54 protein-coding genes are annotated in these 52267 nt (G+C 69.2%); 27 read left to right on the forward strand and 27 right to left on the reverse strand.

All coding sequences use genetic code 11. The features are described 5' to 3' along the window. From PMI14_RS31635 to PMI14_RS31680, 10 genes are all read left to right on the forward strand, one after another. On the forward strand, positions 1–1642 hold a 1642-nt coding region (locus PMI14_RS31635; RefSeq protein ID WP_007861554.1), incomplete at its 5' end, for a xanthine dehydrogenase family protein molybdopterin-binding subunit. A 23-nt stretch (positions 1643–1665) separates the two neighbouring features. Then, entirely contained in the window at positions 1666–2010 is a 345-nt protein-coding gene (locus PMI14_RS31640; RefSeq protein WP_007861555.1) for a c-type cytochrome, read from the forward strand. Between the two features lie 92 nt (positions 2011–2102). Further along, entirely contained in the window at positions 2103–2999 is an 897-nt protein-coding gene (locus PMI14_RS31645; protein ID WP_108016520.1) for a LysR substrate-binding domain-containing protein, read from the forward strand. Positions 3000–3292: 293 nt separating this feature from the next. Next, positions 3293–3637: a DUF2946 family protein gene (locus PMI14_RS31650; RefSeq protein ID WP_007861557.1), complete on the forward strand. Its 345-nt coding sequence runs from the start codon at positions 3293–3295 to the stop codon at positions 3635–3637. Between the two features lie 126 nt (positions 3638–3763). Further along, positions 3764–5932 (forward strand): TonB-dependent siderophore receptor, encoded by a 2169-nt coding sequence (locus tag PMI14_RS31655; RefSeq protein ID WP_007861558.1) that lies wholly within the window; start codon positions 3764–3766, stop codon positions 5930–5932. An 11-nt stretch (positions 5933–5943) separates the two neighbouring features. Then, positions 5944–6723, forward strand: a complete 780-nt coding sequence (locus tag PMI14_RS31660) for an ABC transporter ATP-binding protein (protein ID WP_007861559.1) — start codon at positions 5944–5946, stop codon at positions 6721–6723. Further along, positions 6720–8147, forward strand: a complete 1428-nt coding sequence (locus PMI14_RS31665; RefSeq protein WP_007861560.1) for a DUF3526 domain-containing protein — start codon at positions 6720–6722, stop codon at positions 8145–8147. Before PMI14_RS31660 ends, PMI14_RS31665 begins: the two co-directional genes overlap by 4 nt. Next, positions 8144–9508, forward strand: a complete 1365-nt coding sequence (locus PMI14_RS31670) for a DUF3526 domain-containing protein (RefSeq protein WP_238541941.1) — start codon at positions 8144–8146, stop codon at positions 9506–9508. The genes PMI14_RS31665 and PMI14_RS31670 overlap by 4 nt, the downstream gene beginning before the upstream one ends. Positions 9509–9667: 159 nt before the next feature. Beyond that, on the forward strand, positions 9668–10444 hold the full coding sequence (gene ytfE, locus PMI14_RS31675) for an iron-sulfur cluster repair protein YtfE (protein ID WP_007861562.1): 777 nt from the start codon (positions 9668–9670) through the stop codon (positions 10442–10444). A 17-nt stretch (positions 10445–10461) separates the two neighbouring features. Next, complete coding sequence (locus PMI14_RS31680; protein ID WP_007861563.1) at positions 10462–10884, forward strand: group III truncated hemoglobin; 423 nt, start codon at positions 10462–10464, stop codon at positions 10882–10884. Positions 10885–10915: 31 nt separating this feature from the next. Here the strand turns inward: PMI14_RS31680 and PMI14_RS31685 are convergent, their stop codons facing one another. The 3 genes from PMI14_RS31685 to PMI14_RS31695 all read right to left on the reverse strand — a co-directional run bounded on the left by PMI14_RS31685 (position 10916) and on the right by PMI14_RS31695 (position 12299). Next, positions 10916–11554, reverse strand: a complete 639-nt coding sequence (locus PMI14_RS31685; RefSeq protein ID WP_007861564.1) for a hypothetical protein — start codon at positions 11552–11554, stop codon at positions 10916–10918. Positions 11555–11636: 82 nt separating this feature from the next. Beyond that, complete coding sequence (locus PMI14_RS35390; protein WP_007861565.1) at positions 11637–11804, reverse strand: LiaI-LiaF-like domain-containing protein; 168 nt, start codon at positions 11802–11804, stop codon at positions 11637–11639. 66 nt (positions 11805–11870) lie between these two features. Beyond that, the gene (locus PMI14_RS31695) at positions 11871–12299 is read right to left on the reverse strand and encodes a hypothetical protein (protein ID WP_007861566.1); all 429 of its coding nucleotides are present in this window, start codon (positions 12297–12299) and stop codon (positions 11871–11873) included. A gap of 193 nt (positions 12300–12492) precedes the next feature. On the opposite strand from PMI14_RS31695, the gene PMI14_RS31700 reads away from it, so the two are divergent. Genes PMI14_RS31700 through PMI14_RS31710 form a run of 3 tightly spaced genes read left to right on the forward strand, consistent with a single transcriptional unit; the run spans position 12493 to position 17738 of the window. Continuing rightward, on the forward strand, positions 12493–13560 hold the full coding sequence (locus PMI14_RS31700; protein ID WP_238541942.1) for a serine hydrolase: 1068 nt from the start codon (positions 12493–12495) through the stop codon (positions 13558–13560). A 17-nt stretch (positions 13561–13577) separates the two neighbouring features. Then, positions 13578–14939 (forward strand): SWIM zinc finger family protein, encoded by a 1362-nt coding sequence (locus PMI14_RS31705; RefSeq protein WP_007861568.1) that lies wholly within the window; start codon positions 13578–13580, stop codon positions 14937–14939. A gap of 9 nt (positions 14940–14948) precedes the next feature. Beyond that, positions 14949–17738, forward strand: coding sequence for a DUF6493 family protein (locus PMI14_RS31710; RefSeq protein ID WP_007861569.1), 2790 nt, complete (start codon positions 14949–14951; stop codon positions 17736–17738). Here PMI14_RS31710 and PMI14_RS31715 read toward each other — a convergent pair. From PMI14_RS31715 to PMI14_RS31740, 6 genes are all read right to left on the reverse strand, one after another. Next, positions 17719–18189, reverse strand: coding sequence for a hypothetical protein (locus tag PMI14_RS31715; protein ID WP_007861570.1), 471 nt, complete (start codon positions 18187–18189; stop codon positions 17719–17721). The genes PMI14_RS31710 and PMI14_RS31715 overlap by 20 nt on opposite strands. A 4-nt stretch (positions 18190–18193) precedes the next feature. Continuing rightward, the gene (locus PMI14_RS31720) at positions 18194–18613 is read right to left on the reverse strand and encodes a hypothetical protein (protein ID WP_007861571.1); all 420 of its coding nucleotides are present in this window, start codon (positions 18611–18613) and stop codon (positions 18194–18196) included. Between the two features lie 90 nt (positions 18614–18703). Next, positions 18704–19918 carry a GAF domain-containing sensor histidine kinase gene (locus PMI14_RS31725; protein WP_007861572.1) on the reverse strand — a complete coding sequence of 405 codons (1215 nt, stop codon included), beginning with the start codon at positions 19916–19918 and terminating at the stop codon, positions 18704–18706. A gap of 116 nt (positions 19919–20034) precedes the next feature. Beyond that, on the reverse strand, positions 20035–20220 hold the full coding sequence (locus tag PMI14_RS31730; RefSeq protein WP_007861573.1) for a hypothetical protein: 186 nt from the start codon (positions 20218–20220) through the stop codon (positions 20035–20037). A 96-nt stretch (positions 20221–20316) separates the two neighbouring features. Further along, the gene (locus tag PMI14_RS31735; RefSeq protein WP_035206403.1) at positions 20317–20637 is read right to left on the reverse strand and encodes a hypothetical protein; all 321 of its coding nucleotides are present in this window, start codon (positions 20635–20637) and stop codon (positions 20317–20319) included. A 104-nt stretch (positions 20638–20741) separates the two neighbouring features. Beyond that, the gene (locus PMI14_RS31740) at positions 20742–22007 is read right to left on the reverse strand and encodes an alpha-hydroxy acid oxidase (RefSeq protein ID WP_007861575.1); all 1266 of its coding nucleotides are present in this window, start codon (positions 22005–22007) and stop codon (positions 20742–20744) included. Between the two features lie 111 nt (positions 22008–22118). Here PMI14_RS31740 and PMI14_RS31745 point away from each other — a divergent pair, with 111 nt between their 5' ends. The 3 genes from PMI14_RS31745 to PMI14_RS31755 all read left to right on the forward strand — a co-directional run bounded on the left by PMI14_RS31745 (position 22119) and on the right by PMI14_RS31755 (position 25398). Continuing rightward, the gene (locus PMI14_RS31745; protein ID WP_007861576.1) at positions 22119–23018 is read left to right on the forward strand and encodes a LysR family transcriptional regulator; all 900 of its coding nucleotides are present in this window, start codon (positions 22119–22121) and stop codon (positions 23016–23018) included. 63 nt (positions 23019–23081) lie between these two features. Continuing rightward, positions 23082–24098, forward strand: coding sequence for a phosphotransferase enzyme family protein (locus tag PMI14_RS31750; protein ID WP_007861578.1), 1017 nt, complete (start codon positions 23082–23084; stop codon positions 24096–24098). A gap of 334 nt (positions 24099–24432) precedes the next feature. Then, the gene (locus PMI14_RS31755; RefSeq protein ID WP_007861580.1) at positions 24433–25398 is read left to right on the forward strand and encodes a DMT family transporter; all 966 of its coding nucleotides are present in this window, start codon (positions 24433–24435) and stop codon (positions 25396–25398) included. Between the two features lie 10 nt (positions 25399–25408). Here PMI14_RS31755 and PMI14_RS31760 read toward each other — a convergent pair whose 3' ends face one another. Beyond that, the gene (locus PMI14_RS31760) at positions 25409–26215 is read right to left on the reverse strand and encodes a helix-turn-helix domain-containing protein (protein WP_007861588.1); all 807 of its coding nucleotides are present in this window, start codon (positions 26213–26215) and stop codon (positions 25409–25411) included. Between the two features lie 83 nt (positions 26216–26298). Between PMI14_RS31760 and PMI14_RS31765 the strand changes: the two genes are divergently transcribed. After that, the gene (locus PMI14_RS31765; protein ID WP_007861590.1) at positions 26299–27141 is read left to right on the forward strand and encodes a phytanoyl-CoA dioxygenase family protein; all 843 of its coding nucleotides are present in this window, start codon (positions 26299–26301) and stop codon (positions 27139–27141) included. Between the two features lie 4 nt (positions 27142–27145). On the opposite strand, the gene PMI14_RS35445 is transcribed toward PMI14_RS31765, so the two are convergent. The 4 genes from PMI14_RS35445 to PMI14_RS31785 form a co-directional block, all read right to left on the reverse strand. Beyond that, the gene (locus tag PMI14_RS35445) at positions 27146–27847 is read right to left on the reverse strand and encodes an SHOCT domain-containing protein (protein ID WP_007861592.1); all 702 of its coding nucleotides are present in this window, start codon (positions 27845–27847) and stop codon (positions 27146–27148) included. A gap of 65 nt (positions 27848–27912) precedes the next feature. Next, positions 27913–28125, reverse strand: coding sequence for a DUF3820 family protein (locus tag PMI14_RS31775; RefSeq protein WP_007861594.1), 213 nt, complete (start codon positions 28123–28125; stop codon positions 27913–27915). A 10-nt stretch (positions 28126–28135) separates the two neighbouring features. Further along, positions 28136–28528: a translation initiation factor Sui1 gene (locus PMI14_RS31780; RefSeq protein WP_007861599.1), complete on the reverse strand. Its 393-nt coding sequence runs from the start codon at positions 28526–28528 to the stop codon at positions 28136–28138. Between the two features lie 15 nt (positions 28529–28543). Next, positions 28544–29035 carry a DUF2721 domain-containing protein gene (locus PMI14_RS31785; protein ID WP_007861600.1) on the reverse strand — a complete coding sequence of 164 codons (492 nt, stop codon included), beginning with the start codon at positions 29033–29035 and terminating at the stop codon, positions 28544–28546. Between the two features lie 189 nt (positions 29036–29224). On the opposite strand from PMI14_RS31785, the gene PMI14_RS31790 reads away from it, so the two are divergent. Then, a complete protein-coding gene (locus tag PMI14_RS31790) occupies positions 29225–30538 on the forward strand; it encodes a DEAD/DEAH box helicase (protein WP_007861601.1) in 1314 nt (437 codons plus the stop codon). Between the two features lie 97 nt (positions 30539–30635). On the opposite strand, the gene PMI14_RS31795 is transcribed toward PMI14_RS31790, so the two are convergent. Continuing rightward, positions 30636–30983 carry a DUF6172 family protein gene (locus tag PMI14_RS31795; RefSeq protein ID WP_007861602.1) on the reverse strand — a complete coding sequence of 116 codons (348 nt, stop codon included), beginning with the start codon at positions 30981–30983 and terminating at the stop codon, positions 30636–30638. 189 nt (positions 30984–31172) lie between these two features. On the opposite strand from PMI14_RS31795, the gene PMI14_RS31800 reads away from it, so the two are divergent. From PMI14_RS31800 to PMI14_RS31810, 3 genes are all read left to right on the forward strand, one after another. Next, positions 31173–31766 (forward strand): LemA family protein, encoded by a 594-nt coding sequence (locus PMI14_RS31800; protein ID WP_007861603.1) that lies wholly within the window; start codon positions 31173–31175, stop codon positions 31764–31766. Positions 31767–31795: 29 nt separating this feature from the next. Next, complete coding sequence (locus PMI14_RS31805) at positions 31796–32896, forward strand: M48 family metalloprotease (protein WP_007861604.1); 1101 nt, start codon at positions 31796–31798, stop codon at positions 32894–32896. Between the two features lie 212 nt (positions 32897–33108). Continuing rightward, on the forward strand, positions 33109–34395 hold the full coding sequence (locus PMI14_RS31810) for a sensor domain-containing diguanylate cyclase (protein ID WP_007861606.1): 1287 nt from the start codon (positions 33109–33111) through the stop codon (positions 34393–34395). 21 nt (positions 34396–34416) lie between these two features. Here the strand turns inward: PMI14_RS31810 and PMI14_RS31815 are convergent, their stop codons facing one another. Continuing rightward, positions 34417–35748, reverse strand: coding sequence for a DUF2142 domain-containing protein (locus PMI14_RS31815; protein ID WP_157405922.1), 1332 nt, complete (start codon positions 35746–35748; stop codon positions 34417–34419). A gap of 379 nt (positions 35749–36127) precedes the next feature. Here PMI14_RS31815 and PMI14_RS31820 point away from each other — a divergent pair, with 379 nt between their 5' ends. Both PMI14_RS31820 and PMI14_RS31825 read left to right on the forward strand, forming a co-directional pair. Further along, on the forward strand, positions 36128–36742 hold the full coding sequence (locus PMI14_RS31820) for a 3'-5' exonuclease (protein WP_007861610.1): 615 nt from the start codon (positions 36128–36130) through the stop codon (positions 36740–36742). Between the two features lie 56 nt (positions 36743–36798). Further along, positions 36799–37977, forward strand: coding sequence for a hypothetical protein (locus PMI14_RS31825; protein WP_007861612.1), 1179 nt, complete (start codon positions 36799–36801; stop codon positions 37975–37977). A gap of 4 nt (positions 37978–37981) precedes the next feature. Here PMI14_RS31825 and PMI14_RS31830 read toward each other — a convergent pair whose 3' ends face one another. Beyond that, positions 37982–40069, reverse strand: a complete 2088-nt coding sequence (locus tag PMI14_RS31830; RefSeq protein WP_007861614.1) for an NADPH-dependent 2,4-dienoyl-CoA reductase — start codon at positions 40067–40069, stop codon at positions 37982–37984. Positions 40070–40176: 107 nt separating this feature from the next. On the opposite strand from PMI14_RS31830, the gene PMI14_RS31835 reads away from it, so the two are divergent. Continuing rightward, on the forward strand, positions 40177–40812 hold the full coding sequence (locus PMI14_RS31835; protein WP_007861616.1) for a TetR/AcrR family transcriptional regulator: 636 nt from the start codon (positions 40177–40179) through the stop codon (positions 40810–40812). A gap of 7 nt (positions 40813–40819) precedes the next feature. Here the strand turns inward: PMI14_RS31835 and PMI14_RS31840 are convergent, their stop codons facing one another. From PMI14_RS31840 to PMI14_RS31855, 4 genes are all read right to left on the reverse strand, one after another. Then, a complete protein-coding gene (locus PMI14_RS31840) occupies positions 40820–41215 on the reverse strand; it encodes a hypothetical protein (RefSeq protein WP_007861619.1) in 396 nt (131 codons plus the stop codon). 68 nt (positions 41216–41283) lie between these two features. After that, entirely contained in the window at positions 41284–41982 is a 699-nt protein-coding gene (locus tag PMI14_RS31845; RefSeq protein WP_157405923.1) for a hypothetical protein, read from the reverse strand. Between the two features lie 90 nt (positions 41983–42072). Further along, a complete protein-coding gene (locus PMI14_RS31850; RefSeq protein ID WP_007861623.1) occupies positions 42073–42315 on the reverse strand; it encodes a SlyX family protein in 243 nt (80 codons plus the stop codon). Beyond that, positions 42315–43505 (reverse strand): PLP-dependent aminotransferase family protein, encoded by a 1191-nt coding sequence (locus PMI14_RS31855; protein ID WP_007861625.1) that lies wholly within the window; start codon positions 43503–43505, stop codon positions 42315–42317. Before PMI14_RS31855 ends, PMI14_RS31850 begins: the two co-directional genes overlap by 1 nt. Positions 43506–43624: 119 nt before the next feature. On the opposite strand from PMI14_RS31855, the gene PMI14_RS31860 reads away from it, so the two are divergent. Continuing rightward, the gene (locus PMI14_RS31860; protein WP_007861627.1) at positions 43625–44101 is read left to right on the forward strand and encodes a GyrI-like domain-containing protein; all 477 of its coding nucleotides are present in this window, start codon (positions 43625–43627) and stop codon (positions 44099–44101) included. A 15-nt stretch (positions 44102–44116) separates the two neighbouring features. On the opposite strand, the gene PMI14_RS31865 is transcribed toward PMI14_RS31860, so the two are convergent. From PMI14_RS31865 to PMI14_RS31885, 5 genes are all read right to left on the reverse strand, one after another. Continuing rightward, positions 44117–44995: an NAD(P)H-binding protein gene (locus tag PMI14_RS31865; protein ID WP_007861628.1), complete on the reverse strand. Its 879-nt coding sequence runs from the start codon at positions 44993–44995 to the stop codon at positions 44117–44119. 75 nt (positions 44996–45070) lie between these two features. After that, the gene (locus tag PMI14_RS31870) at positions 45071–45964 is read right to left on the reverse strand and encodes an AraC family transcriptional regulator (RefSeq protein ID WP_007861629.1); all 894 of its coding nucleotides are present in this window, start codon (positions 45962–45964) and stop codon (positions 45071–45073) included. Positions 45965–46030: 66 nt separating this feature from the next. After that, a complete protein-coding gene (locus PMI14_RS31875; protein WP_007861631.1) occupies positions 46031–47056 on the reverse strand; it encodes a hypothetical protein in 1026 nt (341 codons plus the stop codon). Positions 47057–47211: 155 nt separating this feature from the next. Continuing rightward, the gene (locus tag PMI14_RS31880; protein WP_007861633.1) at positions 47212–48204 is read right to left on the reverse strand and encodes a tripartite tricarboxylate transporter substrate binding protein; all 993 of its coding nucleotides are present in this window, start codon (positions 48202–48204) and stop codon (positions 47212–47214) included. A 71-nt stretch (positions 48205–48275) separates the two neighbouring features. After that, positions 48276–49724, reverse strand: coding sequence for an amidase (locus PMI14_RS31885; protein ID WP_035206407.1), 1449 nt, complete (start codon positions 49722–49724; stop codon positions 48276–48278). 148 nt (positions 49725–49872) lie between these two features. Between PMI14_RS31885 and PMI14_RS31890 the strand changes: the two genes are divergently transcribed. After that, complete coding sequence (locus PMI14_RS31890; RefSeq protein ID WP_007861636.1) at positions 49873–50790, forward strand: LysR family transcriptional regulator; 918 nt, start codon at positions 49873–49875, stop codon at positions 50788–50790. A gap of 4 nt (positions 50791–50794) precedes the next feature. Here PMI14_RS31890 and PMI14_RS31895 read toward each other — a convergent pair whose 3' ends face one another. Next, positions 50795–51211: a GNAT family N-acetyltransferase gene (locus PMI14_RS31895; RefSeq protein ID WP_007861638.1), complete on the reverse strand. Its 417-nt coding sequence runs from the start codon at positions 51209–51211 to the stop codon at positions 50795–50797. A gap of 260 nt (positions 51212–51471) precedes the next feature. Here PMI14_RS31895 and nth point away from each other — a divergent pair, with 260 nt between their 5' ends. Next, complete coding sequence (gene nth / locus PMI14_RS31900; RefSeq protein ID WP_007861640.1) at positions 51472–52110, forward strand: endonuclease III; 639 nt, start codon at positions 51472–51474, stop codon at positions 52108–52110. The last annotated feature ends 157 nt before the right edge of the window (positions 52111–52267 follow it).

Raw genomic sequence — 52267 nt, forward strand, 5'->3', positions numbered from 1 at the left:
GGCGGGCCTGCCGCTGCCGCAGCAGGTGGTGCTCAAGCCGCCAGCGTCCTTCCGGCTCATCGGCCAACCGGTACCGCGGCTGGACGTGGCCGGCAAGGTCAACGGCTCGGTGGTGTACGGCATCGACGTGCGCCTGCCAGGCATGCGCTTTGCGGCGGTGGCGGCATGCCCGGTGTTCGGGGGCACGCTGGCAAGGGTGGACGAGCAGCCCGCGCTGGCCCTGCCCGGTGTGCGCCAGGTGGTGAGCATCGGCAACGCCGTGGCGGTGGTGGCCGACCACTCGTGGGCCGCCAAACAGGGGCTTGCAGCCCTGAAGATCGAATGGAACGAGGCGGGCGGGGCCGCGGTAACGACCGCGCAACTCCAGAAGGACCTGGAGCGGGGCTTCAGCCGGCAGGACGCCGCGGTGGCGCGCTCAGACGGCGACATCGCGGCGGCCATCCAAAACGCCGTGGCGCAGCATGAGGCGGTCTACCATTCGCCCTTCCTGGCGCACGCGGCCATGGAGCCCGTCAACTGCACGGTGCACCTGAAGGCCGACGGCTGCGACGTGTGGGTGGGCACGCAGGCCCCAACGCGGGCCCGGGATGCCGCAGCGCGCGGGTCGGGCCTGCCGCCAGAAAAGATCCGCATCCACAACCACCTGATCGGCGGTGGCTTTGGCCGCCGGCTCGAGGCCGACTACGTGGAGCAGTCCGTCGCCCTGGCCCGCAGCGTCAAAGGACCCGTGCAGTTCATCTGGTCGCGGGAGGAAGACATCCAGCACGACATCCTGCGCCCCATGTATGCCGACCGGTTCAGCGCGTCGCTGGACGCCCAAGGCCACCCCACGTCCATCACGCACCGGGTGGTCGGCTCGTCCATCCTGGCCCGCGTGGCACCGGGCGCTGTCCGCAACGGTCTGGACAGCGATGCCGTGGAGGCGGGCCTGGGCCCGTACGCCTGGCCTGCCGCACGGCTCGACTACGTGCGCCACGAGCCGATGCCCGGCCTGACCACCGGCTGGTGGCGCGGCGTGGGCCCGACGCACAACTGTTTCGTCGTGGAGAGCTTCGTCGATGAGCTGGCGGCCCTGGCGAAACAGGACCCTGTGCAATACCGGCTCGCCCTGCTGCCCCAGGGCTCGCGTGCGCGGGCCGTGCTGGAACTGGCAGCACAAAAGGCCGGCTGGACATCGCCGATCAAGCCGGCCGCCACCGATGGTTCCCGCAGGGGCCGCGGCGTCGCCGCGCTGTCTGCGTTCGGCAGCCACCTGGCCCAGGTGGCAGAGGTGACGGTGAACGCCGCCGGCGAGGTCCGCGTGGACCGGGTGGTGTGCGCCGTGGACTGCGGCATGGTTGTCAACCCGGACACGGTGCAGGCGCAGGTGGACGGCGGCATCCAGTTCGGCGTCACCGCTGCGTTGTGGGGCGAGATCACCATCGAGGCGGGCCGGGTTGCGCAGAGCAATTTCCACGACTACCGGTTGCTGCGACTGTCCGAGGCCCCGAAGGTCGAAGTGCACATCCTGCCGAGCCGGGAAGCGCCCGGCGGTATCGGTGAACCCGGCACCTCCGTGGTGATGGCCGCCGTGGCCAACGCCGTCTTTGCGGCGACGGGGCAGCGGGCACGCAGCCTGCCTGTGCGTGTCAGCCCCGCTTGAAACCCAACAGAACCCGGAAATCCATGTCCGCACCCTACTCCGGCACCGGCCGGCGCGCCATTACCCGACTTCTCGCCACAGCAGGTCTCGCACTACTGGTCGCGCACGGCCCCGCGCTTGCCAACCAGGCGCTGGCCAACAGCAAGAACTGCATGGTCTGCCACAGCGTCGACAGGAAACTCGTCGGCCCGTCGTTTCGCGAGATAGCAGGCCGCCACCAGGGCCAGCCCGGTGCCGCAGAGCTCCTGGCCATCAGGATCACCCAGGGCAGCAGCGGAGCCTGGGGCCCTGTGCCCATGCCGTCGCAGCCCCTGGTCCAGGCCCAGGAGGCCAAGGCGCTTGCGCAATGGATTCTGGAACAGCGCTGAGGATTCGCCCGTACAGGCACACCACGGAGCCCCGTTGGGCTAGCATGGGGCGCCTCCACAGCGTCCACCGTCCATCGCATGCGGCCATGTCCATGAGTGATATTTCCATCGCCGCCTTGCAGGCTTTTCGCGCAGTTGCGCGCTGCGGCAGTTTCACCGCTGCCGCCGATGACCTGGGGTGCGCCCAGTCGGCCGTCAGCCGGCATATCGCCTCACTCGAGAAGCACCTGCGGCAGACCCTGGTGCTGCGGGGCCACCGCCACATCCAGCTGACGGCGGCGGGAGAACTCTATCTGGAAACCGTGACCCGTGCGCTCGACGAGCTCGAGCAGGGGGCAATGCGGGTGGCCAGGGCATCCGGTGCGCCGCCCACGGTGAAGATACTGGCCATGCCCTCCTTTGCGGCGCGCTGGCTGGTGCCCCGATTGACACGGCTGCACCTGGCCCGCATCGACGTCGAGATCGAGCTGGCCACATCCATCTGGGACGCCGACTTCCGCAAGGAACGCTTTGACCTCGGAATCCACTACGGAGATGGCGCCTGGCCCGGCGCACGGCTGCTGATGCACGACAGTCTGGTTCCCGTGGCATCGCCCAGCCTTCTGGGTGGTACCCCGCTGCGGCAGATCTCGGACCTGGAGCGCTTTGCGTGGCTGCACGACTCCCTGCGCAGCAGCAAATGGCCCCAGTGGCTGGCCGCCTGCCATGGGGAGGGCCTGGCCAGCGCCCGCCACATGAAACTGCAGGACACCGAGACCACCTTGACGGCCGCGCAGGCCGGCCTGGGCATTGCGATCGGCCATGCCTGCCTGATCGAGCACGACCTGCGTGAAGGGCGCCTGGTGGAGGCCTGGCCCCGGCACGCGCCGCTGGCTGCTGGCTACCACCTGATCCAGACCCAGCGCAGCGCCCGCAACCCGGCGGCCCGTGCACTGGCCGAATGGCTGATGGATCAAACGGCGTCGTTCCGCAGCCCCGTGGCCTCTTGACCGATGCAGCAGCGCAGAAGACCATTCCGCCGTGCGTGTTGCGCGCCAGAAGCGCGGTGCTGGGGCTGGATCTGCAGGGTCTCCCCGGGCAACCCAAGCCGGTAGGATGCTGCCGCCTACCGGCCACCCCCCGCATGCACGCCACCTGCTGGCAACGCCCGCGTAGCCCTGCCAGCGCAAAGGGCACCCACCCGGGTGCAGACCTGGCGTCCGGCCGGCACGGCCGGATGCCGCAAGGTTTTTCCAATTGAGAATTCGTTCTCATCTGTATGATGGCACCCCAGTCGTCTCCCATGCACCCGTTACTCCTGCGCCTCCTGCTGCTGGCCGTGTTCTTCAACACGGCCATTGGCGTTCCCCTGCACCTTGCCGCGGGCAAGCACCTGCAGGTGGCGGCCAGCGCCGCGCAGGCGCCGGACACCGGGCCGCCTGCGCCCGAGCATGCGGAGCATGGCCACGGCGCATGCGCCTGGTGCCTGGCCCAGGCGCAGCAGGCATATGCGCTGGCCTCGGCCGCACCGCCGGTGCCACCGTGCGCTGAACCGGCCGCCACGCAGCCCCCCGGGCCACGGTCGTGCTTCATCGCCGCGCCGGACCGCTGGCCGTTCGCCGCGCGCGATCCACCGCGCCACGCCTGAGCCCCCCGCTCCCCTCCACCCCCGTTGTTGCCGCTGGTGCCTTGGCACCGGCCCGTCCCTGCGCGCGCTGCCCGGCTGGCTGGCGCGTGCGTGTCCCGCATTGCCTGCCGATCCCTGTTCACCACCATGCCCCTTCCATCCCACCACCTGCCTTCGCCCGCCCCGGCAAGGCCTGAGCACTTCTGGCTGCGCCTTCCCCTGGCCCTGGCCGCCGCGGCGCTGTGCACCGGCCACGCCATGGCCCAGGATGCCCAGCCCCAGCTGTCCACCATCGATGTGGTCGGCCGCACCGAGTCGGGCGCCTACCAGTCGGAAGAGGCCGCCGGCGCCAAGACCGAGCTGCCGCTGCGCGAGCTGCCGCAGTCCGTGCGCATCGTCACGCGCCAGGCCATCGACGACCTGGGCGCCACCAGGCTCGACGAGGTGCTCGACTACGTGGGCGGTGTCTCGCGCCAGAACAATTTCGGCGGGCTGTGGGACAACATCGCCATCCGCGGCCTGCCGGGCAATGAGAACACCGGCATGGCCACGCTGCTCAACGGCTTCTCGTCCAACCGCGGCTTCAACGCACCGCGCGACCTGGCGGGGGTGGAGCGCATCGAGTTCCTCAAGGGCACGGCGGCCGCACTGTATGGCAGCAGCGAACCCGGCGGCACGCTCAACATCGTCTCCAAACGCCCACTGTGGAAGCCCGCGCATTCGGTGGAAGGCTATGTGGGCAGCCATGGACTCCAGCGCGGCGCCTTCGACAGCACGGGGCCCATCGGCGACCACATCGCCTACCGGCTGAACGTGGCGGTGGAGGACCGCGACAGCTTTCGCGACCACGTAACGGCGCGGCGCGAAGTGGTCGCACCTGCCTTCACCTGGAAACTCGGGCGCGACACGGTGCTCGAGTATGCCGGCGAGGTGCTGCGCCACGCCACGCCGCTGGACCGCGGGGTGGTGGCAGTCAACAATCGGCTGGACGCCATCCCGCGCAGCCGCTTCCTGGGCGAGCCGGCCGACGGCCGGGTGACGGTGGAGAACCAGACGCACCAGTTCATCCTGTCGCACGAGTGGAGCAGCGATTGGCGCAGCCGGCTGGGCCTGTCGTACCGCGAAACCTCGGTCACCGGCTTCTCCACGGAAGCCACGGCGCTGCAGGCCAATGGCAACCTGACGCGCCAGCGCCGCTACCGGGACTTCTCGTCCGACGACACGGCGCTGCAGGCCGAGCTGCAGGGCAAGCTCTGGGCAGGCACCATGGAACACGAACTGCTGCTGGGCGTGGAGAGCTTTCGCTTCGGCATGGATTCGTTGATGCTGCGCGCCAACCCCACGGCAGCCGCCCCCTATGCCATCCACATTGACAACCCGGTCTACGGCCAGGCCCAGCCCACGCCGCTGGCCAATACCGACACGCGCGAGCAGCAGCGCAACACCGCCTTGTACGTGCAGGATGCGATCAAGCTCGCGCCCGACTGGCGCCTGGTCGCAGGCCTGCGCATGGACAACTACCGCCAGTCGTTGCTGAACCGCAGGGCGGGCACCACGGCCAGCCAGGATCCGTCCTCCACGTCTCCGCGCCTCGGGCTGAGCTGGCTGCCATCGCCGCAGTGGACGGTGTATGCCAATGCGGGCCGCTCCTTCCGCCCGAACGTCGGCACCGACTTCGCCACCAACAGCTTCAATCCGGAGACGGGCCGTGCCCTGGAGCTGGGTACCAAGTGGGAGAGCGCGGACCAGCGCATGGGAGCCACGGCTGCCCTGTTCGACATCCGCAAGCGCAACGTGCTCACGGCCGACCCGGGCAACAGCGGTTTCTCCGCAGCGGCCGGAGAGATCCGCAGCCGCGGGGTCGAGTTCGACTTCGCGGGCCAGGTTACCACCCACTGGCGCCTGAACGCAAGCATGGTGCTCAACGATGTGGAAGTCACCAAGGACAACACCCTGGAGGTCGGCGGGCGCCTGCTCAACGTGCCCAGGGTCAACGGCAGCGTGCTGGCGGTGTACGAGGACATGCTGGGCAACGGCCAGCGCTACGGCATCGGTGGCGGCGTGACCCACGTGGGCAAGCGCCTGGGCCAGGCGCGCACCCAGGCCGAGGCCAACGCCGCCACGCCGGCCTTCGACCTGCCGGCCTACACCACGGCCAAGCTGGTGGCGTACTGGCGCCTGTCGCCCACGCTGCGGCTGACGGTGGACGTCGACAACCTGTTCGACACGACCTACTACACCAGCTCCTACAGCCGCGTCTGGGTGGCGCCCGGTACGGCGCGCACCCTCACCGTGGGCCTGCAGGCCCGCTTCTGACCATGCCAGCCATGCAACCCCACCCCACCCCTCCACAGGCGCCGGCAACACCGGCTGCCGTACTGCACGCCAGCGGCGTCACCGCGGGCTATGGCGCCCGCACCATCGTGCAACACCTCGACCTGCAGGTGCACCGCGGGCAGATCTACGCCCTGCTCGGCTCCAACGGCGCCGGCAAGACGACCACGCTGAGCCTGTTCCTGGGCTTTCTCGCGCCCACCGCCGGCAGCGTGCGCGTGCAGGGCATCGACCCCGTGGCCGACCCGGACGGCGCGCGCAGGCAACTGGCCTACATACCCGAGAACGTGGCCCTTTATGAACACCTGAGCGCACGCGAGAACCTGGCCTACCTGCTGGACCTGGCGGGCCAGCCCGAGGATGCGCAGGCCATCGGCCAGGCGCTGCAGGCCGCAGGCCTGGACCCGGCGGCCCACGGCCGGCGCGTGGGCGGCTTCTCCAAGGGCATGCGCCAGAAGGTGGCCATTGCCCTGGCGTTGGCGCGCAGGGTGCCAGCCCTGCTGCTGGACGAGCCCACCTCGGGCCTGGACCCGCAGGCCACGGCTGAGTTCAACCGGCTGCTGGCGCTGCTGCGTGCGCAAGGCGTGGCGATCCTGATGGTGACGCACGACCTGCTGGGTGCTGCGGACGTGGCGGACCGCATCGGCTTCATTGACGCCGGGCGGCTGGTGGAGGAAGTGGCCGCCGACAGCAACGGCGACAGCGGCGGTGGCGAGCGCTTCGACGTGCGCGCGCTGCACCGGCGCTACGCCGCCCAGGGGGCTGCGGCATGACGCGCCCCGCCTGGCGGATTGCGCGCGAAGAATGGCGCCTGCTGCTGCGCGACCGCACCGCCCTGCTGGGCCTGGCCCTGCTCATGCTGCTGACCCTGGTGGCATCGGCCACCGCATGGGAGTCGCGGCGCGCGGCCGATGCGCAGCGCACGCGTTACCAGGCCCAGGCCAACCAGGAGTTCGAGGCCCAGCCCGATCGCCACCCGCACCGCATGGTGCACTACGGGCACTTCGTGTTCCGGCCGCTGAACCCGCTGGCGGCCTTCGATGCCGGGATCGACGCCTATACCGGGCACACCCTGTTCCTGGAAGGGCACCGGCAGAACAGCGCCAATTTCGGGGACGTGCGGCAATCGTCCCTGCTGCTGCGCTTCGGGCAGCTCCACCCGGCTTTCGTGCTGCAGGTTCTGGCGCCGCTGCTGCTGGTGTTCCTGGGCCATGCGGCACTGGCGCGTGAGCGCGAATCGGGCACCTTGCGGGTGCTGCTGGCGCAAGGGGTGCGGCCAGGCCAGGTCCTGCGGGGCAAGGTGCTGGCGCTGGCCGGCACGGCCCTGCTGATGCTGCTGCCCGCGGCACTGGCCCTGGCGTTCATGGGCGCGGCCACGCAACCGGTGCGGGCCGCTGCCATGCTGGCTGGCTATGCGCTGTGGCTGCTGCTCTGGGCGGTTCTGGTGGTCGGGCTGTCCGCCCTGTTCAAGCGGCGGCGCGATGCACTGCTGTGCCTGCTGGCGGTATGGACGGTGGCCATCATCCTGGTGCCACGCCTGGCCGCCGACGGCGCCGCGTTGGCCCATGCGCTGCCCACCCGCATGGAGAGCGACATCGCCGTGGCCCGCGATCTGGCCGCCCTGGGCGACAGCCACAACCCCGACGACCCGTACTTCGCGGACTTCCGCAAGCAGGTGCTGGCGCAGTACGGCGTCGCCCGGGTGGAGGACCTGCCCGTCAACTACAAGGGCCTGCTCGGCATCGAGGGCGAGCGCATGACCAGCGAGCTCTTCAATCGCTACGCCGCGGACTCGTTCGACCAGCAGGGCCGGCAAAGCGGTTTCATGGACGGCATCGGCATGGTCAGCCCGCTGCTGGCCCTGCGGCGCCTGTCGATGGCCCTGGCCGGCACCGACCTGGCAAGCTACCGCCGCTTTCTGGAGCAGGGGGAGCACTACCGCTACACGCTGATCCAGTCGCTCAACCGCCTGCAGGCCGAGAAGATCGCCTATGCCGACGACCGCAACCCCACCCGGCAGAACCGCGTGGACCGATCGCACTGGCACGATGTGGCGCACTTCCAGTACGAGCCTGCCGCGCCTTTGGCGCTGTTGCGCTCCGTGCTGCCGGCCGCCGCCGTGCTGCTGGCCTGGCTGGCCGCGCTGTCGGCGTTGCTGGCATGGGGCGCACAGCACCTCGGGAGGAGCACGCGATGATGCGCTGGATCGCCCATGAATGGCGCCTGGTGGGCCGCTCGCGCCTGTGCCTGTCGGCCCTTGTCCTGCTGTGCCTGCTGTCCGCCGTGTCCCTGTGGTCGGGCGCACGCGAAGTGGCCCGCCAGCAGGCCCATATCGCGCGGCTGGCGCCCGTGCACGAGCAGGACGTGCAGGCCGTTGCCAGGCGCTTCGCCCGGGGTGGCGACGCCGGCTATGCGGCCTACTACACCTTCTACGACACGCAGGACCCCCCTTCGGACGCCGCCTTCCTGGCCCTGGGCCTGCGCGACGTGGCACCCTATGTGCTGCGCGTGCGCGCCCTGGGGCTGCAGGCCCAGCTCTACGAGGGCGAGACCTTCAACCCCGAACTGGCCCTGGCCGGACGCTTCGACTTCGCCTTCGTGCTGGTCTACCTGGCGCCGCTGTTCATCATCGCCCTGCTGCACGACCTGGTGTCAGGCGAGCGCCAGGCGGGCCGGCTGCGCATGCTGCTAGCCATGCCGGGCGCGGGCACGCGGCTGTGGCTGCGCCGCGCCGGCCTGCGCACGGCGCTGGCCATAGCCAGCATGTCCCTGCCGCTGCTGCTGGCCGCCGCCGTGCTGCCCATCGGTGTGCCGGTGCTCGCCGGGGCGCTGGCCGCGGTCGTCGCCTACGCCGCCTTCTGGTGCGCGGTATGCGTGCTGGTGGCCACCCGGCCCTGGGGCTCCACCGCCCATGCCACGGCCCTGATGGGCTGCTGGGTCGTGCTCACCCTGGTGCTGCCCGCCCTGGCGCAGATGGCGATCGCGCGCGCCATCCCTGTGGACCAGGGCGTGGACCTCATGCTGGCACAGCGCCAGAACGTGCACGGCGCCTGGGACCAGCCGCGCGATGCCACGCTGCAGAGGTTCTTCGAGACCCACCCCGAGTGGAAGCACACGGCGCCCCTGCCCGAACGGTTCCACTGGAAGTGGTACTACGCCTTCCAGCAGCTGGGCGACGAGAGCGTGGCCCCCGCCGTCGACGCCTACCGCGCTGGCCTGGCGCGCCGCCAGGACTGGACCGGGCGCCTGGGCTGGCTGCTGCCGGGCGTGGCCGTCCAGACCACCCTGCATGCGCTGGCGCAGACCGACCTGCCGGCCCAGTTGCGCTACCAGGAGCGCATCGAGGCCTTCCACCGGGAGGTGCGCGAGTTCTACTACCCCTATGTCTTCAACGAGCGCCCCTTCGGGCCCGAGGACTTTGCCAAGAGGCCCCGCTTCTCCGCACCGGCGCCCGGAGCACCGTGGCCGGTGCTGCCCTTGCTGGCATGCCTGGCCTGGGGCCTGTGCATGGCGGGCATGGCCGCCCGCGCCCTGCGGCGGCTGGCCCCTGCCGACTGAGCCCCCAGCTCACCAGTAGACCCTGGCGAGCACCGGACCTGGTGGCCCGGTGTTCGCTTGTTCCAGGTCAAAGAGACCACCGGCGCCAGGGTCAAAATAAAGATGCATGTGAAATACCCATTAAAATAAACATATCAAATGCATCTTTAAAGGACTGCCATGAACGCCCGTGACCTCGCCTCTCCTTCCTCGATCCACCCAGGCGCGCCCTTTGCCCTGCATGCGCAGCAGCAGATCGGGCAGATCGCGGTGCAGCTGCCCGGTGCCACGGCGGTCTTCCGGCGGCTCAAGCTCGACTTCTGCTGCGGCGGCCAGGTAAGCCTGGCCCAGGCCACGGCCGACAAGGGGCTGGATGCCGGGGCCGTGGTCGCCGAGCTGGCGCAGTTGCAGCGCGGCGATGCCCTGCCCCAGGCGGGTGCCAGCGCAAACGCGCTCATCGACCTGATCGTCGCGCGCTACCACGAGGTGCACCGCGCGCAATTGCCCGAGCTGGTGCGCATGGCGCGGCGCGTGGAGGCCGTGCACCGCAGCCACCCGGCCGTGCCCACGGGCCTGGCCGATGCACTGGAGGAAACGCATGCAGAGCTGCTGGACCACATGGGCAAGGAGGAGGCCGTGCTGTTCCCCATGCTGCGCCAAGGCGGCAACCCCTTCGTGGGCATGCCCATCGGCGTGATGCGCGCCGAGCACGCCGACCATGGCGCGGCCCTGGAGCGGCTGAACGCGCTGACCCACGACACCGCCCCGCCAGAGGATGCCTGCACCACCTGGCGCGCGCTCTATGCGGGCATCGCGCAGTTCTGCGACGACCTGATCAGCCACATCCACCTGGAGAACAACGTGCTGTTCCCGCCGTTCGAGGCCCCTGCAGGTGCCGCCCATGGCCTGGACGCGGGCGCGTCGGACTGCGCCAGCCCGCGCTGCGGCTGCCATTGAACGGGAAGAACGCTGCCATGACCGAGCCAACCCATCTGGAACTCAGCGCCGAAAGCATGGCCGAGCTGGTGCACAGCTTTTACGCCGATGTGCGCGCCCACCCCTTGCTGGGCCCCGTGTTCGAGACCGCGCTGCACGGCCGCTGGGACGCGCACCTGGCGCGGCTGGTGGACTTCTGGTGCACGGTGGCGCTGGGGCAGCGGCGCTTCAAGGGGGGCGACGTGTTCGGCAAGCACATGGCGCTGTCGGGCGTCACGCCCGCGCACTTCGCGGCCTGGGTGGGGCTGTGGCAGCAGCACACCAACCGCCTGTTCGCGCCCGATTTTGCGCAGGAGCTGCAGGTGGCGGCGCATGGCATTGCGCGCAATCTGTTTCGCGGGTATTTCGGTGCCGAGCCGGCCTTCGCCGAGAGGGAGAGCGAGGCCGCGGCGCAGCGGTGAACCGCCTGGGCGGGGCGCTGGCGGCGGTGGCCTACTCGGGTTGCGGCTGCACCGCCTGCAGGCCGCGCTTGACGGCGGCCAGGGTCTTCTCCGGCAGCAGTGCATCGGCCGAGCCCAGCTGGGCCGCCAGCAGGGAGCGGCGCAGCTCCAGCTCGGCCAGGGCCTCGCTGGCGCGGCCCACCGAGGCCTTCATCGCGGCCTCGGCCTCGTCGCTCTGCCCGAAGAGCTTTTCCATGCGCTCCAGAATCGGCGGCCGGTCGCTTTCCCTGGCCTCCTTCAGGTCGACGACCGCCTGGGCGCCCTCGCGGTCCAGGACATCGGCCAGCGCGGCCTTGCGGCGGGCATCCTGCAGGCCCTTGACCAGGCCCTGCGCGGCTTTCAGGTAGGCCAGCGCAGCGCTTGCCACTGCGGGCCTGGCCGAGGTGTCGATGCGCTGCACTGCGGCGCGGGTGTCATCCAGGACCAGGGCGGCATCGTCCGCCGCCTTGAACAGCCCCTGATCGGCAACGCCCTGGAATTGCGCCAGCTGCTCCACGCCCGCAGCCAAGCGGCTGCTGGCCCCCTTGACCAGCCCACTGACCGCTTCGACCTGCCTGTCGGAAGCAAACACCCCACCTGCGGCCACAGCCAGCGTCCATGCCATCGCCAGCGCCACAACCTTCTTGCCCATGACCTCTCCCTTGTTGGAGCGGCGATCGTAGCGGAAGGCGCCGCCCGGCAAAGCGGCGGGCTGCGGGAAGCTGTCCTGCTGGCTATTTTTCCTTGGGCGTGAAGAACAGTGCCACGCCGATGGCGATCAGCGCCAGCGGCCACCAGGTCACCAGCAATTCCTTGAGGCTGATGCTGATGAGCCCCAGGTTGGTGAGCAGAAAGAACACCCCCAGTACGACCAGAACGATGGCAGCGACGTTGCCCTTCATGTGCACTTCCTCCAAGATGTTTGTGGACCGATGCGGACGGCCTCTGTCATGAATTATGGGGGCGACTCAGCCCATGCGCCCGGCAGACGCGCCCGCACGCAACACCGCCAGGTGTGCGCCCAGCACACAGCAGGCCGGCGTGACGAAGATGCCCGCGAGGTTGAACCACAGCGGCAGCTCGCTCCAGAAAGCCAGGCCCACCAGCGTGCCCAGCACACCCACGGCCAGGCCGTTGAAATAGGGATAGGCGACCGCGATGCGGGCCGCAATATGGCCCCCCAGCACACTCACCAGGGCACCGAGCACCATGCTCCAGACCAGGTAGCCGTCGTCCTCGGCCAGCTCGGCCAGGGCCTGGATGATCTGCTCTTCGCTCTGCCCCTCCATGGCCAGCAGTACGCCCTGCAGCGACACCAGCACCACACCGGCCAGGATGGACAGTGCCAGCAGGAGCGAGGTGCCCACGATGAGGGCCTTGGGGTTGATTCGGTTCAACGTAGACGCTTTCAGGGTTGTTAGCCCGCGTAATGTACTGCGCGCAGGCGCTGCCGGTCACAGCGCGCAGGCGCCGCAGGCATGGCAAGCACACAACGTGCCCGAAAAGGGCTTCGGAGTGGATAGTATCGGCAGCACCAGGGGCCCGATGGGGCACCCTGTTCCACCGGGAGGAAGGCATCCGATGCAGGCAATGGCAAGAATCATCCGTGCACCGTGGCGGTGGGTTGCGGGCATCGCCCTGCTTGTGGCGGGGCCGGCGGTAGCCGCCCCGGATGCGGCCCCGGTGCCCGGCGCCGAGTGGGAGCGCATCGCCTCGCCCGAGGCGGTGGGCTGGTCGACCCCGAAGCTGGCGCTGGCGCGCGAGCACTCGAAAGGTCTCGACACGGCGGCGGTCATGCTGGTGGTCAATGGCAAGGTGCTCGACGAATGGGGGCCTACGCAGTACCGCTTCAACATCCATTCGATACGCAAAAGCATCCTGAACGGCCTGGTGGGCATGGCGGTGGAGGAAGGCAAGATCAAGCTCGGCGCTACCCTGGGCGAGCTGGGCATCGACGACAACGCCCCCGCGCTCACCGATGCCGAAAAGCGCGCCACCGTGGCCGACCTGCTCAAGTCGCGCTCGGGCATCTACCACCCCACCCTGTACGAGTCCGCCGCCATGGCGGCAGCCCGGCCGGCGCGCGGCAGCCATGCGCCAGGGACCTTCTGGTACTACAACAACTGGGACTTCAATGCGCTGAACACCATCTACGAAGCGCAGGCCAAAACCAGCTTCTACACCGCCTTTGCCACGCGCCTGGCCCAGCCGCTGCAGATGCAGGACTGGCGCGCGCAGGACGGTGCGTACTTCACGGGCAAGGAGTCTGTACACGCCGCCTACCCCATGCACATGTCGGCCCGCGATCTGGCGCGCTTCGGACTCCTGTACCTGCGCGGCGGGCAATGGGGCGGCAAGCAGCTGATTCCGGCAGCATGGATCCAGCAAAGCATGCAGTCCTACTCCGATAGAGGAGTGGACGGGGGCTATGGCTACATGTGGTGGGTGGAGGTGGACGGGCGCCACCTGCCGTCCGTCCGCGTGCCTGCCGGCACCTTCTCGGCCCAGGGCTTTGGCGCGCACCTGGTGGTCGTGGTACCGGCCTATGACCTGGTGGTGGTGCATCGCGTGGACACCGAAGACCCCAGTAACTACGTGAGCGACGAACAGTTCGGGGAGTTGCTGAAGCTCATCCTCGATGCCCGCCTGGGCAAGTGAGCCAGAATCAGCCGCCCATGCTCCAGTTCGCCCACACCTACCGCTATGCCGAGCCCTCGTCCATGGACCTGGGGGCCGGCGCCGCACCGCACCTGCGGCTGGCCACCTCGTCGCCCGGCGAAGTGGCGCACCCGCATTTCTTCGAGGGCCGGCTGCACCAGCCGCAGTTGGCCGCGCAGTTGCTGAGTGCGGTGCACCTGCTCGTGGGCTCGCGCTTCTTCACGCCGGCCAACAGCGTGGCCAAGGCCATTGCGCTGGCCGACCCGGTGGTCACGGCCGGCAGCGGCATGCTGCGGCTCGAGGGCTTCTCGGCCTGCTGCAGCACCTACATCCGGGTGGACATGGAGCCGGCCGCCTATGCCGGTGACATCGTCGGCAAGGGCACGACCAACATCGACTTCAACGCAAGCATGCGCGCCGCGCTGGCCCAGGTGCGCGATGCCGACGGGCTGGCCCTGTCGGTAGGAGCCGCGGCCTTCACCCTGCACACCGCCGGCACGCAGGTGGTGGAAAAGAAGGTGGAGCTGCCCCTGCGCTGGCTGCGCAGCATGGTGGCCGTGCAGAGCTACCAGGCGGCCATGCGCAAGGTCTTCGAGGTCGGTGCGATCCCGGCCCTGCGCTTCGTGCGCGGCCTGCCCCGCGCATCGACCAGCAAGACCCCGCTGTGGGTGGTGGCCGGCCCCCAGGGCCTGCGCACCACGGCGCAGAACGATGGCAGCGGCGTGCGCTTTACCGACAGCAGCCGGCTGCGCGTGCTCGAAACCCTGCTGCCCAAGGCGCGCAGCCTCACGCTGTTTGCCGATGCCCAGCAGCAGGCCAGCGCCTGGTGCCTGGACTTCGGCGCCATGCGCCTGACCCTGGTGCTCAGCGCCGAGGTGTGGCGCGGCTTCTCGGGCGAGGGCCAGGCCCTGCACGCCCTCGTGCAGGCCGACGAGGCCCGCCCCGCCAGCGCCGTGCGCGCCCAGCTGCATTGGCAGGACACGCTGCGCGGCGATGCCCTCGCCGCCACGCTGCAGTGGCCCAGCGCCGATGTGGAGCGGGCGCTGCAGCTGCTCGGTGCCTCGGGCCTGGTGGGCTACGACCTGGTGCACGGCGCCTACTTCCACCGCGTGCTGCCGCTGGACCTGGCCCAGCTCGACGACATGAACCCGCGCCTGGCCGATGCCCGCGCGCTGCTGCAGGCCGGCGCAGTGCGTCTGGCCAGCGCCAGCCCGCTCGATGCCGAGGTGCACAGCGGCGACGCAAGCTACCGCGTGCGCGAGGTGGACGGCGAGCTGCGCTGCACCTGCCCCTGGTTCGCCAGGCACCAGGGCGAACGCGGCCCGTGCAAGCATGTGCTGGCGGCATGCGCCGCACAGGCTGCAACCCTCTCGCATTGACCTGCTCCCATGCACGACCACGACCACGAAGACACCACGGCCACCGGCGATTCGCCCCTTGAGCGCCACATCCTCGCAGGCGATCTCGACGCCGTGATGGACTGCATCGACGCGGCCGACGAGGCCGAGCGCAAGGTCATGCGCCGCATCGCCGAGCGCCTGATCATGCGCCGCTGGCAGCTGCTGCGCGCCGACCCCGACAGCCCCCTCACCGTGGATGGCCACACCAGCAAGGCCCGCGCCAACCGCCTGTTCCGCGCCACCGAGCTGGCCCGCTTCATGTGCAACCCGGAGCTGCCGCCCAGCGACTACTGGCAGCACATCGGCATCCAGGACATCGCGGCGTACAAGGCGCGGTTTACACCGCCGCTGTCGAGCGAGCCCATCGACCGGCAACTGCGCGGCGACAACCGGTGGCACTACCCCCACGTCATCCACCGCGCCATCGTGGCCGGCCTGGTGGAGCGCCCCGATACCGACGAGTACATCGACGCCCTGTTCTTCGGCGACCTGCGCAGCGAATCCAACGTGGTGCTCAAGCATGTCGACGCCGACCCCGGCGTGGCGCCCTGGCTGCTCCGGCTGTTCGAGCGCGAAGGCAGCTCCGACGGCAGCTTTGCCGCGCGCGAGAAGTACTGCCACGACCCCGAGCTGACCTGGAACCATGCCTTCCTCGCGCTGTGCGAGCGCGGCGTCTATACCCGCGCCCAGCTGCTGGACAGGACCCTGGGTGCGCTGGCCTGCGACTGGCCGCAGTTCAAGTCGGGCTGGTTCTCGCGCTTCCATGAACAGCTGGCCCCCACGGTGGACGAGATGGCACCCGAGGCCGATCGCTACCTGGCCCTGTGCCACAGCCGCATCGCCCCCACGGCAGGCATGGCGCTGCAGGCCTCGGCCGCGCTGTACCAGGCCGGGCGGGTCGATGCGCAGGCCGTTTGCGAGGCCGCCACGCCGCTGGTGTCGGCCACCGCCAAGGGCCAGGTGCTGGCAGCGCTGGAACTGCTGGGCCAGGTGGCAAAGAACGATGCGGCCCTGGCCCGCCATGCCAGCGGCATTGCGGCGCTGGCCCTGGGCCACACTGCGGCCGATGTGCACAAGAAGGCCATCGCCTTCCTCGCGAAATGGGGCCTGGACGATGCGGGCCGAGAGCTGGCACGCGGCTACCTGTCCTTCGTCTCGGCCGTCAACCGGCCGGCGCTGGCCGCGCTGGTGGGCGAGGCCGATGCAGCGCCGACGGCCATGGCTGCGGCCACCCCCGGGCCCGCACAGGCACCACGCAGGATCTCGCCACTGCATGCCAGCCGCGCGCTGGCCCCGCTGGAGTGGGTCGCCGACGTGGTCGAGCGCATGGCCTATGCGCTGGAGAACCCGGCCGACGTGGACGAATGGGAGCGCGTTGCAGGGGCCCTGGTGCGGCTGGCGCCCATCACCGCCGCGGACAAGGCGGCCTTCCTGGCGCTGCAAAAGCGCACCCGCAAGCTGGAGTGGCCTGCCAAACCCCTGCCCTTCGCGCTGGCCCGCGTGATGGCCGCTGCGGTGGATGGCGAGGGCACGGCCGAGGACGTGATGCGGGTGCCTGGCGATGCACCCACCCGCGCGGAGCACTTCATCGGTCCGCGCGTGCAGGGCCTCATCGCCCAGGCGCTCGCAGGCCAGGGCCTCACGCCTCTGTCCACGCCCACGCACCGGGGTGGCTTCATCGATCCGCGGCAACTGGTGCAGCGCATCCAGGCACAACTGCGCGCCGGGGTCATGGCCCCCCTGTCCGAACAGGTGCTGGCGCTGATGCGGTTGGTGCCGGCCCCCATGGACGAGGCGGCGGCGCGCACCGCGCTCGCAGAGGCGCAGGGCATCACAGCCTCCACCCCGCTGGTACAGGCCCTGCGCTACGCACTGGGCGATGGCACGGTCAAGGTGCCGGCGGACGCTGCAGCACGCCCTCTGTTCCTCGCCGCCGCACGCGTGCGCTCACCCCACGCGGACGATGCCCCCACGCTCGCTGCCTATGGCGACCTGGGCCCGGACGGCCCACTGCACCCTCGCCTGGGCTGGCATGTCCTGAGCCGCAGCACCGAGTACGGGTACACCTTCCACCACCTGTACCTCAGACACCAACCCGCGCTGCAGCCGCAGGAGCACGCGCAGCCCCACCACACCGCCCTGGCCCTGTGCGCCAAGCACCTGGCCGATACGCGCTGGAGCACCGAGCACGAGGCGGCCCACATCCGCTTTGCCGCCAGCCTGCTGCCTTCGGGCCTGGAGCCGCTGTTTGCCGAGGCCGCACGCACCATGGGCAACAATGTGGATTGGGACGAGGCACAGTGGCAGAACCGCGCCTACCTCGACCTGCTGCTGGAGCCCACCACCCCGCTCACACCCATGGCCGTGCTGCTGCTGGCCGTGGCCCTGGCCGGCAAGGAGCCCGGGCAGGCGGCTCTGGCCGTGGATGCGCTGGTGCAGGGCGTGCAGGACGGGCGGCTCGATGTCCATGCCCTGGGGCGCACGCTGGCAAGCCTGTGGGCCACACCCCTGGTCAAGGGCCCGCGCTATGCCAAGAGCCTGACCGCCGCGGCCCAGGCGCATGCGGCCATGCCGGTGGCCGTATTCACCCTGCTCTGCGCGATGCTGGAAGAGCCCATGACCACCTGGCGCAAGGACCAGGCGCCCCTGCTGGAGTTGCTGCTCGAGCTGCACCTGGCGCAGGGCCTGGCCCTGCCGGCCAGCACCACGGCCGCCCTGGCCGCCATGAAGCTGGGCGGCAAGGGCAAGGCGGCCCAGCTCAAGCTGTTGGGCCGCTAGCGTAGCTCAGGCCCGCGCTGGCCATGAAGCCCTTGGGGTCGAAACGGCTCCAGGCCTCACCCCAGGGAAAGGACACCGAATGGTTTCCGAAATTGCGGCCCAGTTGCTGGTGCAGCACGCGGCGTACGAAGGCGATTTCGTTGTCGATGGCCTTCTGCGTGGGCCAGCCGTCCTCCTCCTGGGCGCCGGGCAGACCCACGCCCATGAGCACCATGTTCAGCAGGCCCTCGTGGAAGCCCACCGACAACCAGCACGGCATGCCGCCGAAGTCGAAACCGCTGAACGATGACCACGCGTAGCCATTGCCATGGTCGTGCGTGCCCTTGAAGAACTCCGCCATCCGCGCCTCGGCCTGCGCCTTGGCCAGCCCCTGGTGCCAGGATCGGCCAGAGGGCTGCAGCACCAAGGCCCCGTCGTCGGGGGCTATCACCAGGGCTTCGCGCTGGGGCATGCGTTCAGCGGCTGCGCCGCGCCACCAGCCAGCCCCCGAACCAGCAGCCCGCCACGGTGAAGAAGGCATTGGCCAGGTCGAACCACCAGTCCCAGCCCGAGCCCGTGCCGATGGCCAGGCCGATGGAGATGGCGGTGAGCAAAAGCGCCACCACCAGGTTGTTGGCATAGGGGTGCGCCGGTGCCAGCCGCGCCGTGACGTAACCGCCCGGTATGCACATGGCCCCGCCCACCAGCAGCAGCGCCAGCGTGCCCAGGTTGCCGTCCAGGAACTCGGTCACCATCTGGGCCATCTGCGCGTCGCCCGCCCCCTGGGCCTGGAACCACCACGAGGCCAGGTACCACAGGCCATAGGCAATGGCGGGCAGGAGCAGCAGCATCAACACGACGCCGGCAAGGATGGCTTTGAAACTGAATCGGTGCACGAATGGCTTCCTTGGGTGCGGGGGGATTGGTTGCGCGATGGTACCCGCCCGGCCCGCGCGTGGCGCCATCGCCCGCGCCGGGGCACGGGCTTATGCTGCTGTGCTTGCAGCAGGCCCCTGGATGGCCGGCAGGCGTGCCGTGAAGCAGGTGCCGCTTTCGCGCGCAGAGCGCACCTGCAGCGTGCCGCCATGCGCACGCACGATCTGCGCGCAGATGTGCAGGCCCAGGCCCAGGCCGCCCCCTGGCGCACTCTCCACCGGGCGCCAGAAGGGCTCGAAGATCCGGTCGAGGTTGGCGGCCGCGATGGGCTCGCCGCCATTGGCGACGGCGATGCTGAGCCAGCCCTGGTCGAGCGAGACATCCACGCCCACGGGCTGATCGTTGCCACCGTAGGCGAGTGCATTGCCGAGCAGGTTGGACAGCAACTGCTGCACGCGGCCCACATCGCATTCCACCACCCCGAACAGCCGGTACTGCTCCACGATCTGCGAGTCGGGGTGCGCATCGCGCAACTCGCCCACCACCTGGCGCAGCGCGGCCTGCAGGTCGGGCACCGCCTCGATGCGCACCCCCATGCCGGCGCCCAGCCGCGCGCGTGCGAAGTCGAGCACGTCGTCGATCAGGTGCGACATGCGCTGCGTGGTGGCGCGCAGCCGCTGGCCATAGCGGGCCACGGCGGCGTCGTCCTCGCGGCGCGCCAGGATCTCGCCGATGGCCCCCACCGAGGCCAGCGGGTTGCGCAGGTCATGCCCCAGCACGGCGATGAACTGGTCGCGCAGCTCGGCCGTGGCCTGCGCATCGAGCAGCGCGGTCTCGGTGGCCTCCTGGCGCTGCTCCACATCGAGCTGGCGCCCGATCAGCTCGGCAAAGCTCTGGAACATGGACACCGTCTTGGGGTTGGACAACTGGTTGGGGCTGGGGTCGATGGCGCACAGGTTGCCGAAGTAATCCCCATTAGGCCGCACGATGGGCACGGAGATGTAGCTCTCGATGTTGTACAGCCGCGGTGTGTGGTGCGTGGCGTAGGTCGGGTCGGTGCTGGCGTGGTCGAACACCACAGGCTGGCGCGCGGCGCGCGACTCCTTGCACAGGGTGGTGTGCACGTCGAGCTGGCCGCCGGGCAGAAGGCCGAAGTTGATCTGGTCTTCCACCGCGCAGGCGGTCCAGGTGCCGTCGGTCACCCGCGCCACGGCGGCAAAGCGCATGCCGGTGTTGTCGCAGACGATGCGCAGCAGCGACGGCACGGCGCTGATGCGGGAGACGGCGGCAATGTCGCGGGCTATGGAGGCGGGGCTGTCGTCCACACGGGGCCTGGGCAAGGGATACGAGGCAACCATTACAGCACGCGTGCCAAAAGGCCGCTGTGTCCTGGGACATGGTCCGGCCCTCGCACCCCGGCCCCGGCGCTGCCGCCAGGGCCTCAATGCACCACACCGGCCCTGGACACCACTGCGCCCTTGGCGACCCCCTTGCCGTGGCGCAGGAAACGGTGCTGCACGGACACGAACCTCTCGTCCCCGTGGCTGATGGACATCCCCGGCGCGAAGCGCTGGAAGATCGTGAGCGACCTCTTGCAGACCCCGCTGTGCTCGGCGATCACGGGCATCCAGCCGCGCCAGGGAAGCTGGCTGGCGCGAGCCCGCCTTTTTTTCAATGCTGCGTGGCGCGCATCGGCCCGGCCAGCGATCTGCGCCTGGAAGTTCTATGCGGAGGAGCGGCCGTCGAGAATGCCATTGGCCAGCTCCAGCAGCGGGTGCGTGAGGTCCGCATCCAGGCCGCTGGCCAGCAGTTGGTCCAGGGCCTGCCTGGCGACCGCGGCGGACTCTTCGGTGCGGCCGCTGGCGCCCAGCAGGTCCGCCAGCAGCACCTCGAGTTCCAGGCGCTGGAGCCGGTCACGCACCCCGTCCTGCGACCCGCCTGGGGGGACAGGCCCCAACCCCTGCCGCACGGTGTCGATGGCCTCGTCCAGCCGCCCCCGGCTGGCCAGCAGGGTGGCTTTGACGAGGCATTGCTGCAGGTGCATGGGATGGCTCTGCGGAGTGGGGTTCTGCCCACCACTATGGCACAGGCGCTCCGCCATGGCCGGCGCTGCCGCGGTGGCCATGGCGAGTTTGCGGCCGTCGGCGGTCAGAGGGGGTGATTCGATCCGGCAGGCTGCAGCGCCAGCGGCCAGGGCGTGCGCCGGTCCACCAGGTGCTGCGGGCCCAGCTCGGCGCAGGAGCAGACACCCAACAGGGCCAGGTTGCGGTCCACCTCCGCGCGCAGCAGGCCGATGGCGGCGGCCACGCCGGCCTCGCCATCCACGGCGGCGGCGTAGTTGAAGGGCCGGCCCGCGAACACGGCCTGCGCGCCCAGCGCCAGGGCCTTGGCCACATCGGTGCCGCGGCTGATGCCGCCGTCCAGCATGACCACCATGGCGCTACCGGCCTGCTCGGCAATGGCCGGCAGCACGCGCAGCGGGGCCACGGCGCCATCGAGCTGGCGGCCGCCGTGGTTGCTGACGACGATGCCGTCCACCCCGTGCTGGCGCGCCAGCGCGGCATCGTGCGGGCTGAGGATGCCCTTGACCACCAGGGCCCCGCGCCACTGGCGCCGGATCTGCGCGATGTGGCCCCAGTCGAGGTGGTCGCGCCCGGAGAAGTCGCGCTGCACGCGCGAGGACAGGATGGGCGCGCCGCGCTCGGCAAACGAGTTCTCGAAGTGCGGCATGCCATGGCGCACCAGCGTGCGCAGCAAGGTGCCCGCCAGCCAGCGCGGACGCACCAGCCCGTCCCACGCCAGGCGCAGGCTGGGCCGCAGGGGGGTGGAAAAGCCCGCACGCAGGTTGTTCTCGCGGTTGCCGGCCACCGGGATGTCCACCGTGACCACCAGGGTCTGCACACCGGCTGCGGCCACGCGCTGCAGCAGCGCCTCGATGCGCTCGGGCGCGCCCGGCAGGTAGGCCTGGAACCAGGTGCCGGGCGCGGCCGCCATCACCTCCTCAAGCCGGATCAGCGAGCTGCCGCTCTGCACTGCGGGTATGCCCGCCGCCGCCGCGGCCCGCGCCAGCACCACATCGCCCCGGTAGGCCGACAGCGCCGTGATGCCCATGGGCGCAATGCCGAAGGGGCTCGCATAGCGCGTGCCGAACAGCGTGACGCCCTGGTCGCGCTGGGCCACGTTGCGCAGCACCCTCGGCACCAGCGCCAGCTCGTCGAAGGCCTGGCGGTTGCCGGCCAGGGCGCGGTTGTCCTCGGCCGCGCCGGCGATGTAGCCAAAGATCGGGCGCGGCAGCACGCGGCGGGCCGCGGCCTCGAAGTCGCCCAGCGACAGCAGGTCGCGCGTGCGCCCGCTGCGGCGCGTGCCGTCGAAGGCTTGCCAGGGACTGATGGCTGGAGCGGAGGGAGAGGGCATTGCGGAAGTTTCATGGAAGTGAAAGCCGAAAGCCAGTGTCCGGCATCCCAACCCATCAAGAAAGCGAATTTATTAACATCACCTTGTTCGCCAAATAGAAACACCCAGGCCATGACGCTCAAGCAACTCGAAGCCTTCTACTGGGCTGCCACCTGCAGCAGCTTTGCCATGGCGGCCGATCGCGTGCACGTGTCGGTATCGTCCCTGTCCAAGCGCATCGCCGAGCTGGAGGCCTCGCTGGGCCAGGTGCTGTTCGACCGCGCCGGCCACCGCGCGGCGCTGACCGAGGCAGGCACGCGGCTGGTGCCCCTGGCCGCCGCCTTGCTGCGGCAGACCGACCTGGTGCACCAGGCCATGGGCGCCACCACCGGCCTGCGCGGCCCCTGCCGCCTGGGCGTGGGCGAGCTCACGGCGCTGACCTGGCTGCCGCGCCTGGTGGCGGCCATCGGCAGCGCCCACCCCGACCTGGAGGTCAGCGTACACGTGGATGTGGGCGCGGCCCTGGCCGAGCGGCTGGACAAGGGCGAGCTCGACGTGGCGGTGATCGCCGGGCCCGCAAGCCGCAGCGCACTCACCTCGGTGCCCATCGCCCAGGCCACATTCACTTGGTGCGCCAGCCCTGCGGTGGCTGCGGGGCTGGCGGCCATGGATGCCAACGCCATGAAGGCCCACGCCTTGGTCAGCCTGCCCCAGGGCTCGGGCGTGACCCAGCTCATCGACGACTGGCTGCGCCAGGCCGGCGCCCAGCCTGTGCGCCGCCTGCATTGCAACCACTGGGGCGCCATTGCCGGCCTGCTGGCGCACAGCGGCGGCATCGGCCTGTTGCCCCTGGGCTGGGCGCAGGCGCTGTGCGGGCGCGGCGTGCTGCAACAGCTGCCCAGCCGCGTGCCGCTGGGCCTGCTGGACTACGCGCTGCACCACCGGCGCGATGACCTGCGGCCGCTGGTGGCGGCGCTGCGCGACATTGCGGTGCGCGAGGCGGACTTCACGGTGGCGGGCAGTGTGTTCTGAGCGCCCACATGGCGCCCTGACTTCAGGCAGAATCGCCGGCCCTCCACGCCGCACGCCCTGCCCATGACCACCGCTGCCTCAATCGACATCGCCCAGTCCACCCCCACGGGGGGCGCCATCGCTCGCGAGGTGATGGAGCACTACGCCCTGGGCGAGGTGACCCATTGCGTGCTGATGCGGCGCGGCTTCAACCAGGTGTACGAACTGCGCTTTGCCGACGGCCGGCAGGCCGTGGCACGGCTGTGCGCCGACCGTCCGCGCGGTGCACCCAATACCGCCTATGAGACGGCGATGCTCTGGCACCTGAAGGCCGCAGGGGCACCTGTGGCGGCGCCGCTGGCCGCGCGCGACGGTGCGGCCAGCATAGCCCTGCCGCTGCCCGAGGGGCCGCGCCCGCTGGTGCTGTTCGAGCACCTTTCGGGCGAGTGGCCGGGCGAGTCCGTGCCGGACACCGAGGCCACGGGCCGCGGCCTGGCCCTGCTGCATGAACTGGCGCAGGGCTACGCGGGCCCGCCCAGCCGGTACCAGCTCGACCTGCCCGACCTGCTGCGCGCCCCGCTGCAACAGCTGTGCGCAGCGCCGGCCATGGACGATGGCCTGCGCGCCGCGTACACGGCCCTGGCCGGGCGCCTGGACGCGCGCATCAGCGCCCTGCGGCCCTCGCTGACCCGCGTGGCCTGCCATGGCGACTGCCACGGCGCCAACAACTTCATGACCGATGGCCCCGACGGCACGCGCCTGGCCTCGTTCTTCGACTTCGACGATGCGGGCCCGGGGCTGCTGGCCTATGAGCTGTGCGTGTACTTGTGGAACACCTTGCCGCGCAAGGTGGGCGGCGCGCTCGACGAGGCCGGGCTCACGCGCTGGCGCCACTACCTGGCGGGCTACCGCAGCGTGCGCGCACTGGGAGAGGCAGACTTCGAGGCGATTGCCGCCTTCCTGAACGTGCGGCATTTCTGGATCATGGGCGAGACGGCCGGGCGCCATGCTACCTGGGGCACACAGACCATGCCGACCAGCCAGCTGCGCCAGGTGCTCAAGATCATGGAGTACTGGGAGTCGTTCAAGACCCCTGAGTGAGCAGCCTCGGCCGCACCCCGCAAAAAAAGCCCGCACGAGGCGGGCAACTTGCTTGCACAAGGGAGGCGCCGACCACGGGTGGGTCGACGGGGAAATCATAGCCCTGGCCCCCCAAAAACGGGTGTGAAGTAGTTCACGCTTTCGCCGTGGCGTGCATGGCCCGTGGCGCACCTGCGGCCCTTGCCAAAGGCCCGGCGTTCCTCGCACAATGCGCGCGCCTCCTGGCTGCACGATTGATGAGCGAGATAGGCCCCATTGGTGAACAAATAGCATCAATGGCGCGATCGATCTGGCGCCCAATCAGAGGCTGAGACCCGGGCAACAAGTGACATCCATGAACAACAAGACAGCCATCTCCTCCCCTGCGGACACGCAGGCCCCGCAACCGACCCACGGCGCCAAGGCCTGGGTCGTCGACCTGGTGCTGCTCGCGGCATTGTGGGGGGCGTCCTTCCTGTTCATGCGCATGGGCGCCGCCGAGTTCGGGGCCCTGCCCACGGCAGCGGCCCGCGTCAGCATCGGTGCTGTCTTCCTGTTTCCCCTCATGATGTTCCGCGGACAGGGGGCCGCGCTGGTCCAGCACTGGAAGGCCAGCATGGCCCTGGGTGTCTTCAACTCGGGCCTGCCGTTCGCGCTGTTCAGCTTTGCGCTGCTGACCATCAACAGCAGCCTGGCGGCGGTGCTCAACGCCACGGCGCCGATGTTCGGGGCCCTGGTGGCGTGGGTCTGGTTCCGCGAGCGGCCCAGCGGCTGGCGCCTGGTGGGCCTGGCCATCGGTTTCATCGGCGTGGTCATGCTGGCCAGCGGCAGTGCGGGGCTGCGCGATGGCGACGGCGCGGGCAACCACAACGCGGCCCTGTGGGCCATCGGCGCCTGCCTGCTGGCCTGCCTGTGCTATGGCATTGCCGCCAGCGCCACGCGCCGCTACCTCACCGGGGTGCCGCCCCTGGCCACGGCCACCGGCAGCCAGATCGGCGCGGCCCTGCTGCTGGCCGTGCCGGCCATCATGTACTGGCCCCAGCACATGCCCTCGATGCGCGCCTGGCTGGCCATCGCGGCGCTGGGCGTGCTGTGCACGGGCGTGGCCTACTTCCTGTTCTTCCGGCTGATCGAGCGCGCCGGCCCTGCACGCGCGCTCACCGTCACCTTCCTGCTGCCGGTGTTCGCCACCTTCTACGGGGTGGTGTTTCTCGACGAGCGCATCACGCAGTGGATGCTGGTCTGCGCGGCCGTCATCGTCTGCGGCGTGGGGCTGTCCACCGGCTTCATCGCGCCGAAGACGCGCGCCGCAAAGACCTGAGCGCTCTCCGTCAACAGGTCTTTTGCCGCAAATAGGCCTGCGGCGTCATGCCCAGCTGCTTGTGGAACATGGTGATGAAGGCCGAGGGCGCGCTGTAGCCCAGCTCCAGCGCCACATCCTTGACTGCGCGGCCGGCCTCCAGCAGCGCGATGCCGCGCACCACCTTCAGGCGCTGGCGCCACTCGCCAAAGGGCATGTGCAGGTCGCGCTCGCAGCGCCGCGCCAGCGTGCGCTCGGTGGTGTGCACCGTGGCCGCCCATTCGGCGAGCGAGCGGCCATCCCAGGGGCATGCCAGCAGCGCTTCCAGCACGCGGCCGAGCAGGGGGTCCTGGGATAGGGGCAGGTAGCTGTCGTGGCTGGGCGCCACGCGCAGTTCGTCCAGCAGCACCTCGAACAGGCGCTGCTCGGGCGCACTCCGCGGTGCAGCGATCTGGCGCGCGCGCAAGGTGTCCAATACCGCCTGGATCAAGGGGCTGATGACCATGGTGCAGGGCTGGCGCGGCAGCGTGGCACACAGGCCCTCGGCCACATAGACGGTGGCGTAGCTGGCCTCGTGCCGGTTGCTCGACACATGCTCCAGGTGCGGCGGTATCCACACGCCGTACTGCGGCGGCGCCAGGAACACCTGCCCGCCCATGCCCACCTCGATCACGCCGGACAGCGCGTGCACGAACTGCCCCGCGGCATGGCTGTCGGCCGGGTCGGCACCGCCCGGCTGCAGGTGCACCACCTTGAACAGCATCGGTGGTGCCATGGCCGCCGGTGCGGCAGACGGCTTGCAGGCGGCCTTCGGGTGCTTCATCTTGTCTGGCTTCATCGATTGCTTGTCCGAACAGGCGTATTTGATTGAATCGCGTCAATTTAGACTGATTCTGCCGTACAGCCCCAGGAGACGAAACCATGCTGACCAACCACCCCACCGAATTCGACGCACAGTCCCCCGCCAGCGCCATGGCCGAGAAGTTCGCCCGCGATGGCGTGGTCTGCCTGCGCGGCGTGCTGCGGCCTGCCGAAGTCGAGCGGCTGCGCGAGGGCATCGATGCCAACCTGGCCGCCCCCAGCCCGCGCGCCAAGGTGGCCAGCCGCGCCGACGACCCGGGCTTCTTCATCGAGGACTTCTGCAACTGGCAGGAGATCCCTGCCTACTGGGACGTGATCTCGCAATCCGCGCTGGCCGAGATCGCGGCCAAACTCACGGGCAGCAGCACCATCCGCCTGTACCACGATCACATGCTCACCAAGGAGTCGGGCACGCGCCAGCGCACGCCCTGGCACCAGGACCAGCCCTACTACAACATCGAGGGCAGCCAGAACGTGAGCTTCTGGATCCCCGTCGACCCCGTCTCGCGCGCCTCCACGCTGGAGCTGGTCGCCGGCTCGCACCGCGGCCCCTGGCTCATGCCGCGCACCTTCATGAGCAACGAAGCCAAGTGGTTCCCCGAGGGCGCCCTGGCCGACCTGCCCGACATCGAGGCCGACCGCGCGGCCTACGACATCCGCGGCTGGGCCGTGGAGCCGGGCGATGCCATCGCTTTCAACATGCTCACGCTGCACGCCTCTGCCGGCCTGGAGCCCGGGCGCCGGCGCCGCGTGTTCTCGGTGCGCATGATCGGCGACGACATCACCCATGCGCCGCGGCGCTGGAAGACCTCGCCGGATTTTCCGGGGCTGGTGGATGCGTTGCCGGCGGGAGCGGCCATGGAACACCCGCTGTTTCCGGTGCTTTGGCAGCAGGCGAGCTGAGCCCCTAGGCCAGCAGCCTGGCTTTTTGCTGCTGGAATTCCTGTTCGGTCAGCACGCCCTCGTTGCGCAACTGGGCGAGCTTTCGGAGTTCATCGGAAACAGAAGGTACTGACGAAGGTGCGGATGCCCCATCCGCCGGGCTTGGCGCGTCAGGACGCCCGCCCTCGTGGGCCGCAGCCTCCAGAACACCAAGCCAGTGGCGTGCCTTGTGCAAGGCTGCCTCGTACGAGGCCCTGTTCGCATGGAAGGTGGACTCCAGGAAAACAAGGCTATGGGTTGGAATGGACGTGTTCTTCAAGCTGATGCGCAATTGCACGCGCATGATGGCAAGGACGATGCGATCCCCTGCAAGGGCAAAGTCGTCGAGCACCTCTGCCGACAGGATGTCGCCATAACCGACATCGACGCTATGGACCCAATCCCGGTCCGGGCCAAAGCCGTGTCCCTCTTCGGCACCAAAAGCCCCGCCTTGGTCAATACCGGCAGCTCCAGCGCGGTGGTAGCTGATCAGCCGCAGTTTTTTGTGCGCCTCATCGATGGCGATACCGGTCACACCGTCACACCCATCGACCTGCTGGGTGGCAACAAATCCGTCGGCACTCTCCAAGTTCGGACCAGGCACGACTTCGGTCCGCTCGGGCCTGTACATCAGGTGCACGACGGTACAGATAAAGACGAAGACCAACACCCCAATCATGAATCCCATAGCTCTCCCTCCGACGGATGCCAGCGTTCAAGGACGCCTTTTCCTGCGCTACGCCAGCCCGGCCCTTATCGCCCCCTCAGCGGCCTCAGCAGATCCGACAAGCCGTTATGGTCGATCTCATGCATCAGCGCCAGCAACTGCCCCAACTCCCCCTTCGGGAACCCTTCGCGCGCAAACCAGTTGAGGTAGTTGCCCGGCAGGTCGGCCAGCAGCGTGCCCTTGTGCTTGCCATAGGGCATCTCCATCGTGACCAGCTTCTGCAGCTTCTCCGCATCCATGGCGAGACCCTCAGCCGCCCGCGCGCTTGACCTTGTGGCCGAGCTTTTGCAGCGCGGCCATCACGCGGTCCACGTGGTCACCCTGGACTTCGATCACGCCGTCCTTCACCGTGCCGCCGCTGCCGCAGGCGGCCTTGAGCTGCTTGCCCAGCTGGTCGAGCGCGGCGGCATCCACCGCAACGCCCTTGACCAGGGTGACGGCCTTGCCGCCACGGCCCTTGGTCTCGCGCGATACGCGCACGATGCCGTCGCCCGCGGGCACGGCATTCTTGGCCAGCTCCTTGCACACGCACTGGGCAACCGGCTGGCGGCATTCAGGGCACATGCGGCCCGCGTCGGTGGAGTAGACCAGGCCGCCCAGGCTGGCAAGGTCGGACAGGGATTTCTTGGGTGCGGGTGCCATGTGCTTGTTGTTTGTCTATTGCGGCTCTTTGGGTTGGTCGGCCGGGTTGGCGCCCAGCTCGTTCTGCAGCATGTGGAAGTTGAGCAGGCGCGTGGCCATCACCGTCTCGGCCAGAAAGCACACCAGCGCCAGCAGGAACGAGGCCACGCCGGCCAGGAAACCGCCGATGGCCAGGCGGTTGGCCTGGTAGTCCAGGGTTTCACCAAGGAACAGCAGGATGATGGTGATGCCGATGAGAAAGGCGCAGAAGGTCAGCAACGCAATGCAGCCATTGGCCAGGCGGCCGCGCAGGCGCAGGTCGCCCAGCTCGGCGTAAGCACGCGCGGTGTACTCGGGGTCGTTGTTGGCGCGGGCGCGGTCCTCCACCACGCGGGCGCGGTCGATGATGCGCGCCAGCCGGCCGGCCACGGCACCGATCATGCCGGAGACGGCGGTGAGCAGGAACACGGGCGCCACCGCGAGCTGGATGCCGTGGGTGATGGCGGAGGGATCGGTGGGGATGGCCATAGGGGGATGTAGCGTGTATGCGGGCCGCCCGATTATCTGCGCACGGGGTTCGCATGGCGGCACGGCAAACCGGCCCTTTTCACGCGCCACCACCCCGATGCAGGACAATCGGGGCATCCAGACAGCCCGCGCGGGCTGCGACCACCCCTTTCATTTGCGGCCGTGCCCCGTGCACAGGCTGCCTTGCCCATGCCCTTTGCCGCCCTCGGTCTCTCCCCTGCCCTTGCCCATGCCGCCCAGGCCCTGGGCTTCACGGCGCCCACGCCCATCCAGACCGAGGCGATCCCGGCCATCCTGGACGGCAAGGACCTGCTGGGCATCGCGCAGACCGGCTCGGGCAAGACGGCGGCGTTCGGGCTGCCGCTGCTGCAGGCATTGCAGTTGGGCACCACCGGCCAGGCATCACGCCACGTCACCGCCCTGGTGCTGGTGCCCACGCGCGAGCTGGCGGCCCAGGTGGGCGAAGTGCTGCGCGACCTGGCCGGCCACCTGCAGCAGCCTCCCAAGGTGGCCGTGGTGTTCGGCGGTGTCTCCATCAACCCGCAGATGATGGGCCTGCGCGGCGGGGCCGACGTCATCGTGGCCACACCGGGCCGACTGCTCGACCTGGTGGAGCACAACGCCATCAAGCTGGGCCAGGTGGCCCACCTGGTGCTGGACGAGGCCGACCGCCTGCTGGACCTGGGCTTTGCCGAGGAACTGCAGCGCGTGCTGGCGCTGCTGCCGGCCAGGCGGCAGAACCTGTTCTTCTCGGCCACCTTCCCGGAGGCCGTGCAGGCCCTGGCCGACGGCCTGCTGCGCCAGCCGGTGCGCGTGGAGATTGCCGCCACGCCACAACACACGCCCGACATCGCGCAGCGCGCCATCGCGGTGGACGACAAGCGCCGCACCCAGCTGCTGCGCCACCTGCTCAAGGAGCACGGGTGGACGCGCGTGCTGGTCTTCGTGGCCACGCAGTACGCGGCCGAGCACGTGGCCGAAAAGCTCTACAAGGCCGGCATCTTCGCCAGCCCCTTCCACGGCGGCCTGAGCCAGGGTTCGCGCAAGCAGGTGCTGCAGGAGTTCAAGGACGAGCGCTGGCAGGTGGTGGTGACCACCGACCTGGCGGCGCGCGGCATCGACATTGCGCAGCTGCCTGCGGTGGTCAACTACGACCTGCCGCGCTCGGCCGACGACTATGTGCACCGCATCGGCCGCACCGGCCGCGCGGGCGAGAGCGGCGTGGCCGTGAGCTTCGTCACGCCCGAGGCCACGGCGCATTTCAAGCTGATCGAAAAGCGCCAGGGCCTGAACCTGCCGCTGGAAACCATTGCCGGCTTCGAGCCGACCGAAGTGGCACCAGCGCCTGCCCCGGCAGCCCCGGGCGAGCCCGGCACCGGTGGCATCAAGGGCCGCCGCCCGAGCAAGAAGGACAAGCTGCGCGCCGCCGCAGCCGAGGCCGAAGCCAAGGCAGCTGCCGAAGCCGCGCGCCCCCTGGGCAAGAAGCCACCCAAGCCCGAATGAGCCGCCTGCGGGCGTAAAAAAAGCCGGTCGCCCCGCAAGGGGCAAGCCGGCTGCCGGTTCGGGGGGCGAAGCTTTCAGCCCCACGCCCCGTGGTGTCTCAATCTTCGCTGTCGTCGTCTTCAGCGCCCATGCCATCGTTGGCATCGTCGTGCTCGCCCGCAGGCCGCGCGGTGCGCTTGCCCGGCTTGGCCAGGATCTCGACGTAGAACTGCTGGCCGCCCTCGGCCGCCACGCCATTGATCAACCCGGTAAGGGCCGACAGGTGCACCACGGTGGCCGCTTCCTTGGTGGCGCCGAACTGGCAATCGAAGTCCCAGAAGTCCGCGCCTGCGGGGATGTCGCGGCGCCGTTCGCGCTTGATGTACTTGCGGATGTCGTGCTTGATGGCCTCCAGAACCCGGTCCGGGTTCTTGCCTTCAACGTGCAATGGATAAGTTTTACGCATGGGCGATGGTACCTCTTGCCTACCTCCTGCCGCCCAAGCGCCATGAAAACACCAGCACAGGGCAACCTTGTATCGTGGCACACCGAGGGGCCGGACGCAATTCCCTTGCAGATTTCAGCTATCGACCAGTTCCACAAACGCGCTCTATAAGATGGACCGCAATCAAATTCATAACAACGGAGGTGCACCATGTCTACTGGAGGCTGGATTTTGTCGGCGGTGTTGGTGGTCGTGTTCGTATGGGCCATCGTGATCTACAACCGCCTCGTGCAATTGCGCAACCGCATTGCCAACGCGTTCGCACAGATCGACGTGCAGCTCAAGCGGCGCTACGACCTGATCCCCAACCTGGTGGAGGTGGCGCGCGGCTACATGGCGCACGAGGCCTCCACGCTCGAGGCCGTGGTCAAGGCGCGCGGCAACGCGCAGACCGCAGCCACCGCGGCCCGTGCAACGCCGGCCAGTGCCAGCGCGCTGGGTGCGCTGGCCACGGCCGAGGGTGTGCTCGGCGGCAGCCTGGGCCGGCTGATGGCCCTGGCCGAGGCCTACCCTGACCTCAAGGCCGATGCTTCCATGCAATCGCTGAGCGAAGAACTCACCAGCACCGAGAACCGCCTGGGGTTTGCGCGCCAGGCCTACAACGACCAGGTGCTGGAGTTCAACGACAAGGCCCAGCAGTTCCCCGACCTGGTCGTGGCGCGCCTGTTGGGTTTCGTGAGCTCGCCCATGCTCGAATCGACACAAAGCGCCGAGGAGCGCAGCACGCCCAAAGTCCAGTTCTGAGCAGTCCGCGCAACCGCGAGGGCTGACCCATGAAATTCTGGAACCAACAAGAGAACGCGCGCAGCGAAACGCGCCGTCTGCTGCTGGGCTTTGCCATCGCCGTGGCGCTGCTGGTGGCCGCCGTGCACGGGGCGCTGGTGGTGGCCTGGCTGCTGATGGCGGCTGTGCTGCCCGGCAACCTGCCCTACCCTGCGGGCTTTCTGGCCGTCAACGTGGGCGTGTCGCTGATGCTCATCCTGGGCGGCTGGTGGGTGGAAACATCCAACCTGCGGGCTGGCGGCGTCAGGCTGGCCACGCGCGCCGGCGCGCGCGAGCTGCGGCCCTCGATCTCGCACGCCGAGCAGCGGCTGGCCAATATCGTCGATGAGCTGTGCATTGCCGCCAACATGCGCCGCCCGCAGGTGATGGTGGTGCCGCGCGTCGACGCCATCAACGCCTTTGCCGCCGGCTGGGACGAGAAGGATGCGGTGGTGGCCGTCACGCAGGGCGCGCTCGACTACCTCGACCGCGACGAGCTGCAGGGCATGGTGGCCCACGAGCTGAGCCACCTGCACGAGGGCGACACGCGCCTGAAGATGCAGCTGGCGGGCATGGTGTTCGGGCTGGAGCTGGTCTACAACTTTGGCGACACGCTGCGCGAGCGGCGCGGCCTGGCCTGGTGGTTCGGCTCGGCCATCATGCTGGCAGGCTTTGCCGGCTGGCTCACGGGGCGCATGCTCAAGGCCGCCGTCTCGCGCCAGCGCGAGTACCTGGCCGATGCCCGCGCCGTGCAGTGGACGCGCAGCAAGGAGGGCCTGGGCGGCGTGCTGCGCAAGGTGATGGGCCAGCACCGCGACACGCCCGCGGGCTATGCCCAGGACCACCGCCACACCGGTCTGGCCTTGCCCTCCGTGCAGCACATGCTGCTGGTGGACGTGGAAGGCGGCAGCCGGCTGGAGCGCCGGCTCGACACCCACCCCACGCTCGAAGACCGCGTGCGGCGTGTCTATGGCCGGCCCATGCAGCCGCTGGCGGTATCGCCCGTGACCGTGGAGCCCGAGTCCGCGCGGCGCGGCAGCGCGGCCACCGGCGTGGTACCGGGGGCACCTACCATCGCGTCCCTGGTGGACCCGTTCGCGCGCTTTACCTGACGCAACCGTCCCTGCGGGCCCACCGGCGGCCCCAGTGCGCAAACGCGGCGTCGGCCTACGCAGCCGATGGGCGTCTTCGGCGACCCTCGGGTTTCCTGCGCCCCCGAAGGGCGTGCGGGAAACCCGCACCCGCCATCGACCATTGCAAACAGTTGCTGGCGTTTTGGGAACCCGGTGCCACAATGCAACAACACGTATTGTTACAAACACGCATGCACCACGACGAGGAACTACTGCAACTGCTGCCCGCAGCGGCACTGGTGGTGACGCCGGCCGGGGCCATTCTGCGGGCCAATGCGGCTGGCGTGGCCCTGCTGGAGGCCGACAGCGAGCAGGCCCTGCTGGGCCGCATCCTGGGCCACTTCGTGCACCCCATGGACAAGGCGCGCTCCAGCCAGCGCATCGAGCGCGTGAAACAGCCCGACCACGCGGGGCGGCCCAACAAGTCCTCCGAGTTCCGCGTGCGCACCGACAAGGGCCAGCTGCGCATGGTGCTGGTGGCCAGCGTGGCCATCGAATGGCAGGGCGCACCGGCCCTGCTGATGTGCGGCATGGACATGACGCACCAGAGCGAGATCCAGGACCAGTTGCGCGAAAGCGAGCACAACTTCCGGCGCCTGTTCGACAACATGCAGGACGTGTACTACCGCACCGACGCCCTGGGGGTGGTGCAGCACGTGGGGCCCGGGGTGCGCCGCGTGCTGGGCTACGAGCCGCACGAGATCGAGGGCCGCACGGCCGAGTCGTACTACCCGCAGAGCAAGGACCGCGACGCCTTCAAGGCCGCCATCCAGGAAAAGGGCGAGGTCGCCGACTTTCCGGGGCAGATGGTGCGGCGCGACGGCGTGGTGATCGACATCTCCATCAGCAGCCACGCCCTCTACGACCACCAGGGCCAGTTTGCCGGGGTGGAGGGCATCTACCGCGACGTGACGCAGCGCAAGAACCTGGAGCGCGAACTGCACCGCCTGGCCACCACCGACATGCTGACCGGCATGGCCAACCGCCGCGCCTTCCTGGAAACGGCCGAGGCCGCCTACCACGCAGCGCGCGAGCATGGCACGCCGCTCACTCTGCTGATGCTGGACGTGGACCACTTCAAGTCCATCAACGACCGCTTCGGCCACCTGGAGGGCGACCGCGCCCTGGTGGCCTTTGCCCGCGCTGTGATGGAAGGGCTGCGCCCCGGCGATGCGGTGGGCCGCCTGGGGGGCGAGGAATTCGGCGTGCTGTTGCAGGGCACCACGCTGGCCCAGGGCCATGAGGTGGCCGTGCGGCTGCTCAACTGCGTGCGCACGCTGGAGCTGGCAGGCATGGATGCAGGCGCCAGCCACCGCTACCGCATCACCGCCAGCATGGGCCTGGGCACGCTCAGGGGCAGCGACCGCAGCCTGCGCGACCTGCTGGACCGGGCCGACCAGGCGCTCTACCAGGCCAAGCGCGAGGGGCGCGACCGGATTGCACTGGCCGATGCCGACCTGGACAGCCCGGGCTATTGAGCGGCCGGCCGCACCAGGGGCCTAGAAATCGAACACCGCCGCGCCCATGCCATAGCGCCCCTGCAGCGTGGTGGCCAGCACCCCCAGGCAGAACATGGCGTACAGCAGGACGAATGCCCGGTGAACGGGGAGCGGTGGAGACTCTACCGGCGCCAGGCGCACGGGCCCCAGGGCGGCCGCCAGCAGCATGGCGGGGATGATGAAGTACCGCCCCTGCAGGCCCTCGATGACGCGTACGGGATAGGGGTTCCAGGTCACGGCGAGCGCAAAGAAGGCCAGCATCGCGCTGCCAAGGGCGGCAAGCACCAGCGTGGCACGGATGGCGAGATCGGCCTTCTGGTAGCGGGTTGCCGCCACGGTCAGAAGGGCCGCCAGCAGCAGGCCGCAGCCGATGGTGGCCAGGGCAAAGCGGGGAATCGGCGCGTCGGCCCAGCCCAGGTTGCCCACGAACGATGAGACGATCAGGTGGCCCTGGAACGGATCGGCGATGGTCCGCCCCACCAGACGCAGGAACTCCACCGGCTCGCGCAGGTAGGCGCCGATGATCTGCCCCGTGGAGAGCGCACGCACCACGCGGCCGTCCTGGGTGTGGATCATTCCGTACAGGGTCCACCCGGCGCTGGCTGCCAGCAGGGTGGCCGTTGCCGCCAGCCGCTGCCAGGACCTGTGCCGAAGCAGCAGCACCATGGGCAGCAGCACGATGGGAATGAGGTTGGTGCGCGAGGTGACCAACAGGAAGATGGCGCCATAGAACGCGAACGCCTGCCAGCGCGTGGCCTTGCCCTCTTGCCACTGCTGCAGAAACAGGGACAGCACCAGCAGCGCCAGCGCAAAGCACAGCCCGTCGATGGTGGGCGAGATGATCTGGAACAGTGCCATGGGCATCAGCACCAGGGCCTGCACCAGCAAGGAGGGCCGCCCGATCTGCCAGGCCCAGAAGACCAGGCCGAACACCAGCAGGGTGACCAGCATGCGGGTGAGCTGGTAGCTGTGGCCCATGGAAAGATCGAGCTCCCGCGACAGCTTGAGCCCCAGCGCATGCGGCAGGTAGATGAAGGGGGCGTAATAGCCTGTGGCCGCCGCGTTGACGAAGACCTCATCGTCCATCCAGTCGAACCGCGTCGCCTCGCTCATGAGCCATGTCGGCGACAGGCTCGTGTCCCGGTGCGGTCCCACGATCTTCTGCATCCACTGCGAGAACTGGAAGAAATGGATGTCCACCCAGCCCCCCGTGCGGTCCTGCACGCCGGGCTCCTGGCCCTTGAGCAGCGGTTGGCCGTGGGCCACCATGTCGGCCCGCAGCAGGTGCACGATCTCATCGGGCGACTGGAAGGCCGGAATCAGTTGCATCATGCCGCAGGCAATCGCAAAACCCAGCGCAAACCACGCCGTGCGCAAGGTACGCAGACCGGCTTTCCCCCTCCCCTCCAGGGAGAACATACGAGGCCAGCCGGAAAGGTCAGGGCGCAAAAACAATAAAGACAGTCTTCAAGAAAAAAACAGACAGCGACGATCCCGGCTGGCAAGAAAGATCTTAGCCACGCAGGCCGTCCGCTTGATGGCGTGCAGCGCTCAATTGCGCGTCAGGCGTGACCTACATCACCAGAACCGAGGTTTTGTACCGTGGCGGCCCGGGGCACCAACCCGCAGCCGCCGGGAACCGGAACATGATGGCAGGCAGGGAAGCCTCCTGCAATCGCACTTGCATTTGGAATCATTTCTACAATACCCCATGAGCCCCCCACACACCGCACGCGCCACACCCGGCAAGGAAGAGATCGCACTGCTGGCCCCCTTCGAACGACTGGGGCCCGACCGCATCGCCCTGGTGACCACCGCCGAACAGGCCCACCAGGCCGGCGAGGAGCTGGCCGCCAGCACGGCCTGGGGCTTCGACACCGAGTCCAAGCCCACCTTTGTGCAGGGCGAGGTCTCCGACGGCCCGCACGTGGTGCAGCTGTCAACGCTCCACAAGGCCTGGGTGTTCCAGCTGCACGACCGCGACTGCCGCCACCTGGTGGCGCAGCTGCTGGCCCGCCCCGGCGTGACCAAGGCGGGATTTGGCCTGGGCGACGACAAGAAACGCATACAGGCCAAACTGGGCGTGGTGCCCGAGGACGTGCTGGAGCTCAACCACGTGTTCCGCCAGCAAGGCTACCGCAAGGACATGGGCGTCAAGGGCGCGGTGGCCGTGCTGTTCAACCAGCGCTTCATCAAGTCCAAGAAGGCCGCCACCTCCAACTGGGCCAACCCGAAGCTCACCGAGTCGCAGCTGGTGTACGCCGCCAACGATGCCTATGCGGCGGCGCGCGTGTACCACGCACTGGGCCTGCCGGCAGGCACCTGAGGCATCTGCGGCATCGCTACACTGCGGCAGGAAAATTCCTGCACCAGGGGCCATCCATGATCTTCGACTCCGCGGATTACTACTTCATCGACTTCCAGACCGATCTGCCCAAGGAGGCCGCGGGCACGCGCATCGGGATGTACCTCGCCTGGCTCACCCTGCGCGGACTCGGCGGCGAGGGTGTCAACGGCTACCTGGACGACCTGCGCGCACGGCGCATGTCCTGCGCGGATTTTCTGTTCGATGCCTGCGACGGCAAGTTCGGCACGCAGGACGTGAACGGCGAGGGCCTGGCCTTCACCGAGCACTACTACACGGCGCAGTTCAACGACGACTTCGACGCCGTGTTTGCCGGCGAATTCAGCCGCACCGGGCATGACCTCGACGATTCGTGCAGCGTGCGCGGCAACTGGCACAACTACGACCGCCTGGCCCTGGTGCTGAATCGGCGCCTGCAGGGCTGGCGCGCACTGCGCGACCAGGTGGCATGGCCGGTGCTGCCCGCCCTGGACGGCGTGTACTCGGCCGTGCTGCGCGCCCTGCAGCCCTTCATGCAGGCCAAGGGCTTCGTGCACGACCCGGTCAACGAGCCCGAGATGACCGATGCGCCCTCACCTGAGCGCGTAGGACACCTGTACTGCAGTGATTTCCCTGGCGGCAAGCACTGGCTGCTCGTCGTGGTCAGGTCGACGCCGCAGAACACCCTCACGCTGGCGCTGACGGTGGCATCGCGCCTGGACGCGGTGGCCGAGCGCATCCGCGATCATGGCCTGCCCGAGTATTTCAACGACACGCCCGAGAGCCCCCTGCCCTACACCGCCCTCCTGCGCCTGCCACACTGGCTGCGCGGCGACCCGGAACTGCTCGTGGAGAGCGATGGCGATGGCAACACCGCGCTCGTGCTGCGCGGACCCCAGGGCCTGGCGAAGACCGTTCTCCAACTGGCGCAGCGCTGCGAAACCGTGCTCGCCCCCTTGCTGGACCAGCTGGCCACCGTGCAGGGCCTCGATGCCGTGCGCTGCACGCGCCCGCTGTCGGAGTCCATCCTCTACACCGACCCGTACAACCGCCTCGCGCTGTCCACCGCGGAGGCGGCGGGCAACCCGCGCATCCTGGAACTGTGCGACGAGCTCGAGGCCCTGGGCAGCGACCCGCAGGCCCCGGGCTCGCGCATGTTCTACCCGAACCTGATGGCGCACATCCACCTGGTGCGGGAACGGAACACCCGCGCGTAAAAGCTCAGAGTGCCGCTGCGAGGCGCGCTGCCTGGTCGATGGCGCGCTTGGCGTCGAGCTCGCCCGCCTCCAGCGCACCGCCCACCACATGGGGCTTTCTGCCCAGCGCCAGCAGCTCGTCGGCCAGGGTGCGCAGCGGCAGCTGGCCGGCGCACAGCACCACGGTGTCGCAGGGGATCCAGGTCGGGTCCTCACGCTGCTCGCCATGCGAGACGAGCAGGCCCTCGTCGGCAATGCGCTCGTAGTTCACGCCGCCCACCATCTGCACCTGCTTCATCTTCAGCGTGGTGCGGTGGATCCAGCCCGTGGTCTTGCCCAGACCCTCGCCGAGCTTGCCCTTCTTGCGCTGCAGCAGCGTGACCTGGCGCGCCGGTGGCGTCACCTGCGGGCCCTTGGGGGCCAGGCCGCCGCGTGCCTCGGCCGGGTCGGTGATGCCCCATTCGGCCTGCCAGGCGGGGAGGTCGAGCGTAGTCGAGTGGCCCTGGCCGTGCACCAGGAACTCGGCCACGTCGAAGCCGATGCCCCCGGCACCGATGACGGCCACGCGCTCGCCCACGGGCTTGCCATGGCGCAGCACGTCGATGTAGCTGAGCACCTTGGGGTGCTCCTGCCCGGGGATCTTCGGGTCGCGCGGGCTCACGCCCGTGGCGACCACCACCTCGTCGTAGCCCGCAAGGTCGGCCGCCTGCACAGGCGTGGCCAGGTGCAGGTGCACACCCGTGTCCTGCACGCGCGTGGCCAGGTAGCGCAGCATCTCGTGGAACTCCTCCTTGCCCGGCACCTGCTTGGCCATGTTGAGCTGGCCGCCGATGGCCTCGGCGGCATCGAACAGGTGCACCTCGTGCCCGCGCTCGGCGGCCACGGTGGCGGCCGTGAGGCCCGCCGGGCCTGCGCCCACCACGGCGATGCGCTTGGGCTTTTGCTGCGGCGCCAGGGGCTTGTAGACCAGCAAGGTCTCGTGGCAGGCACGCGGGTTCACCAGGCAACTGCTGGTCTTGGCCTTGAACACATGGTCCAGGCAGGCCTGGTTGCAGGCGATGCAGGTGTTGATGCGGTCGGCCTTGCCCTCGGCCGCCTTGTTCACGAAAGCCGGGTCGGCCAGCAGCGGGCGCGCCATGGAGACCATGTCGGCGCAGCCATCGGCCAGCACTGTTTCAGCCACCTCGGGCGTGTTGATGCGGTTGGAGGTGACGAGCGGCGTGGCAATGCCGGCCGCCGCGAACTCGGCCTTCATCTTCTGCGTGACCCAGGCGAAGGCCGCGCGCGGCACGCTGGTGGCAATGGTCGGTATGCGCGCCTCGTGCCAGCCGATGCCGGTGTTGACGATGCTGGCGCCGCCCGTGGCCACGGCCTTGCCCAGGGTGACTATCTCGTCCCAGGCGCTGCCGCCGGGCACCAGGTCGATCATGGACAGGCGGTAGATGATGATGAAGTCAGGCCCCACAGCCTCGCGCATGCGCGCCAGGATCTCCACCGGCAGGCGCATGCGCTGGCTGTAGTCGCCGCCCCAGGCATCGGTGCGCCGGTTGGTGGCGGCCGAGAGGAACTGGTTGATCAGGTAGCCCTCGGAACCCATGACCTCCACACCGTCGTACCCCGCCTCGCGCGCGCGCTGGGCGCAGTTGACGAAGGCGCGGATCTGCCGCTCCACCCCGCTGGCCGACAGCGCAAAGGGCGTGAACGGCGTGATCGGCGACTGCAGCCGCGAGGGTGCCACCGCCAGCGGGTGGTAGGCATAGCGGCCGGTGTGCAGTATCTGCAGCGCGATCTTGCCGCCCGCACCGTGCACGGCTTCGGTCACCACTTTGTGGCGGCGCGCGGCACCGGCCGTGGATAGCGTGCCCGCAAACGGCTTGGTCCAGCCCGCGATGTTGGGCGCAAAGCCCCCCGTCACGATCAGCCCCACCCCGCCCTCGGCCCGCTCGCGAAAATAGGCCGCCATGCGCGAGAGGTCGCGCGCATCTTCGAGACCGGTGTGCATGGAGCCCATGAGTACGCGGTTCTTGATCTGCGTGAACCCGAGGTCCAGCGGGGCGAGCAGGTGGGGGTACAAGGCGTGGCCGGGCGGCAGCTCGCTGGCGATGGATTTCATGGTCGAACGGGCGCGTGGGGCGCCATAGGGTTGAAGATGCAGCCAGAAACACCTGCACAAGCGTTTCTAGAATATTTTTCTAGAACTTTATTCTAGAATGCACTTCCATGGCAAGCCGCAGTTCCACCAAGAGCACTACCTCCCCCCCGCCCGCCGAGGCCACCGACCGGCGCCAGGAGATCTTGAACGCCGCCCTGGCCTGCGCCGCGCAGGCAGGGGTGGAGGCGGTCTCCATCGACGGCGTACGGGCACGCTGCGGCGCCAGCGTGGGCAGCATCTACCACCACTTCGGCAGCAGGGAGGGCATCGTCGCGGCGCTGTTCTTCGACATCTTCCACACACAGTCGCGCAGCATCCAGGCCCAACTCGATGCCTCCGTCGGTGTGGAGGCCGGCGTGCAGGCCCTGGTCAGCGGCTACCTGGATTGGGTGGTGGCGCAGCCCGTGCAGGCGCGCTTTCTGTTCCAGGCACGCGGCTCGGTCGCCGCCGGCCCGCGCAGCGCCGAACTGGCCGAGGCCGCACGCGGCCGCAACCGGGCGCTGGTGGCCTGGTTCGAGCCGCACCGCCAGGGCGGTGCACTGCGCAACCTGCCCTGCGAGCTCATGCCCTCGTTGGTGATGGGCCCGGTGCAGAGCTATTGCCGCGCCTGGCTGTCGGACCGCGCCGGCCAGGGCGCCCTGCCCTCGCCAGACATCTACCGCAGCGAACTGGCGGCGGCGGCGTGGCGCGCAGTGCGCGCCTGAAGCCCCTTCAACCGACCGCACCGCGCTGGCGACCGACCACCCGGTGCACCAGCCAGAAGAGCAAGGCACCCACCGGCCCGATGACCAGCAGGTTCCACAGCGGCATGAACAGCAGGCCGAGCGCCGCCGTCGAGCCCTTGGGGGCGCTGAAGACGCTGTAGTGCATGAACCCGTCCGCCACAAGGCATGCCGCGGCTGCCCCGAGCCCCCACACCGCATGGCGGCCCCGTGCCAGCAGAGCGGCGATGGCGTAGGGGGTGCACGACCAGAGAAGCAGGCCGATGAGAAAGCCGATGGCGTCCATGCCGCCCTCGGCCTTGAAAAAAACGGTGTAGAGGTGCAGCACCACGCCCGCGCCGCTCAGGGCGAGGGTGATAGGCTTCAAGGCAATGGAGGGTGGCATTGCGCTCTCCGGCAAGTGCTTCACGGTGTCGGCCGATGATATCCGCGGTGGCCGGGGCGCAGTGCGCCTTATCCGAGGTACTCGCCTTCGTCGAACTGCCGCTGCACACGGCGCGTCGCCGCCTGCACATGGGCCGCGAGCATGCCATCCAGGCCGATGCCGGTGAGCGTTTTCTGGCAGGCTGGCAGGTAGCGCGCCGCCCATTCGTCGCCATCGCAATCGTGCTCGTAGACCACGTTGTGGAAAGCCCCTTGCGCATCGAAGACCAGCAGCGTCCGGTCTTCATAGCGGTGGTGGGCCCAGCCGAAAACCACGTACTCGCGGGTCAGCACGTCCTGCGAAGCGGGTTTCAAGCCGCTGAATTCCTCGCGGCTGCCGAAGGTGCACAAGGCCCCCATCAGGCTGGGCCAGGCCGGATCGACGTCGCCTCGGTCGGCCCAGGACAGCAGATCGTCGATGGCGAGCAGGTCGATGTGGGCCATGCGGTACCCGTCCAGAAACCGGAAGCCGCCCATCGCCGCATAAAGTGTCTTGAGCGGCTCGGGCACCGGCATGCAGATGCGGGCCTGCAGCCGCTCGATGGCCTCAGGCGCCTCGCACGGGTAGTGGGTCACCTCGAATGCAGATTCGAAGTCCTCTGCGGTGTCTTCGTCCTCCATCTCGGCCACCTGGGACCCCAGAGCCTTCACCGTAGAGGCGTGTTGTGCGAGCGCTGCCGTGAGCAACGGAAAAGAATGGTTGTCGGGCATTGTTTTCGGTGCGGACACGCGGTCTCGCCGTGGCTTGCAAGTTCAATTATCGAGTGCGGTAAAAACTGCCAGCCCGCCTGCGCTGCAGGCCGGCGCCGCAACGTACCTTCAATAGTGAGGCGGCAACTCGTCGCGCAGGTTGCGCGGTGCCCCGCCCGCACCACCATCCGGCGCCTGCTGGCGCAGCTGGATGACCTCCTGCGTGAGCCGGTCGATCAGCTCCTGCTGGCGGTAGATGGTCAGGTTGAGCTGGTCCAGCAGGTCCTCGGTGAAGCTGGCCTTGATCTCCAGGCTCTCCAGCCGCTCGACGATGCGCTGCTGGTTCGCGTCCGGAACCGAGGTCGGCTCCATCAGAGGGCCTGACCGAGGCGCGCCACGCCTTCGCGGATCTTCTCCACGTCGGCCGTCGCGAACGACAGGCGCAGGGTGGCGTTGTCGGGGTTGGCGCAGAAGAACGGCGTGCCGGGCACGAAGGCCACGCCCTTCTCGATGGCGCGCTTGGCCAGCACGTTGCCGTCGGCGACCTTGCCGCCGGCACCGGTCAGGCGCGCCCACACGAACAGGCCGCCCTGGGGCTGCACGAACTCGATGGCATCGCCCAGCTCCTTGCGCAGCGCGTCGCCCATGGCCTGGGCACGCTCGGCGTACACCTTGCGCACCTTGGCCAGCGTGGCGGGCATGCGGCCGGCCTTGAGGTACTGGGCGGCCGTGGCCTGGGCGAAGGTGCTGGTGTGCGCATCGCTGAACTGCTTGCACATGGTGGCCTTGGCCAGCAGCTCGGCGGGGGCGATCATCCAGCCCACGCGCAGGCCGGGCGAGAGCACTTTGCTCATGGAGCCGCAGTGCGCCAGCAGCTCGCGGCTGCCGGGCACGCTGGCCGACAGGTTGAGCAGGCTCGGTGGCGGGGCTTCGCCGAAGTACAGGTCGCCGTAGGGGTCGTCCTCGACGATCAGGGTCTGGTGCTTGACGGCCATCTCCAGCACGGCCTTGCGGCGCTCCAGGCTCAGCATCACGCCGCTGGGGTTGCCGAAGGTGGGGATCAGGTAGACGAATTTCGGCTTGTGTTCGGCGATGAGCTTTTCCAGCTCGTCGGTCTTCACGCCGTTGGCGTCGATGGGGGCGCTGATGAGTTCGGCGCCGTACAGGCGAAAGCACTGGATGGTGGCCAGGAAGGTCGGGCCTTCGACGATGACCTTGTCGCCGGGGCTGATCAGGGTCTTGCCCAGGAGGTCCAGCGCCTGCTGGCTGCCCGTGGTGACGATCAGGTTCTCGGGCGCCAGGTCCTTGGCGCCCTTGCTGGCCATGAAGGCAGCCAGTTGCTCGCGCAGGGGCTGGTAGCCTTCGGTGGCACCGTACTGCAGGGCGGCGCCGGGCTCCTCCGTCAGGGCCTGGTTGCTGGCTTCGCGGATGCCTTCCACGTCGAACATGGCGCTGTCGGGGAAACCACCGGCAAAGCTGATGATGCCCGGCTTGCCCAGGAGCTTGAACAGCTCGCGGATGGCGGAGGTTTCTACATTGTTCAGGCGGTCGGCGAATTGCATGGAGTGGAATCCCGGTTGGACAGTAGGTGACAGCGAATCCGCCATTGTCGCCAATTGGCGTGCAGGTTTCCTGCAGCGTAGACTTGCCCTTCGACAGAATTCCCCTGGAGACATGTGCCATGCCCCTGGAAATCCGCCAGTTGCCGAAGATGCGCCTTGCCTACATGCGCCACACGGGCCCCTACGGTCCGGCCCTGGGCCAGCTGTGGGAGCGCTTTGGCCAGTGGTGCGACGAGCACCGCCTGAGCGAGCCGCGCCCCAAGTTCTACGGCCTGAGCCTGGACGACCCCGCCTGCACGCCCCCGGAGCAATGCCGCTACGACGCCTGCGTGCAGGTCGGCGTGGGCCTGCGCACGGGCCCCGATGCCCAGGTGCAGGACTTTGCGGGCGGCGACTACCTGTGCCAGCACTTCCACGGCACGGGCGCCGAACTCGGTGCCGCCTGGGCAGCCCTGGGCGCACCGAACCAGGTGCCCGCAGGCTGGGAACTCGATGCGCGGCCGGCTGTGGAGGTCTACGACGAGGACTTTGCGATGGACCCAAAGACGGGAGCGTTTGCGTGCTGGCTGTGTGCGGCGGTGCGCAAACAGGGCTGAGTAGCCTGCGGGCCGTCACCGCCCCGGAACCAGCAGGCGCAGCGCCTGCACCAGCCCGGTGGTGCCATGGCGCACCTCGCTCCCACCGGGCTCGACGTCGATGAGCCCGCCGCGCTGGTGGGCGTCGTAGATGCCCACGAGCAGGCGGGCCGTGCTCTCGCTCACGATGCGGCCGAACTTCTCCATCCACTGCGCGCGGGGGATGGCCTGGGCGGTGACGCTGCGCCCGAGCAGTTCGCCCAATGCTTGAGCCACATCGCTCGCGGCATAACGGCGCGGCCCTTCGGCGTGGACGGTCCGTGCGCCGCTTGCCACGCCCGGGTGCAGCAGCAGGTCTGCCGCCATGCGGCCCACATCCTGCGCCGATACCGTGGGGAAAGGCCTGTCGAGATGCTGGTGGAAGGTCGGCAGGACACCCGTGGCCGCGGCCACCGGGATCAGGCCACGCCAGCCTTCCATGTGCTCGGCCGACCGCAGGAATACCTTGGGCATCGGCAGTGGGCGCAGGCTCTCCTCGAAGCCGTGGAACACGCTGGGCATGCCGATGTCTTCGGCGACATGCGCGCCGTAGTCGGAGATCGCCAGCACCAGGCCGGGCCGGGCCCGCTGCAGCGCCTGCACCACACTGTCGATGGAACGGCGCATGTCTGCCACCGCGTCCGGGGCCTGCGGCGTGGGCGGGCAGATGACCTGCACGGCGTGTGCATCCGCCACCGCGCCACCCAGCGCGGCCGGGTCCTGCAGGTCGGCCAGCACGACCTCGCATCCGATGGCGCTCAGGCGGCTGGCCTGGGTGGCGTCCCGCAGGATCGCCCGCACCGGCATGCCGGCCTCGCGCAACGCCAATGAGGTGGAATAGCCGACCTTTCCGGCGGCTCCGACAATTACAAACATGCTTGAAGTCCTTGGATAAAACAGAGTTCCAAGGATGGCGGTCCGGGTGAAAGCTGTCGCGCAGATTCAGACCGTCTATGGCAGATTCGGGCCGATTTCGCGCGACTGGCGGGCGATGTCGCCGGGCGTGCGCCCCAGCAGCCGGCGCATGGTGGAGGCCATGTGGCTCTGGTGGGCAAAGCCCGCCGCAGCCGCCACCTCGCTCGCAGGCATGGCGGTGGTGGCGAGCAGGGCCCGGGCATGCTCGACGCGGCGGCAGATGACGTACTGGTGCACGGGCATGCCGGTGCTGTTGCGAAACAGGGTCTTCAGGCGCGTGGCGCTGAGGCCGGCCACCTGCGCCAGGTCGGCCAGGTGCAGCGGGTGGCCCAGGTGGCACTCGATGAAGTCAGTGAGGCGGCGCAGTTGGCGTGCCGGCATCTTCGGCGCGGTGCGGCCTTGTGGCGCCAGGGCGTGGCCGCCCGCGGTCTCGATCAGGCGAACGGCCAGGGCGTTGGCCAACAGGTCGATGTACAGCGGATCGGACGGAACCTCCGCCTCCAGATCGGCCTTGATGGCCCAGCCGATGGCCTCGATACGCGTGTCGCGCAGCTGCAGCCGGGGCACCAGTTGCGCCCTGGCGGCCGGCAGCCCGAGGTCCTGCGCCACCTGCTCGACCAACGCCGGCTGGAGGCCCAGGCGCAGGATGTGGCAGTCGGCATCGTCCTCCCAGGTACCGCCCACGCCGGCGGGCACCACGTCAATGTCCCCGGGCTTCTGCACGCGGCGCATGCGCTCGCCGCCGCACTCGCAATCGGCATGCACGGGTGGGCCGAAATGCATGCCCAGGCTGTGCATGTCACCGCCCGGCACCTGCACCCGGCCCCGGGGAATGTGCACGAAATCGGCGCGCAGCCCGGTCCACGCCCGGGTGGCACCGGTGAGCAGGATCTGCGGCGTCGGGGAAGAAGAGGGAGAAGAAGAAGCCATGGCGAGCGGGGGAGCGGGGCTTGGGGTGCTGAGCAGCATACTCCCCTGCCCCTTGCCCCCGGGGGCTCAACGCCACTGCTGCGCGAAGAACGCCGACACCTGGTTCTCCAGTTCGGGCTGGTAGGCGACCCGGTCGAAGCCCGGCGGGTTGGCTGCGGCATCGCCGGCATCCGAGGGCAGCGGCATGGATGCCTGGGCCATGAAGGCGAAATGCCCCGCCCCGGCGGCGGTGCTGGCCTGGGCCTTGGGCATGTGGGCCATAACATGGCCGCCGTGGTACTTGCCCACCAGCACCGCATCGCGCTCGGCCACGATGACGCGCACCGGCACGCTCACGGCGGCCAAGCTCTCGGGCGTGAACACCACCGCCATGGGGGCCAGGGCGACCACGGCACGGATGCGCGGGTCGGGCACGGAGACGCGCTGCGCATCGCGGGCGGGAGTGCTGCCGGCAGGCACCGCCTGGGCGGACGGGACTGGGGTGGTGGCCGACAGCTTGCCCAGAGAACAGAACATGGGATCGTCCTGCACCGTGCTGCAGTGCGCAGCCGCACGCTGGGGCTCGGCCTGTGCACCCGCCAGCGCGAGCACGGTGTACCCACCCGCCGAATGCCCCACGGCACCGATTCGCTCCGCCGGGATGAGGCTGCCCCATTCGGGACTGGCCAGCAGCGCGTCGAGCACGCGGCTGACCTGGCGCGGGCGCTCGCTGAAGTAGTGGCCCGAGGTGATCATGGAGCGGTCTTCCCAGTTGTCGCCGGGGTGCCGCAGGGCGGCGACCAGGTAGCCATCCTTCGCCAGGCGCGTGGCCAGGTTGTGGTGGCCCACCTCGGAGCCGCCCGTGCCGTGCGAGATCAGCACCAGGCCCTTGAGCGGTGCCTGCGCTGCCGGGGCACCCGGCGCCACCACGGGTTGCCAGGGGCCCATGGGCAGGGCGCGCGCTGGCGCTGCGGTGGGGTAGAACAGCGCGACCTGGATCGGCGCATCGCCGGGAACGGTGAGCGTGCGGTAGCCCGCTTGTTGTGCGCCGGCCTGGCCGGCCAGGCCCAGCAGGGCTGCAGCAGCGAGGGTTTGGAACAGCAGGGTCATCATGGTGTGTGCCTTCAATATCCGCCACGGCAGCGGTTTGACGGCACTGTAGGCAGGCACTTGCATGCTGCCCACCCCGTTGCGACGAAATGCCCCAGGGCGTCGCCAAATGCGGCGGCCCGGGAGCCGACGGCACCCGGCACCTGCCGCCCCGGCGCTCAATCGCCCCGGATATCCGCCCGTGCCGCCACCGCGCGCATGGCCGGCAGTTCGCGCTCGATGCGCGTGCGCAGGCCTTCGCCGTTGGACCAGGAGGGAGTCATGCCGATGTCCACCAGCTTCTTCTTGAACTCGGCCGAGGCCATGGTGTCGGCCAGGGCCTTCTCCAGCCTGCCCTGCACCGGTGCGGGCAGGCCGGCCGGGCCGACAAAGGCGAACCACGAGCCCATGTCGAAGCCGGGGTAGCCGCTCTCGGCCACGGTCGGCACGTTGGGCAGCAGCGCCAGGCGCTGCGCACCCAGGGCGACGATGGGCTTGATCTTGCCGGCCTTGATGAGCGGGGTGGAGGCCACCACCGTGTCGACCGCGAACTGCACTTGCCCGCCCATCAGCGCCGTGAGGTTGGGTGCGCTGCCGTTGAAGGGCACATGCAGCATCCTGGCGCCGGTGGTGGACTTGAGCACCTCGCCGCCGAAGTGCACGGACGAGCCCGTGCCGTACGAGCCGTACGAGAACTTCTCGGGCGCCGCCCTGGTCTGGGCAATCACGTCCTTGAGCGTGCTGCCCGGCGTGTCGTTGTGGGCCACCAGCAGCAGGCCCATGTCGGCCACCAGGCCCAGCTGCGTGAAGCTGCGCAGGGGGTCGTACGGCAGGTTGTTGCGGATGGCCGGGTTCAGCGTGAAGGTGGTGTTGGCGCCCAGCAGCAGGGTGTAGCCGTCGGCAGGCGCCTTGGCGACGATGGACGCCCCCACCACGGTGCCGGCACCGGCCCGGTTCTCCACCACCATGGGCTGGCCCAGGCGCTCGCCCAGGGCGGTGGCCAGCAGCCGGCCGAGGATGTCGGTGGCGCCGCCGGGCGCGAACGGCACGATGAGCTTGATGGGCCGCTCGGGGTAGCCCTGTTGCGGCTGGGCCCACGCCACGGCGGGCATCGCCAGAACGGCCGCAGCGGCCACCAGACACGACAGGAAACGGGAACGCGGCACGGGCATGGGGAATACCTCCAGGGCAAGAACAAGCGCCGCGAATGAACGCAGGCGACGGCGGAAATCGGCGGGTAGGCTCAGCGCAGCAAGGGGCTGCGGACCTTGGAGTAGCCGCTGGCCAGGTCGTACGCATGGCCGAGCTGCAGCACGGACGCATCGGACTGCACGGGCCCGATGATCTGCAGGCCGGCCGGCAGGCCCTCGGGGCCGAAGCCCGCGGGCGTGGCCAGGGCCGGCAGGCCGGCCATGGTGGCGGGCACCACGGTCTCCATCCAGCGGTGGTAGGTGTCCATGCGGCGCCCGGCCACTTCGTGCGGCCAGTCCAGGCTGGCGTCGAAGGGGAACACCTGGGCAGCGGGCAGCACCAGGAAATCGAAGCGCGTGAACAGCCCGCGCAACACCTGGTACCAGGCGGTGCGCACGCGCGCCGCGTCATAGACCTGCATGGCGGTGAGCGCCAGGCCGCGCTGTATCTCCCACACCGCCTCGGGCTTGAGCTGGGCGCGCTTGGGCGCATCGTGGTACAGGGCCGCATTGGCCCCCGCGACGCTGAAGCTGCGCAGGTCCAACCAGGCCTTCCACAGCTGCGCGAGGTCGAAATCGACCACGGCCTTCTCGACCGTGCAGCCCACCGCGCGGAAATGGCCAAGCGCCTTCTCGCAGGTGGTGTACAGGCCCGGGTCGGTGGGCAGGTAGCCGCCCAGGTCGCCCAGCCAGCCGATGCGCACGCCCTTGAAGTCGCGCTCCAGCGGCTGGCCGAAGGCGGCAATGTCGTCGCTGCGGCGCGTGAGCGGCAGGCGCGCGTCGAACCCGGCCTGCACCGACAGCAGCAGTGCCAGGTCGGGGATGTTGCGCGCCATGGGGCCGGTCACGCTGAACTGCTGGAAGAACACTTCCTCCGACGGCCCATGCGGCACCAGGCCGGGCGAGGTGCGCAGGCCATACACGTTGTTGAACGCGGCCGGCGTGCGCAGCGATCCCATCATGTCCGAGCCATCGGCCACGGGCAGCATGTGCAGGGCCACGGCCACGCCCGCCCCGCCGCTGCTGCCGCCGGCCGAGCGCGACGGGTCGAAGGCATTGCGCGTGGTGCCGTACACCGGGTTGTAGGTGTGCCCGCCCAGGCCGAACTCGGGCGAGTTGCTGCGGCCGATGAAGAGCGCGCCGCTGGCACGCATGCGCTCGAACACCACCGCATCGGTGGTCGTGACCTGGCCCGCAAAGAGGGGGGAGCCGCGCGTGGTGACCATGCCCGCGGCGGGCGCGATGTCCTTGGGCGCCTGGGGCATGCCGTGCAGCGGGCCCAGGCTCTGGCGGCGGGCCAGCTGCGCATCGCGCTCGGCCGCCTGTTGGTGCAGCGCATCCCGGTCGGCCATGGCCACCAGGGCGTTGACCACGGGGTTCAGGCGGTCCACCTGGGCCAGGTAGGCATCGAGCACCTCCACGCACGAGACCTCGCGGGCATGGATGGCGCGCGACAGGCCGGTGGCCGTGTGGGCCACGATGCCGCGGGGAGCGGTGCCCATGGCGGGTGGTGTGGAGAAGTCAGGCATGGGGGTGCAGGCGCAATGTGTCGGAGGTAAGTCAGCATAAGCACGCCGCCGGTTTTCTACAATCGGCGATTTCAGACACTATCGTTGCGTTTTACGCAAACCAGACAGAAGGGCCTCTACCATGCTTTCCAGCCGACTGCAGGACACGGCCCTGCGCTATTTCCTGGAGGTGGTGCGCAGCGGCTCGGTGAGCGAAGCGGCCACGCGCCTGAACGTATCGCCCTCGGCCGTGAGCCGGCAGGTGGCGGCGCTCGAGGGCCTGCTGGGCGTGCCCCTGTTCGACCGGCGCCCGCGCGGCATGGTGCCCAGCGCGGCTGGCGAACTGCTAGCGGCCCATGCGCGGCGCGGTGCACTCGAGGCCGACCGCGTGGTGGCCGACATAGAGGCGCTGCAGGGGCTGCACACCGGGCTGGTGCAGGTGTGCAGTTCGGCAGGCTTTGCCATCGAGTTTTTGCCGCGCGTGATGGCCCAGTTCCGCACGCAGTACCCGGGCATCCAGTTCCGTGTGCGGGTGGCCAGCCCGGCGGCTGTGACCACGGCCGTGCTCAACGGCGACGCGGACATCGGCCTGACCTACAGCCGCACGGCCGAGCGCGACATCACGGTGCAGCACCGCGAGGCCTCGCCCGTCATCGCCATCATGCGGCCCGACCACCCGCTGGCGCGCTTTGGCTCGGTCACGCTGGCACAGATGCACCCCCACCCCATTGCCCTGCCCGAGCGCGACAACACCGTGCGCCAGCTGTTCGACATCGGCTGCAGCCAGCGCGGCCTGGTGTTCGAGCCGGTGCTGGTGTGCAACCACTTCGAGACGCTGACCCACTTCGTGCTGCACGGCGGCGGGCTGTCGATATCGGGCGAGGTGACGGTACGCGACCGCGTGCGCCGCGGCGAACTGCATGCCGCCCAGATCCGCGAACGGGGCATGAGCGCCCGCGCCGTGGAGCTGCAGACGCTGAGCGGCCGCACCCTGCCCGCGGCGGCGCGCATGTTCCTGGAGTTCCTGAGCGCACAGCTGGTGGCGCGGGAAGCGGGGTGATCAATCAGGTCAAGGGCTTGATCAGCACGTACAAGGTGAGCCCCGGGATGTAGTTGTCGATCTGGGCATGACCCCGGTACCCGGCACGCTCGTACATCGCGGCCGTCTTTTGCGACAGCGATTCGATGAGGCTTTCGCTGCATCCGGCTCCTCCGGCGGCCTCCTCGATGCCGGCCAGCAGTCTGCTGCCAAGGCCTTTGCGCCGATGCCCGGCATCCACCCAGAGGTATTCCACATACAGCCGGTCCAGCTCGATCCGACCCACCGCGCCACCGATCAGGTGACCGTTTTCGCGGACCAGGCAGGCCAGCGGCTGAGGCTCTCCTGCACCGATGGATGCACGGTCATGGGCAATGACCGCCTTGGAAATCTGCGCAACCACCCGCCCTTCAGGCGCAAAAGAAGTCTCTAGCTCGTTCATGTTCCACCGCAGCGATTTTTCTGCTGATCTGTTGCGCCCCTTGGCCTGCGCGCCATCGCGCCTGGGACCCTCTGCAAAAATGGTGCTGTTCAGGGTTCACCGCAGATAGCGCAGGCGTGCTGCGAGCAGGCAAGCCATGCAGTCTAGGCAACACCGCATCAATTCGCCGTAAAAAGACGGGGTGAAGCCATCAAATCGCCGTCAAGAACCCTCTGCAGGACAATGCCGCATCCGACAAGAAGACATCCCCCCACCCCACCATGAAAACCGAGCAGATCGAGCCCTTCTTCGCCGCCCTCAAGGCGGCCAACCCCATGCCCAACACGGAGCTGGAGTACACCACCCCGTTCGAACTGCTGGCCGCCGTGCTGCTTTCTGCCCAAGCCACCGACGTGGGTGTGAACAAGGCCACGCGCAAGCTGTTCCCGGTGGCGGGCACGCCACAGGCCATCCTGGACCTCGGCCTCGAAGGGCTGGAGGGCTACATCAAGACCATCGGCCTGTACCGCACCAAGGCCAAGAACCTGCTGGAGACCTGCCGCATCCTGGTGGAACAGCACGGCAGCGTGGTGCCCCGCACGCGCGAGGAACTGGAGGCCCTGCCCGGCGTGGGCCGCAAGACGGCCAACGTGGTCCTCAACGTGGCCTTCGGCCAGCCCACGATGGCGGTCGATACGCACATCTTTCGTGTCAGCAACCGCACGGGGCTGGCGCCGGGCAAGGATCCGCTGGCGGTGGAGTTGCAGTTGCTGAAGCGGGTGCCGCAGGCGTATGCGGTGGATTCGCACCACTGGCTGATCTTGCTGGGGCGGTATGTGTGCCAGGCGCGCAAGCCGCGGTGTTGGGAGTGTGTGGTGCCGCAGTATTGTGACTACGAGCCGAAGACGCTGGCGCCCTGAGCCCTGAGCCCTGAGCCCTGAGCCCTTGGCTTTGGGCGTGGCTGTTGGCGTTGGTTGATTCATGCCTTGGCCAAGGGCGGGAGCCGGGGTGTGCGCCCGGCGGCGCACCTACCTTCTTTTGCTTCGCCAAAAGAACGTAGGCCAAGAAAAGGCGACC

The organism is Acidovorax sp. CF316, assembly GCF_000276605.1.
Lineage (GTDB): Bacteria > Pseudomonadota > Gammaproteobacteria > Burkholderiales > Burkholderiaceae_C > Acidovorax.

Coding starts and splice junctions, on each gene's coding strand:
- PMI14_RS31640 (WP_007861555.1), top strand. CDS start 1,666: ATGTCCGCACCCTACTCCGGCACCGGCCGGCGCGCCATTACCCGACTT.
- PMI14_RS31645 (WP_108016520.1), top strand. CDS start 2,103: ATGAGTGATATTTCCATCGCCGCCTTGCAGGCTTTTCGCGCAGTTGCG.
- PMI14_RS31650 (WP_007861557.1), top strand. CDS start 3,293: ATGCACCCGTTACTCCTGCGCCTCCTGCTGCTGGCCGTGTTCTTCAAC.
- PMI14_RS31655 (WP_007861558.1), top strand. CDS start 3,764: ATGCCCCTTCCATCCCACCACCTGCCTTCGCCCGCCCCGGCAAGGCCT.
- PMI14_RS31660 (WP_007861559.1), top strand. CDS start 5,944: ATGCAACCCCACCCCACCCCTCCACAGGCGCCGGCAACACCGGCTGCC.
- PMI14_RS31665 (WP_007861560.1), top strand. CDS start 6,720: ATGACGCGCCCCGCCTGGCGGATTGCGCGCGAAGAATGGCGCCTGCTG.
- PMI14_RS31670 (WP_238541941.1), top strand. CDS start 8,144: ATGATGCGCTGGATCGCCCATGAATGGCGCCTGGTGGGCCGCTCGCGC.
- ytfE (WP_007861562.1), top strand. CDS start 9,668: ATGAACGCCCGTGACCTCGCCTCTCCTTCCTCGATCCACCCAGGCGCG.
- PMI14_RS31680 (WP_007861563.1), top strand. CDS start 10,462: ATGACCGAGCCAACCCATCTGGAACTCAGCGCCGAAAGCATGGCCGAG.
- PMI14_RS31685 (WP_007861564.1), bottom strand. CDS start 11,554: ATGGGCAAGAAGGTTGTGGCGCTGGCGATGGCATGGACGCTGGCTGTG.
- PMI14_RS35390 (WP_007861565.1), bottom strand. CDS start 11,804: ATGAAGGGCAACGTCGCTGCCATCGTTCTGGTCGTACTGGGGGTGTTC.
- PMI14_RS31700 (WP_238541942.1), top strand. CDS start 12,493: ATGGCAAGAATCATCCGTGCACCGTGGCGGTGGGTTGCGGGCATCGCC.
- PMI14_RS31705 (WP_007861568.1), top strand. CDS start 13,578: ATGCTCCAGTTCGCCCACACCTACCGCTATGCCGAGCCCTCGTCCATG.
- PMI14_RS31710 (WP_007861569.1), top strand. CDS start 14,949: ATGCACGACCACGACCACGAAGACACCACGGCCACCGGCGATTCGCCC.
- PMI14_RS31715 (WP_007861570.1), bottom strand. CDS start 18,189: ATGCCCCAGCGCGAAGCCCTGGTGATAGCCCCCGACGACGGGGCCTTG.
- PMI14_RS31730 (WP_007861573.1), bottom strand. CDS start 20,220: ATGCCCGTGATCGCCGAGCACAGCGGGGTCTGCAAGAGGTCGCTCACG.
- PMI14_RS31735 (WP_035206403.1), bottom strand. CDS start 20,637: ATGCACCTGCAGCAATGCCTCGTCAAAGCCACCCTGCTGGCCAGCCGG.
- PMI14_RS31740 (WP_007861575.1), bottom strand. CDS start 22,007: ATGCCCTCTCCCTCCGCTCCAGCCATCAGTCCCTGGCAAGCCTTCGAC.
- PMI14_RS31745 (WP_007861576.1), top strand. CDS start 22,119: ATGACGCTCAAGCAACTCGAAGCCTTCTACTGGGCTGCCACCTGCAGC.
- PMI14_RS31750 (WP_007861578.1), top strand. CDS start 23,082: ATGACCACCGCTGCCTCAATCGACATCGCCCAGTCCACCCCCACGGGG.
- PMI14_RS31755 (WP_007861580.1), top strand. CDS start 24,433: ATGAACAACAAGACAGCCATCTCCTCCCCTGCGGACACGCAGGCCCCG.
- PMI14_RS31760 (WP_007861588.1), bottom strand. CDS start 26,215: ATGAAGCCAGACAAGATGAAGCACCCGAAGGCCGCCTGCAAGCCGTCT.
- PMI14_RS31765 (WP_007861590.1), top strand. CDS start 26,299: ATGCTGACCAACCACCCCACCGAATTCGACGCACAGTCCCCCGCCAGC.
- PMI14_RS35445 (WP_007861592.1), bottom strand. CDS start 27,847: ATGGGATTCATGATTGGGGTGTTGGTCTTCGTCTTTATCTGTACCGTC.
- PMI14_RS31775 (WP_007861594.1), bottom strand. CDS start 28,125: ATGGATGCGGAGAAGCTGCAGAAGCTGGTCACGATGGAGATGCCCTAT.
- PMI14_RS31780 (WP_007861599.1), bottom strand. CDS start 28,528: ATGGCACCCGCACCCAAGAAATCCCTGTCCGACCTTGCCAGCCTGGGC.
- PMI14_RS31785 (WP_007861600.1), bottom strand. CDS start 29,035: ATGGCCATCCCCACCGATCCCTCCGCCATCACCCACGGCATCCAGCTC.
- PMI14_RS31790 (WP_007861601.1), top strand. CDS start 29,225: ATGCCCTTTGCCGCCCTCGGTCTCTCCCCTGCCCTTGCCCATGCCGCC.
- PMI14_RS31795 (WP_007861602.1), bottom strand. CDS start 30,983: ATGCGTAAAACTTATCCATTGCACGTTGAAGGCAAGAACCCGGACCGG.
- PMI14_RS31800 (WP_007861603.1), top strand. CDS start 31,173: ATGTCTACTGGAGGCTGGATTTTGTCGGCGGTGTTGGTGGTCGTGTTC.
- PMI14_RS31805 (WP_007861604.1), top strand. CDS start 31,796: ATGAAATTCTGGAACCAACAAGAGAACGCGCGCAGCGAAACGCGCCGT.
- PMI14_RS31810 (WP_007861606.1), top strand. CDS start 33,109: ATGCACCACGACGAGGAACTACTGCAACTGCTGCCCGCAGCGGCACTG.
- PMI14_RS31815 (WP_157405922.1), bottom strand. CDS start 35,748: ATGATGCAACTGATTCCGGCCTTCCAGTCGCCCGATGAGATCGTGCAC.
- PMI14_RS31820 (WP_007861610.1), top strand. CDS start 36,128: ATGAGCCCCCCACACACCGCACGCGCCACACCCGGCAAGGAAGAGATC.
- PMI14_RS31825 (WP_007861612.1), top strand. CDS start 36,799: ATGATCTTCGACTCCGCGGATTACTACTTCATCGACTTCCAGACCGAT.
- PMI14_RS31830 (WP_007861614.1), bottom strand. CDS start 40,069: ATGAAATCCATCGCCAGCGAGCTGCCGCCCGGCCACGCCTTGTACCCC.
- PMI14_RS31835 (WP_007861616.1), top strand. CDS start 40,177: ATGGCAAGCCGCAGTTCCACCAAGAGCACTACCTCCCCCCCGCCCGCC.
- PMI14_RS31840 (WP_007861619.1), bottom strand. CDS start 41,215: ATGCCACCCTCCATTGCCTTGAAGCCTATCACCCTCGCCCTGAGCGGC.
- PMI14_RS31850 (WP_007861623.1), bottom strand. CDS start 42,315: ATGGAGCCGACCTCGGTTCCGGACGCGAACCAGCAGCGCATCGTCGAG.
- PMI14_RS31855 (WP_007861625.1), bottom strand. CDS start 43,505: ATGCAATTCGCCGACCGCCTGAACAATGTAGAAACCTCCGCCATCCGC.
- PMI14_RS31860 (WP_007861627.1), top strand. CDS start 43,625: ATGCCCCTGGAAATCCGCCAGTTGCCGAAGATGCGCCTTGCCTACATG.
- PMI14_RS31865 (WP_007861628.1), bottom strand. CDS start 44,995: ATGTTTGTAATTGTCGGAGCCGCCGGAAAGGTCGGCTATTCCACCTCA.
- PMI14_RS31870 (WP_007861629.1), bottom strand. CDS start 45,964: ATGGCTTCTTCTTCTCCCTCTTCTTCCCCGACGCCGCAGATCCTGCTC.
- PMI14_RS31875 (WP_007861631.1), bottom strand. CDS start 47,056: ATGATGACCCTGCTGTTCCAAACCCTCGCTGCTGCAGCCCTGCTGGGC.
- PMI14_RS31880 (WP_007861633.1), bottom strand. CDS start 48,204: ATGCCCGTGCCGCGTTCCCGTTTCCTGTCGTGTCTGGTGGCCGCTGCG.
- PMI14_RS31885 (WP_035206407.1), bottom strand. CDS start 49,724: ATGGGCACCGCTCCCCGCGGCATCGTGGCCCACACGGCCACCGGCCTG.
- PMI14_RS31890 (WP_007861636.1), top strand. CDS start 49,873: ATGCTTTCCAGCCGACTGCAGGACACGGCCCTGCGCTATTTCCTGGAG.
- PMI14_RS31895 (WP_007861638.1), bottom strand. CDS start 51,211: ATGAACGAGCTAGAGACTTCTTTTGCGCCTGAAGGGCGGGTGGTTGCG.
- nth (WP_007861640.1), top strand. CDS start 51,472: ATGAAAACCGAGCAGATCGAGCCCTTCTTCGCCGCCCTCAAGGCGGCC.